The organism is Gymnodinialimonas ulvae (genome assembly GCF_037543845.1).
Classification (GTDB): Bacteria; Pseudomonadota; Alphaproteobacteria; order Rhodobacterales; family Rhodobacteraceae; genus Gymnodinialimonas; species Gymnodinialimonas ulvae.
In genome coordinates, this window is sequence record NZ_JBBIFX010000004.1 from 113959 (window position 1) to 169149 (window position 55191).

Below are 55191 nucleotides of genomic sequence, written 5' to 3' on the forward strand. Positions count from 1 at the left end.
TAGACGATGATCAGAAGCATCGCGACGAATTCCGCCCCCAGCAACACGAACAGGCCCGCGGCACTCAAGAACGACAGGATCAACCACAGGACGGAGTGAACTGGGTTCTTCGACACGACGGTGAAAAGCCCCCCCGTGATCACCGACAGCGCGAACAGGTAGAAGGTGAAATCAGCTATCGTCATGCCTCGTCCCCTTGGATCGCCTGTTGCGCAAGACCCATGGCCTTGTTCATCGCGGGCACGCCGCCGAACATCGCGGCCATGCCGATGGTTTCGGCCACCTCCTGCTCGGTCGCGCCGGCTTCTATCGCATGCCGCACCGACAATCGGATCTGCGCCTCGGCCACCGCACCTTGTACCGTCAGGCCCAGGATGGTCAGCAACAGCCGCGTTTTTGCGTCGAGACCGCCGGGGTTGAACTGCTTGCCCATGAAGGCTTCCAGCATCTCTGCGGGAACCGTCGGCCACATCTTGTCCATCGACGCCGGGTTGAAAGACGCCATTGCCGGATTAACCGACTTCAGCCAATCCTGCGTCATGTCCTGCGTCTGCTTGAACAGCGCCTCGAAGGGGTTTTGATCGCTCATCGGTACGGCGCGTCCAACTCTAGGTTCTTGGCAATCGCCGCTTCCCAACGCTCGCCGTTATCAAGGAGCTTTTCCTTGTCGTAGAACAGCTCTTCGCGGGTCTCGGTCGCGAACTCGAAATTCGGCCCCTCAACGATGGCATCGACCGGGCAGGCCTCCTGGCAGAAGCCGCAATAGATGCATTTCGTCATGTCGATGTCGTAGCGGGTCGTGCGCCGCGAGCCGTCTTCGCGTGGCTCGGCGTCAATCGTGATCGCCTGCGCCGGGCACACGGCCTCGCACAATTTACAGGCAATGCACCGCTCTTCACCGTTGGGATACCGGCGCAGCGCATGTTCACCCCGGAAACGTGGCGACAACGGTCCCTTTTCATGCGGATAGTTCACCGTGACCTTGGGCGAGAACATGTACTTCAGGCCAAGCCCGAAGGCTTTGAAGAAGTCAGTGAACAAAAAATACTTCGCCGCGCGGGTGTAGTCGATCTGGGTCATTCGTTTAGCCCCCCATCAAGAACCGGGCATAGAACCCGCCGAACACTTCGAACTTCGCCATGAATGCCACGAACACGACCCAGAACAGGCTGAACGGAAGGAACACTTTCCACCCCAACCGCATCAACTGATCGTAGCGGTAGCGCGGCACGATCGCCTTCACCATCGAGAAGCAGAAGAACACGGCACCCATCTTGAGGATGAACCAGAAGATGCCATCGGGCAGGCCCGGAATGGGCGACAGCCAGCCCCCGAAGAACAGCAACGTGATCAGTGCGCACATCAGAACGACGGCGACCAACTCACCGATCATGAACAACAAAAACGGCGTCGAGGAATACTCGACCTGATATCCCGCGACCAGTTCAGACTCTGCCTCGGGTAGGTCGAAGGGTGGGCGGTTCGTTTCGGCCAGCGCCGAGACGAAGAACAGGAACAACATCGGCAGATGTGGCAGCCAGTACCAGTTGAACAGCCCGTAATTGCCGTCCTGCGCCGCGACAATCGCGCCAAAATTCATCGACCCGGTCGAGATGATGATACCGATGATGATCAGGCCAATCGACACCTCGTAGGAGATCATCTGCGCGGCCGAGCGCAATGACCCAAGGAACGGGTATTTCGAGTTGCTGGCCCATCCGCCCATGATCACGCCGTAGACCTCCAACGAGGAGACGGCAAACACGAACAGGATGGCCACATTGATATCCGACAGGACCCAACCGTCATTGAACGGGATCACCGCCCAGGCCAGCAGCGACATCACCAGCGTGACCATGGGGGCCATTAGGAAAACCGGGCGGTCCGCGCCGGCGGGAATCACGATTTCCTTGATGATGTATTTTCCAAAATCCGCGAAACTCTGCAGCAGGCCGAAGGGGCCCACGACGTTCGGGCCTTTCCGCATCATCACGGCGGCCCAGATCTTGCGATCCGCATACATCAGGAAGGCGAGTGCAACCAGAAGCGGCACCACGATCAACAAACACTGGAGAAGGATGATTAGGATCATCCCCGGGGTGGTCGAGAGAAAGGCGTCCATTGGTCGTATCTTCCTTGGCTCGGGGCCCTTTGGTCATCGTATCAGACCAACGGTATCCCTTGCTCCGTGCAATCTTCCGCAACCACCTGAGCCTCGAGCGTCTGCAACCCGCGCGGGAGTTCCGGCGAGATGGTGTAAACCGCATCTGCGACCCAAACGCCACCCTCTTCGGTGATACTTGTGCGCACATGTCGCGCAAATGCGTAGCTACGGATCAACGTATATTGCGCGGCAGCACAGCGCGCATAGGCATCGACGTCGGCTGCGCTGGCCATCCCGGTCATCTGCGCGCGAAAATTAACCAAATCATCGTCCAGAAGCCGGGTCTCGATCCCGTCATAGCTCGGCGGCACCACCGGCGCGTCCGGCGCCGGGGCCTCGGGTTCGGCCACGCATGCAGCGAGGGCCAACATCGCGCAGGCTGCGATCACGACACGCCGACGGCCGCGCGTCACGCGCCTACTCCGCAGCCAGCGGCGCGGCGCGGCGCGCTTTGGCATTGGCGCTCAGCTCGGCCATCAGGTTTGAGGCCCGCGTGATCGGGTTGGTCAGGTAATGATCCGTGATCGGGCTGGCGAAATCGCCCGTGCCAAGCGTGCCAAGCGGCAGCGCATCGCCTGTGTTCTCCGCCACATCATCAATCAGCGCCAGGTGCGGCGCACCCTCGACCATCAGCTTGCGCAGGGCCGCAATCGTGTCGAACGGCAGTGTCGCACCAATCTCCGCCGACAGCGCCCGCAAGATCGCCCAGTTCTCCCGCGCTTCACCGGGCGGGAAGCCCGCGCGCATTGCCAGTTGGGGCCGCCCTTCAGTGTTCACAAACAGACCCTGTTCTTCCGTGTAGGCCGCGCCCGGCAGGATCACATCGGCGCGGTGCGCCCCCCGATCCCCGTGCGAGCCTTGGTAAATCACGAACGCACCGGCGGCGATATCGACCTCGTCCGCGCCCAGATTATGGATCACGTCCGCGCCCTGCACCGCCGCCATCGCATCGGGGTTGGTCGCGCCCACATCCATCGCGCCCACCCGGCCCGCCGCCGTGTGCAGCACCAAAAGGCCCGACCCGGTCGCCTCCGCCACTTTCTGCGCATGAGCCAGAACCGCTTCGCCGTCCTCGCCCTGCATCGCGCCTTGGCCCACGATCACAAGGGACGGCACGTCCTTCACCTCGCCGAACTCCCGCGCGGCAAGGTCTTTCAACGCCGCACGATCCGTGCCCATGTGGACATAATCATACGTCAGATCAACGGCTTCGCCGATCAAGGCCACATTCGCGCCCTTGCTCCAGGCCTTGCGGATGCGCGCGTTCAGAACCGGCGCTTCGACACGCGGGTTCGTTCCGATCAGCATGATGTATTGCGCGGTGTCCAGATCCTCGATCGCCGCCGTCCCGACATAGGCAGCGCGGTTGCCTGCGGGCAATTTGGCGCCATCGGTGCGGCATTCCACAGCGCCGCCCTGCCCTTCGACCAACAGCTTCAGCGCATAGGCCGCCTCGGTCGGGGCCAGATCGCCGACCAGACCGGCCAGCTTGGAGGCGCCCTTGATCTTCTCGGCGGCCAGGCCCATCGCCTCACCCCAGCTTGCCGGGCGCAGCTTGCCATTTTCGCGGATATACGGGCGGTCCAGCCGCTGCCGGCGCAGCCCGTCCCAAACGTACCGCGACTTGTCCGAGAGCCATTCCTCGTTCACACCATCGTGGTTGCGCGGCAGGATGCGCATCACTTCGCGGCCCTTTGTATCCACACGGATGTTCGACCCAAGCGCATCCATCACGTCGATGCTTTCGGTCTTGGTCAACTCCCATGGCCGCGCGGTGAAGCTGTAGGGTTTTGACGTCAGCGCGCCCACCGGGCACAGGTCGACGATGTTGCCCTGCATCTCGCTCTCAAGCGTCTGGCCGAGATAGCTGGTGATCTCGCTATCCTCACCGCGCCCTGTCTGGCCCATCTCGGGCATGCCCGCGACCTCGGTGATGAACCGCACACACCGCGTACACGAAATGCACCGCGTCATCGCCGTACCGACCAGCGGCCCCAGTTCCAGCTCGGTCGCGGCGCGCTTGGGCTCGCGGTAGCGGCTGAAATCGACGCCGTATGCCATCGCCTGATCCTGAAGATCACATTCGCCGCCCTGATCGCAGATCGGGCAATCCAGCGGATGGTTGATCAGGAGGAACTCCATCACCCCCTCGCGCGCCTTCTTGACCATGGGCGAGTTTGTCTTGACCACCGGCGGCTGCCCCTCGGGCCCCGGCCGCAGGTCCTTGACCTGCATCGCGCAGGAGGCGGCGGGTTTCGGTGGACCACCGACCACTTCCACAAGGCACATCCGGCAGTTGCCCGCGATGGTCAGCCGCTCGTGATAGCAGAAACGTGGGATTTCGATCCCGGCCTGTTCACAGGCCTGGATCAGGGTCATGGCTGGATCAACCTCAATCTCGTTGTCGTCGATGATGATCTTGCGCAAATCGCTCATGGGGACCGGTCCTTTCCCTGAACGCGCAGGCGCGCGCTCACATGTCTGGACCGTGTTCTACCCCTAGCGGAGCAATCTGCCAATTGGCGAACCGGCGGTAATTTCGTCGCGCCCCACGCGGCACACCGCCGCCTCGTCGTCGCGATCCACGCCGCGTGCGGCGAACCAGTCTTCCATGATGGCCCGATATCGCGCCTGCTCGGACCGGTCTTCGATGAACGCATCGACATCGCGGCGGCTGACGCCAAGATCGCCCGCGCGGTCCACCAATCCTTCGGCAAAGGCCCACGCCCGCACCAGGCGCGGACGAATATCATCGCAGACGTTCTGAATCTCGCGCCCGACGGAGATCACGGTCAGACCGGAATGGATTTCGGGATCATCGCGCAACACCTGCCAATTTGCGTTTTGGGCATGGCCCACGGTCGTGAACAATCCAGTGGCCAGAATAACGCCTGCGACGGCTGCGATCCGGAAGGGGGTAATCATTTTTCTTGTCCCTTTGCATAGGTTTGGCCCGTTTCCGAGACGGCACATGGGGACAAGGCCCCGCGTTATTCAATGTCAGGCCCGCGTTATCGCGCCCATCGGCGCCTATTCGCCGCCAGCAGCGTCACATCCGGCAGCCGACCAATGCCCGGTTCCCGCGACATCGCGCCAACCAAAGTAAAGCGGGACGCTGTCGATGACATAATCCAGACAATGGGCCTGCATCGCCTCAAGCGCCGGGCCGCGCGCCTCGAACGGCACCGCACGGCCATTGAGCGTGCGCACCACCAGACCGCCCTGAATTGGGATCGGCTCGATCACGCTGCCATCGGGCAGATCGCTGGGGCTGAAAACGATCACATTCCGGTCGGCTTGCACCTGCAGCGGCCCGATCTCGGTCACATAGATCTGCGGCCCGACACACGCCGCAAGAAGCAGCGGAAGCGTCAGCAAGACCCTCACAACCGGACGCCCCAGAAGGCGACGATCAACCACGCCAGCACCGTCACGATGGAAACCGCAAGGACCGCATAAATCGCGGCCTCCATCCGTTCCGGCGTGTTCAGCACGATGGCGACACCCGAGGCGAGCATGCCGCCCATCACCGCGCCCAGAATGCCGCCGCCAAGGCCCCAAAATTGATAAAACAGCGCCGCCCCAAGCAGCGCGCACGCCAGATAAATGATCGCCAGAGAATACCAGTAGACCCGTACCATGCCTGCCGCCCTTTGCCCTCAACCCGCCGGTGCGATGCCCAAAGGCCCGCCCGGTCATTTTGACGAGAGGATAGGAAAATCAGGGGAATCCGGCAATATGGCGGCGCAATGGCCTCGCCGGGGGTGAGTCCCTCAGGTCACAGAGGGTTTGCGCCGCGCCTTGCTCAAAACCGCGCTCACCCGGGCAAAGACCCCCCGCAGTCCGCCCATCAACTCAGGCGGCAGCCCCTCCGGCGCGGTGTCGTGTGGCGCGCGTTGCGCCGCGCGCAGCCGGTCCTGAACCTCGCGTTCCAGCACCTTTGCATCGACATGTCCGTAACACATGGCGCAGTCTCCTAGCCCGAGCGCAGAAGCCGCCCAATTGGGCTGCCCGAGGCGACTTCACGTCCGGCATAGGCGCAGAGTGCGTCCGTGTCGCCGGGTGTAACGCCTTCGCGGCCCATGCGGGCGATGACACCGTCGAGCACGCGATCCTCATCTGTGCTTTGCACCGCTTGCAGAACGTCCAATTCGGTGTGGCCCGCCGCCAGCATCACATCAACCCACTGCTCGGTCATCGCTTCGATGGAACTGCGCGTCCGGTATTGCGGGCAAATATCGGCCATGATCTCGGCGGTGGCGGCATTGGATGCAAACGCCTCGAATTGCGCCTGCACGCCGGTGGGCTGCGCGACACAGCCCGCCACTGCCAGCGCGGCGACTGCTGCAAGCGCCCTCATTCCGCAGCCACCTGAACGGTGCCGTCACGGCGGACCTTGATGCGGTCCTCGATCTCGTCGCGGAAGTTGCGGATCAGACCCTGAATGGGCCACGCCGCCGCATCGCCAAGCGCGCAGATCGTGTGGCCCTCGACCTGCTTGGTGACGTCCCAGAGCATGTCGATTTCCTCGACCTGCGCCTCGCCCTTCACCAACCGCTCCATCACCCGCATCATCCAGCCGGTGCCTTCACGGCACGGCGTGCATTGGCCACAGCTTTCGTGCTTGTAGAAACACGCCAGCCGCCAGATCGCCTTGATGATATCGGTCTGCTTGTCCATCACGATGACCGCCGCCGTGCCAAGGCCCGAGCCCAGTTCATTGCGCAGGTAGTCGAAATCCATGATGGCGTCTTTCATGTTCTCGCCACGCACGCAGGGCACCGACGAGCCGCCCGGGATCACCGCCTTGAGGTTGTCCCAACCGCCCCTGATGCCACCGCAATGGGTCTCGATCAGCTCCTCGAACGAGATGCTCATCGCCTCTTCCACGACGCAGGGCCGGTTCACATGGCCCGAAATCGCGAACAGCTTCGTGCCCGCATTGTTCGGGCGGCCAAAGCCCGCGAACCATTCCGCACCCCGGCGCAGGATCGTCGGCACCACGGCAATCGATTCGACGTTGTTCACCGTGGTCGGGCAGCCATAAAGCCCCGCCCCCGCCGGGAACGGCGGCTTCATCCGGGGCATGCCCTTGCGGCCCTCAAGGCTCTCCAGAAGCGCGGTTTCCTCGCCGCAGATATACGCACCCGCGCCGTGCACCAGGTACAGGTCGAAATCCCAACCGGACTTGGCGGCATCCTTGCCCAGAAGGCCCGCATCATAGGCCTCGTCAATCGCGGCCTGAAGCGCCTCGCGCTCGCGGATGTACTCGCCACGGATGTAGATGTAGCAGGCGTTGGCGTTCATCGCGAAAGACGCGATCAGGCACCCTTCGATCAAAGTGTGCGGATCATGGCGCATGATCTCGCGGTCCTTGCAGGTGCCGGGCTCGGATTCGTCGGCATTCACCACAAGATACGCCGGACGACCATCGCTTTCCTTGGGCATGAACGACCATTTCAGGCCGGTCGGAAAACCCGCTCCGCCGCGCCCGCGCAGCCCACTGGCTTTCATGATTTCAACGATCTTGTCCCGGCCCAGACCGATCAGGTCCTTGGTGCCATCCCAATGGCCGCGCGCCTTGGCACCCGCAAGGGTGCGGTCATGCATGCCGTAGATGTTGGTGAAGATCCGGTCTTTGTCCTGCAACATGGGCTAAATCCTTGGTCCGGGCGCGGGGTCCGACCGCGCGCCTTCAGCTTTGTCTGCGCTCTTTCCATACCCAATACGTGACCACGAGCGCCCACACCAGTGCCCCAATCGCCGCAAGGTCGAACAAGAACACCACGCGGGCGGGCCAGCCCAACTGCCCACCGACAAACTGCGCGCCCATCCACAAAACCATCGTGGCCGCCATCACAAGCGCCGCGCGCCGGATCTGGCGCACGCGGCGTTGTTCTTCGGGTGAAACGGGTTTCTTCGCGGGCATCACACAGGCCCCGAAAACGAAAGCTGCGCGACCAGGTCGCGCAGCATCATGTCAGTCGGATCTTGCATATCTCACCTGTCAGACAGCCTTGGCCTGAGGATCAATATACATCGCCATCGTCGACTTTCTTGGAAAACTCGGTCTCGCCGCCTGAGGCCAGAAGCCGCGCCTGTTCGACCCAGGTGTCGCGCGTCACGCGGCCCTTGAACCCTTCGAGGTTGGCATCGACCCAGGCGACCTCGTCCGGGGTCCAGGAGGCGATCTGGTCGAAATGGTAGAAGCCGAGGCTGTTGCACAGCTTCTCCATCTTCGGACCCACGCCCTTGATCCGCTTGAGGTCATCGGCCTTGCCGCCGCGCGGCCCGTCGAGCGCCGCGGGCCGTGTGCCCTCATCGGTGCCCTCGACCACGCCGTCGCCGTCGTAATCCACGCCCTCGGGCGCAGCAGGCGGTGCAGCAGCCGCCGCCGCCCGCGCGGCTTCGGCTTCGGCTGCCGCTTTGTCCTCAGCCGCTTTCCTGTCCGCCGCGGCCTTGGCATCTTGTGCGTCCGCCGCGGCCTTGGCATCTTGTGCGGCCTTGGCGTCCGCCGCGGCCTTCGCATCCGCCGCAGCCTTGGCCTCGGCCGCCTTCGCGTCCGCCGCGCTGGTATCAAAGGCCGCGGTCGCTGCGGCGGCTGTTGTCGCTCCGGCGCCGGCCGTAGCCGCGGTTTGACCCGTTTTCGCCTGATGCGGGGCTGCAGGCGCACGGCACATGGTGATCGTCAGGATCGCGCCCAAGACAAGCAGCACAAGCACGCCCATGAAAGCGCCTTGCATGAAGCTCCAGCCGCCAAGGATCCATAGCGCAGCCGCCGTAAACAGACCCACAAGCGCGGCAATTCCCCAGCTCCAGGCCAGGCACTCCACTCCACCGGATTTTGACATGATCAGACCCCCAAGTCGTTCATCGTTTTTTGTTCAGAACGACTCTTAGCGCAGGATTCGGCCCCTGTCTTCCGTGGAAAAGACAGATTGCCGCAGTCTGGCACGCCAGCCACAGTTTTCCCCGTAAAACGGCCTAACCTTCGCGCGCCAGCTCGCTGGCCTGCGCGATCCAATTGTCGCGCTCGATTCGGCCCTTGAACTTCAGGCGCGCATCGACCCAGGCGACCTCTGACGGACCCCATGCGGCGATCTGATCGAAATGGTAGAAGCCCATGTCGTTGAGCACACCTTCAAGCTTCGGGCCGACGCCGCTGATGCGCTTGAGGTCATCCGCCCCACCCGCGCGGGCCGCCTTCAATTGCTCGGGCGCCTGTTCTTCCACGGCGTCCACCGGGTCTCGCTTGGAGGGCGGCTTGGCCTTGGATATTGCCTTGGCCTGGGCTTTGGCGACACCGGTGTTGTCGGCGGGGGCCTTGGCGCGGTTCGCAGGCTTTGGCCGCTCTGGCACTTCGGGAACGCCAGCGCCCGATTGCCGGCCCCACGGCGCCAGAAGCGGCACCTCGGTTCCGTCGATGCGCTTGATCGAATCGCCAATATCCGTGGCCAACCGTGCCGATGCGTTCAGCGCATCACGATCCGCCTCATGCGCCTTCAACGCAGTCAAACCGCCCGCCGGTTCCGACGCGTAGCGCCCGTTTTGCGGGCCGGGGGTCGGGACCTCTCCGGCGGCGATCCGGTCGATCAGCGCGCCAAAGCTCTCCGCCGTCAGATCCTCGTAGTAATCCTTGCCGATCTGGGCCATCGGCGCATTGGCGCAGGCCCCGAGGCACTCGACCTCTTCCCAGCTGAACTTGCCATCGGCGCTCAATTCATGGGGTTGCTTCGCGATCTTGTCCTTGGCCACCGCCACCAGATCCTCGGCCCCGCAGATCATGCACGAGGTCGTGCCGCAGATCTGGATATGGGCCAGCGATCCCACCGGCTGAAGCTGGAACATGAAGTAGAACGTCGCCACCTCAAGCGCGCGGATATGCGCCAGACCCAGCATGTCGGCCACCGCCTCGATCGCCGGACGGGTCAGCCAGCCTTCCTGCTCCTGCGCACGCCACAGAAGCGGGATAATCGCACTGGCCGCGCGGCCTTCGGGGTATTTGGTGATCTGCGCCTCGGCCCAGGCCTGATTGGCGGGCGTGAAGGCGAAATGGTCCGGTTGCTCGGGGTGCAGGCGTCGCAGCATGTCTGGGTCGTCCCTGGCGGTCGTTTTGTCGGGACCGGGTTTCGCGCAATCCGGCGCGGATGTCCATGCGCGCTATGGCGCAGGGGCGCGGTCGCGATTGGACTGGCCCGCGTAGAGCGACAGCGCGAACAATGTCCCCTCCGGCACGCAATCGCGCACCTCGAACAGGCCGTGCCGCATCCGCAAATGGCCTGCACGCACATCGGCGGCCACCCGTCCGTGCAACGCCCGCACCACGCTCAGGATCGCGCGCGCCTCCGGGTGGTGGATGGTGGTGCTGCGCAGGCGCAGGGCGAACACTCCGTCCCGGGCCACCTCCGGCCCGATCGGCACGCCAAGCGACGTCATGGCCTGATCCACCAGATAGATGTCGAAGACCGTCACAAGATCACTCGGCAAGGCGCATCCGACGGCCGCATAGGCGCGGTCCACAATCGCCCGAACCGCCCCGTCATCCAGCGCTTCGGCCTGCGCCAAAAGGTCATCCGGAGCGGGTGCCTGGACCCACGCAATATCCCCCGGTCCCGCCGCGATGGCGCCGCCTGTACCAACCGCAAGGCACATCGCCTGGATCCATGTCCATCCCATGAAGCTCAGCCTAAGCCGCAACGGGACGGATCGGAAACGCCAATTCATGCGGAATGCGGCGCGCGGTCATTGATCCGCCGCAGACTCCGCGCGCCCCCCTACGCACAGACCCCAGTTCACAAGTGTCAGCGTCCCGTCGCCCGAAGGCCGCAGGAACCCGGTCTGCATCAACGGCACCGCCATCTGCGGAAAGTCCGCATCCCCAAGGCCGAGCTCTTCCATCACCATACCCACATCGTCCTGATGCAGCACGCAACCACGCGCGGCGATGGCTTGCGCCAGCGGATATCCCGGGTGAGCCTCAGGTGTTGCGGCCTGCCCATGGGCGATCCCGGACGCTACAAGTGTTATGCAAAAACCAAACAAATCAGGGCGCCCACGCCGTCTAAACCAGACCTTCGCGCCATCGCGGGCCGTCTGCCCGAGCCTCAAGGGCAATCCTCCGTCAGGCTCAGGACGTCATTCTCAAGCGTGATCGTCCCGATGCTCAACATCGCGACATAGCCCTGCGCAAAGACAGTCTGCATCCGGTCCACGATGTCAGTGTAGCGCTCTTCATCTGCCGCAGGCAGGTCGGTCGCCGCAAAAGGAAACGGGAAGACCTCCAGCCCGGTGATCGGGGCCAATTCGGTAAAGACCTCGCCCAAAAGCGCATCTTCCGACGCATAGGCCGACGGCTCGATGCTGCATCCATTGGCCCGCAGCACATTGGTAAATGCCGCCCCGATCAGGAACGGATCATCAGACAGAGTCTCGATGTAGGCGTCGGTCAGCGCGTCGATACCCGCCAAGGCATCAGACGTTGATGGCTCAAGCGCGGCTGTTTCATCTCGGCCAACAATCACGCGGCAGTCTTCGAACACGACCTCCGTGGCCCCAGACCGGTCCAACGCGCACAAATATGCCCCCCGTGCGTCCCGCACCAGCGCGTCACCGGACGGCGTGATCTGCACCACTTCAAAAGGCTGCTGCGGGCCGGATACTTGCGCGATTGCCACAGACGCGGACCAAAGGAAAAATCCCGCCATGGCGGCAACAGGAGCCGCCTGCGCGGGCGTCACCGGTCCACTTCCCCAAACACGATATCAAGCGAACCCAAGATCGCCGACACATCCGCCAATTGGTGGCCTTTGCAAAGGTAATCCATCGCCTGCAAATGCGGGAACCCCGGCGCGCGCAGTTTCGCGCGGTAGGGTTTGTTTGTCCCATCCGCCACCAGATAGACGCCAAATTCCCCCTTCGGCGCTTCAACGGCGGCGTAAACCTCACCCTCTGGCACGTGGAAACCTTCGGTGTAAAGCTTGAAGTGGTGGATCAGCGCTTCCATCGACGTCTTCATGTCGCCGCGTTTCGGCGGGGTCATCTTGCCCCGCGCCATGATATCTCCCTGGTTCTCGGGCATGCGCAGCTTTTCGCAGGCCTGCTTGATGATCGAGCGGCTTTCGCGCATCTCGGCCATCCGGCACAGGTAGCGATCATAGCAATCGCCGTTCTTGCCCACGGGGATCTGGAATTCGAACTCGTCGTAGCATTCGTAGGGCTGCGCACGGCGCAAATCCCACGCAAAGCCCGACCCGCGCACCATCACACCGGAAAACGCCCAATTCTGGATGTCTTCTTCGGTGACGATGCCGATATCGGCGTTGCGCTGCTTGAAGATGCGGTTTTCCGTCAGAAGCGTGTCGATATCATCGAGCGCCTTGGGGAACGCATCCGCCCATGCATCAATATCCTCGATCAACTCCGGCGGCAGGTCCTGATGCACGCCGCCGGGCCGGAAATAGGCCGCATGCAGACGCGCGCCACTGGCCCGCTCATAGAAGATCATCAACTTCTCGCGTTCCTCAAACCCCCACAGCGGCGGGGTCAGCGCGCCGACATCCAGCGCCTGCGTCGTGACGTTCAGCAGGTGGTTCAAGATGCGCCCGATCTCGCAATACAGAACGCGGATCAACTGCGCGCGGCGCGGCACTTCGGTCCCCGTCATCCGCTCAATCGCCAGACACCAGGCATGCTCCTGGTTCATCGTGCCCACATAATCCAGCCGGTCAAAATACGGCAGGTTCTGTAGATACGTGCGGCTTTCCATCAGCTTTTCGGTGCCACGGTGCAGCAGCCCGATATGCGGATCACAGCGCTCGCAAATCTCCCCGTCCAGCTCCAGCACCAGACGCAACACACCGTGCGCAGCCGGGTGCTGCGGCCCGAAGTTCAGGTTGAAATTGCGGATCTTCTGTTCACCGGTCTGGAAATCGGTGGAGCCATCGTCGTAGGTGTTCGTGCGGATATCGCCGTCCATCATGCCTTCTCCCCCTCAGCCTTTTCATCACCCGGCAGCACGTATTCCGCGCCTTCCCATGGGCTCATGAAATCGAACTGACGGTATTCCTGAACCAGCTTCACGGGCTCATACACCACCCGCTTGAGCGCCTCGTCATAGCGCACCTCGGTGTAGCCCGTTGTCGGGAAATCCTTGCGCAACGGGTGGCCGCGGAACCCGTAATCCGTCAGCAACCGCCGCAGATCGTCATGGCCGGTGAACAGGATGCCGAACATGTCGTAGATCTCGCGCTCGTACCAACCGGCGCTGGCATGCACGCTGGTGATCGAGGCGACGGTTTCATCCTCGCGGACCGCCGCGCGCACGCGGATGCGGTGGTTTTGATACATGCTCAGGAAATGGTACACGACATCGAACCGGCGGTCCCGGCTGGGATAATCCACCGCCGTGATATCGATCAGCGTCGAAAACTGGCACGTCCGGTCGGTCTTCAGGAACTCGACGAATTCCACCATCTGTGCCGGGGCCACATCCACCGACAATTCGCCGCGCGCATTGATATCCGTCGACAACACCGCGTCGGACCGCTTCTCGGACAGATACTCCGCCAGCTCTTGCAAGGCTTCGGTCATTCTCGCGTCCCCTCAGCGAACGATGGTGCCGGTGCGGCGGATTTTCCGCTGCAACTGCAGGATACCGTACAAAAGCGCCTCCGCCGTCGGCGGGCAGCCGGGCACATAGATGTCCACCGGCACGATGCGGTCGCAGCCACGCACAACGCTATACGAATAATGATAATACCCGCCGCCATTGGCGCATGATCCCATCGAGATCACGTAACGCGGCTCTGGCATCTGGTCGTAGACCTTGCGCAGGGCGGGGGCCATCTTGTTGGTCAGCGTGCCGGCCACGATCATCACATCCGATTGGCGCGGAGACGCGCGCGGCGCGATCCCGAACCGCTCCGCATCATACCGCGGCATCGACGTGTGCATCATCTCAACCGCGCAGCACGCAAGGCCGAACGTCATCCAATGCAAACTGCCCGTGCGCGCCCAGTTGATCAGATCCTCGGTCGAGGTGACGAGAAATCCCTTGTCCTGAAGCTCGCGGTTCAACGTCTGCGTCGCAACCTCGCGGTCGGCTCCGGCGTGGTTGGGGGTCGTTGCTACACCCATCGTGGCTCACCCTGTTTGGTCGTTCGGCTACTCAGATACGGGGGCACCGCCCACGGGTCAACGCCACCCGGCACGGGCGCGGCGATATGACGGCCCTGATCCCACAAGGGATCGCAGGCGCTAGGGGTCAGCCCTTGCTCAATCGAACCGATCCACACCAGAATAAAATGGCGTGCAACGCTCGGAATCCATCGTCACCGCAGTCATGATATCACGTGCGCGCATCGCACCGGACCCGATCGTTTCAAGAACCTCTTTTCCATAGTCCAATGCCACAGGGTCAGGGTGGAACCGCCCCACCGACCGCAACGAACGCTTGAATTGCGCAGACCGGCTGCTCACGGACGTCGCAACATACGGGGCCGATTGAATTGTCGCCTGTATCCCGACCAAAATGGCGTCATCCGGCAACAGGGGCGCAATACTATCCGCCCAATCCGCCATGGGTTCGGATGCGACCTGATCCAGCGCCTTGGCAACCGGATCAACGAATGTCTCAAAAGCGATCTCAGCGGTGGATTTACCAACACCGAATGACGCGCCCAACACCTTGTCATACCGGGCAACGGCCTCCTCAAAGTCGCGGCGCACCGCCCGGTCGGCCGGGGCATCGAACAACCGCTCCCGCGCGGCAAGGAAATGCACGCGCGCCCCATACTCTTCGCGGCCTTCCGTCAAGAAGGGGCGCGCGGCAAGCTCTCCATCTTGGATATCAACGGAGACGTTGTCCCATGGCATCGATGCGACCGGGATATCAAAAGGATCGTCAGTGTCTTTCGGATCTGGCGATGGCGATTCTGCCCGCTCGGCGCCGTCGTTCATCATCCAGAAGAAGACTTGGTTAAGCCGCGTATCGACAGCCACTGGAGTATCAGAATTTGCCGACATGATACCCGCAAAATTGAACTGGTAGAGTTCGTTGGCAAGGTTCATCGCTTCGTTCAGGGCCTCGGCCCTGCGCGTCTTGCCGCCCTGCATTGACCCGCAATGAAGTTTCGCCACTCGCTCCCAGACAGTTCGGGCTGCCGCCGGCTTTTCCTCGAACTCACTAATGAAATCCGCAAGAATGCTCTCAAAAACCGGCATCGGAAGCGTATCGAAGCTCAGGATTTCTTCAGGCGCACGCCGGAACAATTGGGCCAACCGGAAGAAGCCCTTGCTGATATCGACCGGCGGCCAATTCCGGTACGCGCCGCTGTCCTTCAGTTTCCCGCTCCAAAGCTTCATATCGCTTTGTATCTGCGGATCATTGGCCAGGGCCGCGTGCGAAGCGACCCCTCCCTCAACCATCGCTGCCAGCATATCGGTCGGATCACTTCGACACAGGATGGTCGCAAACCCTTCCTCGACCAAAACCTCGATAAGGGATGATTCCCCGGGGCGACGAATGCCATCCAAAGCCTCCGCGCTTTGCACGATATATCCGTCGTTGATCAGGCATGGTTCGCCAAACAGTAAATTGTTCAGCAAGGTTTGATTAAAGCTCAGGGCCTGGCGTTGACCAGTCCAGGGGTAGTCGGTGGTTTTGTCGTCAAGGCTCCCGAGATAGAGCATCTCAGGACCTCACTCCCACTCAAGCGCGCCCTTTTTCCACTCATAGGCGAACCCGATGGTCAGCACCGCGAGGAACACCATCATCGACCAGAACGCCGTATCGCTGAGGTCCGGGAACGCCGTGGCCCAGGGGAACAGGAACGCGATTTCCAGATCGAAAATGATGAACAGGATCGACACCAGATAGAACCGCACATCGAATTTCATCCGCGCATCGTCAAACGCGTTGAACCCGCATTCATAAGCGCTGACCTTTTCGGGGTCGGGATTGCGCACCGCAAGCACCACTGCCGACAGCATCAAGACAACACCAAGCCCGATGGCAAGCGCCAGAAAGATCAGGATTGGGGCGTAGTTCGACAGAAGATCGGTCATTGCGGTCTCGAAAAAATCCGGTCTTTTGCGGTGTAAAGCGTGGCATGCAACGGGTCAACGGGGCAGCGGTGCGTCAAATGGGGTCCACTGCTTTTGGGTTTGCTCCCGCACCGTGCTATGCTCCGCCGTCCGGCCTCCGATCTTTGCCCTGCCGTGATGAGACGTGGATGCCCTTAAGCGCGATCTTGGAGAAACTGGGGAAAGTGACGCGCCGCCGCGATCTGTGGTGTGCGTTGCTCGACTACCTCCACGCGAAAGGTATCCAAAGCGTCAGCTACCACACCACCGGGCCCGACAACAAAACCGCCGATATCGTCGCTGACGGCTTTCCCGACAAATGGATTTGCTCCTACATCAAGAAGCGTCTTGTCCAGATCGACCCGATGCCCACCCTCGCCGCACAGCTTGCCCGCCCGTTTTTCTGGCACGAGGTCTACGATCTGACCGACAATGCCGAAAGCACGCACCGTTATATGGAGCTTCTGAACGCGGCCAATCTGGGCGACGGATTGGCGCTCTATGTCTTCGGGCCCGGATTGCAGAACGCCTATGTAGGCCTTGGGTTCGGGGACAATGAAATCACCCTCACGCCCGAGGACGTCTTAGAAATACAATGTGTGGTTCAGGCCGCTCACCTCCGCTTTCTCGACCTGTCGAGCGATGGCCGCCCGGCCAATCCGCTGACGCCGCGCGAACATGAGGTGCTCGATTGGGTTGCGCGCGGGAAAAGCAATGGTGTGATCGCCGAGATCCTCGGCACCTCCCCGCATACGGTCGACACCCACATCCGCGCCATCTACCGCAAGCTTAACGTCACCGACCGCACCAGCGCGGCACTCAAAGCCGTCAGCTCCGGTTTGCTGCAATATCCCTCCGAACGCCTCCCGTGATCACGCGATTGGCGCGTGGCAGCGCACCGATATAAGTCCGCCGCACAAGGTCCATTGCCATACTCACGGAACCACTTTCATTTTGGACCGCGCCTCTCTTATGGGACATCCGCATGTGTATTTCAGATCCGGCAGAATATGCCGGTCACGCCCAAATTCGGGCCAAACGTGCCGGGATTCAGGCCTGTGCCCGCGAAGTCGGCGCCACACCTTTTGACCCGCCCGCCCAAGACGACGAAGACAAGACCACCCCGCTCAAGCCACGCCCGGTTGCGATCCTCGCCGGGGTTCCGACGCACCACGTCGCCCGGAGCGCGTCCCATATCGAGGCGTCGGGCTACGCGGTGCTGGTGGCGGCTTGCGCAAGTGAAACGCTCGAAGCGGCACGGTTGTGGTCCGCGCGGCTGGTGCTCATCGACATCGACAACATCGACGATTACGCGCCGCGTCTGATCGCAAGCCTTGCGGCGGATGACGGCACCGCCCCGGCCCGCCGCATCATCGCGATGGGCGATTTCATCCCCGACGGCCTGCGCCTGCAATTGCAGCAGGCCGGCGCGGACGGATGTTTCCAGCGCCCGATAAGCGGGGCGTGCGACTTGTTGAAACTCGACGCGTTCCTCTAAACCGCCCGCCACGCCGCCCGGCGACATCACAGCGTGTCGCGCAACTCCCGCCGCAGGATCTTGCCCGACGCGCTTTTCGGCACCTGATCGACAAACCGATACTCCTCCGGCCGCTTGTAGGTGGCCAGACACCCCTCGCAATGGGCGCGGATCGCGTCCTCCGTCAAAGCACCGTTGGTCACCACGAAGGCAATCGGCACCTCGCCAGCCGCCGGGTCGGCCTTGCCGATCACCGCGGCGTCCGTCACCCCTTCAAGCGCACACAGGGCCGCCTCGACCTCTGCCGGAGCCACCTGAAAGCCCTTGTACTTAATCAATTCCTTCAACCGGTCGCGGATGAACATGAACCCATCCTCATCGATCTCTGCCAGATCACCGGTCCGCAACCACCCGCCCTCTGCCATCGTCTCAGCGGTCGCCTCCGGGTTGTTGAGGTAGCCTTTCATGACCTGCGGCCCGCGGATCCACAACTCGCCCTCCATGCCCGCCGGCATGTCTTCCAACGTCTCGGGATCCACGATCCGACATTCGGTCGAAGGCACGGCCTGCCCACTTGATCCGTGGCGGATATTGCCCAAGGCCGTGATATGACTGATCGGCGACAGCTCGGTCATGCCATAAGCTTGCACGGCATCCGCACCGAACCGTTTGCCCATGGCGGCTTCGATCTCGGCGCCCAACGGCGCTGCACCGGACAGAACTTCGCGCACTGACGACACGTCGAACTCGTCCACCATCGGGTGCTTTGCCAGCGCCAGGGCGACCGGGGGCACGATGTAGAGCCGCGTGGCCCGGTGCTTCTGGATCAGCTTCAGGTACAGTTCCAGGTCAAAGCGCGGCATCGTCACGATCCTGGCCTGCTGGTTCAGGAACAGATTCATCATCACGGTCATGCCGTAGATGTGGAAAAACGGCAGGAACGCAATGGTGGTGTCCTGGGGTACAATCCGGGAGACCGCAGCCCCTTGAACAACATTGGCCACCAGATTGCGGTGGGTCAGCATCACCCCCTTGGGTCGCCCGGTCGTCCCGCTGGAATAGGGCAGCACGACAACGTGATCCGCCACATCCACCGGTGCCTGTTCGGGCAATTCCGCGCCCATGATATCGGCCAGCGAAAGCGCCCCCTCGGCCCCGTCGATCACCACCAGATCGCGGCAACCCGTCCCTTCCATCGCCTTGCGTGCCACGTCAGCAAACATCGAAATCGTGACCAGCATTTGCGCTCCGGCATCTTCCAACTGGTGCTTGATTTCGGGCGCGGTATAGGTCGGGTTGATCGTCGTGACGGTGCCACCGCCCCAGGCCACGCCGTGAAACACGATCGGATATTCCGGCAGGTTCGGCGCCAAGAGCGCGACAGTGCCGCCGGGCAAAACCCCGCGCTCGGTCAAACCCCCTGCCACGCGCTTGATCTGCTCGATCATCGCGCCCGCCGTCACTTCGCGCCCGGTCGGCCCGTCGATCATTGCGACGTCCCCGGCGCGGCCCTCGAACCCTTCGAACAGGTTCTGCGTCACCGAGATCGCTGGGACATCAACCGTGCCATGCCGGCTCTGGAAAATCGCCATAATATCCTCCCTGACACCGGCCTCTCATGCGGGCCGGCGTTAGGGGCAGGATCACGGACGAACCCCGTCTCTGTCCAGACCTATCATGTTCGGAGTTATTGCGCCCAACCCGGCTTGCGCTTGTCGAAGAAGGCGCCAATGCCTTCTGCGGCCTCGTCACTTTCCCAACGCGCCACCAAAGCGTCGATCGTGGCCCGTACCTGCACCTCGTCCGGTGCCGCGCAAAGCTCCGCCACCAGCGCCTTGCCCGCCGCGACCGCCCCCGGCGCAGCACTCAGGTAGGGCGCGATCTCGGCCTCCACCGCCGCGTCCAGCTCCGCCTCCGGCACCGCGCGTGCCAACAGACCCAGCGCCACCGCCTCCTCCGCGTCGAACCGGCGGCCCGAGAAAAACACCCGCCGCGCCCGTGCAGCACCCATCCGCGCCACCACATACGGCCCAATCGTCGCCGGGATCAGGCCAAGCCGCACCTCCGTCAGGCCGAACCGCGCGGTCTGAACGCCCACGGCGACATCGCACACGCTCATCAACCCCAAACCGCCGCCAAACGCCTGCCCCTGCACCCGTCCGATCAACGGCTTCGGCATCACATCAAGCGCCCCCAGCATCTCGGCCAGCGCCCGCGCCTCCCGCGCGCGTGTCTCCGCATCCGCCTCCATCTGCGCCCGCATCCAGCCCAGATCGCCACCCGCACAAAAGCTCGCCCCTTCGCCGGTCAGGACCACAACCCGAACCGCCGGATCGCGCCCCAATCGCCCGGCCAAAAGCGTCAATTCCGCGATCATCGCCGCGTTCATCGCGTTGTGAACATCCGCCCGGTTAAGGCGCACCCACGCCACGCCGCGATCGTCCACGCTCAATTCAACATGCGCCATGACGCATCTCCTTCGCCATCCGCGCGGCCTTGGCAACAACCGCCGCATCCAATCCGGTCTCATACCCGCGCTCAATCAAATGCGCATGAAGCGCCTCGGTCGCCAGATTTCCCGCCGCACCCGGCGCATAGGGACAGCCGCCAAGCCCCCCCACCGCGCTGTCGAACACCCGCACACCGCGCGCCAAAGCGACGTCGACATTGTCCAAAGCCCGCCCGCCCGTGTCGTGGAAATGCCCCGCCAACTGGCCCGCCTCCGCCACGTCCAGAACCGCCGTCAGCATCGCATCAACCGCCTCCGGCGTCCCGCGCCCGATGGTGTCGCCAAGCGAGATCTCGGCACACCCCATCCGCAACAACGCCCTTGCAACCTGCGCCACCTGCACCGGCGCCACCGCCCCGTCGAACGGGCAATCCGTCACGCAAGACACATAGCCCCGTACCACCATGCCCGCGTCCAGCGCCGCGTCCACGACCTCTGCAAACCGCGCAAGGCTCTCGGCCACGGACGCATTCAGGTTGGCCTTGGAGAACCCCTCCGACGCGCTGGCAAAGACCGCGATCTCCTCAACACCCGCCGCTTTCGCCCCCTCAAACCCCCGCATATTCGGCGTCAGCGCGGTGTAGCGCACCCCATCCATGCGTTTGATCCCGGCCAGAACATCGGCCCCGTCGGCCATCTGCGGCACCCATTTCGGCGACACGAACGACGCCACCTCGATCCGCGCAAACCCCGCGCACGACAGCAGATCAACCAAAGCAATCTTCTCCGTCGTCGGAATGATCCGCGCCTCGTTCTGCAACCCGTCGCGCGGCCCGACCTCGACAATCTCGACCAGCTCACCCATCGCGCGCCCCTGTCTTCCATTGGTCATAAATACCTGAAACCCCGACGCTAACCATCCGCGGGCACCTCGTAGAAATCCTTGGCGTAAAACGTCTGCGGCCCCTCGATCCGGGCGGCTGCCTGAAACGCGGGCCGCGCCTGCAACCGCGCCCAATAGGCCTGCAATCCCGGCCATGGGTCCAGGCGCACATAGAACGGCGCCGCGAACAGGTTGAATCCCAACATCACGTCCGCCGCCGAGAACCCCGACGGCAACAGATAATCACCCCCGATCATCCCATCCAGCGCCGCCAACGTCCCCTTCAGCCGAAGCGTATTGAGCTTCACCACGGCAGGTGACGGTGTCGCAGGGGGCCTCAGGAACAAATGGTTCAAATTCAGCTGTTCAATCAACGACGCCTGCGTTTCCGCAAACCCCATCGCCTCAAGATACGCCACCCTGTCCGCATGCCCCGGCGCGCGCCCAAAACCGAACCCGGGCCGCGTTTCGCACAGGTACTGCAAAATGGCCGCGCTCTCGAAAATCGTCCGCCCGTCGACCTCCAGCGCCGGAATACGCCCGGCGGGCGAATGGTCCTTCAATCCCGGCTCCTGCATCTTGCGCGACCCGATCCGGTATTTCTCCAGCTCCGGCGTGATCCCCATCTCCTGCAACAGCCACAACACCCGAAACGACCGCCCCCACGGCACATGATGCAACCGGATCATGCCTCCTCCTCCAACACGATCAAAGGGGCACCCGCATCGACCTGCGCCCCCGCCCGCGTCAGCACCTCGGCCACCACCCCGTCGCGCCCCGCCGTCAACACATGCTCCATCTTCATCGCCTCCATCACTGCCAACTTGTCGCCCGCCGCGACCTCCGCGCCCGTCTCAACGAACACCGCTTTCACCAGCCCCGGCATCGGCGCCTCGATCCGGCCCGCGCCCTGCGCCTCGGCCTCCACGTCGAGCGGGTCGGGCACATCGAAATGGTAATTGTTGCCCCAGAATACGCTCAATCCCGCCGCGTGGCGCACGACCTCCGCCGTCACCGGCGCCCCGTCGACCGCCCAATCACGCGCCAATCCGCGCGCGACGCGATGCTCGGCCCTGTCCAATGCCACTGCGTAATCTCCCGGCCCCAGCGTCGTGACCTGCGCCACCTCCACCACGCCGTCCCGTGCGATCCCGACACTCTGCGGCACCGGGTCCCATAACGTGAAGCCTTCCACAGCACCGTCGCGGTCCACCGCGCCCACCGCCGCCAGTGCCCGCGTCCGCGAACACGGCACCGGGGCCTGCGCCAAGACCTCGACCTCCCGGTCAATGAGCCCCGTATCCACCTCGCCGCGCCCAAAACCCGCGTGCCGCGCCAACGCGCGCAGAAATGCCAGGTTCGTGACCGAGCCCGCCACCTGGCATCCCGCCAAGGCCTGCTCCAGCTTGCACAAGGCAATCTCCCGCGTCGCCCCATGCACGATCACCTTCGCAATCATCGGGTCATACCACGGGCTGATCTCGTCGCCCGGCCGCACACCCGTGTCGGCCCGTACGCCCTCGGGAAACACCAGATGCGTCAACGTTCCCGTGGCGGGCAAGAACCCCTTCGGCACGTCCTCCGCATAAAGCCGTGCCTCGAACGCATGGCCATCAATCGACAGATCCTCCTGCCCCATCGGCAAGGCCTCACCCGCCGCCACGCGCAACTGCCATGCCACCAGATCCACGCCTGTGATCGCCTCCGTCACCGGGTGTTCGACCTGCAATCGCGTGTTCATCTCCATGAAATAGAACCGATCCGCGCGCAGCCCGTCGGAGGCGTCGACGATGAACTCCACCGTGCCCGCGCCCTTATAGCCGATCGCCTCCGCCGCGCGCACCGCTGCCGCGCCCATCGCAGCGCGCATCTCTTGCGTCATGCCCGGCGCAGGGGCCTCTTCGATGACCTTCTGATGGCGCCGTTGCAGCGAGCAATCGCGCTCGAACAGATGCACCGCACGGGTGCCATCGCCGAACACCTGCACCTCGATATGGCGCGGGCTGGCCACGAATTTCTCGATCAGAACCGCATCATTGCCAAACGCCGTCGCCGCCTCCCCTTGCGCGCTGGCCAGTGCGTCCACGAAATCCTCGGGCCGGTCCACGCGCCGCATCCCCTTGCCGCCGCCGCCCGCCACCGCCTTGATCAAAACCGGATAGCCAATTTCCGCCGCGCGGTCCGCCAACCCGTCCTGCGACGCCCCGTGATAGCCCGGCACCACGGGCACGCCCGCATCCTCCATCAACGCCTTGGCCGCATCCTTCAATCCCATCGCGCGGATCGCCTCGGCGCTTGGCCCGATGAACACCAACCCCGCCGCGTCGCAGGCCTCCACAAATTCCGGGTTCTCGCTCAGGAACCCATATCCCGGATGCACAGCCTGCGCGCCCGTGGCCTGCGCCGCCGCGATGATCGCCTCGCCCCGCAGGTACGAATCCGTCGGCCTCGCGCCGCCGATATGCACCGCCTCATCGGCCATCTCCACGTGCCGCGCGCCCGCATCTGCGTCCGAGTAGACCGCGACCGAACGCACCCCCAAGGCGCGCGCCGTCTCGATCACCCGGCAGGCAATCTCGCCCCGGTTCGCAATCAGGATCTTATCGAACATCGCACTCTCCATTTGACGGCATTCGCTCAAAGCGATGACGGTAAATCAGGTTCGGCCACGCCCCGTCGATCCAATAGACCAGCACCGGAAGGAGCAAGCCGATCAGCGCCGGGGATTGCACAACGCAAGCGGCGATAAAGACGCCGATCACCATCGGACAGGCCACCGGTCGCCGCGCAAGAATGAGCCAGATCGGCGACACAAATACCACGATCAGCGCCACCTCACGGGGCCGGGCCATCCCCATGAGAAGATCGAATGCAACCAGCTCCGATGCCAGCCCCACGGCCAGCGCGCTCAAACACAATTCGATGCTGAGCCGATTGAGCCGGTGATCCGTCAGATATTCCGCGCCGATGAACAGTCTTTCCCGAATGCCGCGCCCGGTCGTCTCCAGCCGCCGATACCGGGCATGGCCCCAGCCGCGGCCGAACCGCACCGCGGCGAGACTGGCCAACCAAACCAACAACAGCGTGCCGATCGCGACCGCCCAGGATGGGAAGGTCACGGCGATGCCCAACCCACTCACAAGCCAGACGGGCCTCATGAGAGTGAGCGCTGGCCATTTGCCAAAGTGACCCAAAAGGATCAACGCAACCGTCGTCGCCCCCAGCGTCGCCACGCCGAAACCCGCCTGCCAATCCATCCCAAGCGCCAAAAGCGCCACGAAACCCGGCAGGCAGAAAAAGATCCACACGTCCCTCACCACCAAGACCCACTTTCCCCGTCCCGCAAATGCGCCCGCGCATAGTCCGGCAAGGGCCAGGCGTCCCGGTCCAGATCCGCGCGCGTCTGCGTGCCACCAACCCGCTCGGCATGCACCAGCAACTCCGGGTGCAACGAGACATCCAAGGCCGCCAGTGCCGCCTCGACCTGCCCCTTGGTGCGGTCGATCTCATCGGCAAGCTTCGCCTCGTCCGATCTGCCCTTCAGGAACCCGGGCATCGCCACCTTGCCCAGAACCATGCGCCCGACAGACAGCGCAAGCCCCAGCACCATCGTAGCCACGAAATCACTCACCAGATCGACCACGTTGAAATTCCAGCTCAACCAGCCGCGCTTTCCGCCCTTTCCGGCAAGGTCTGCCCGCATCCGGTCGAACTCCCGCGCGAAAACCTCGCGGAACTGCCGCGCGAACTGCACCCGGCTGAAATCATCGCGCCCCGCAAAGACGCGCAATGCGGGTCGCACGAAAATCCCACCCTTTGAGCGATCCACAAATTCTTCGAAGTCAAAGAGGAAAAAGTAATCCTCCGCATCGCCCGAATTGTGGATCAGGTAGACGGCAATCTCCGCCTCCCGGCCAAGGGTCGGCATCTCCGGCAAATAGCCCCCCAATCGTTCAGCCCACGACATCCACCGCCCCAAAATCCTCGACCACCTCGAACCGTTCCCAGATCAGCTCCATCTGCGGGTCGAACACGCCCATCCGCCGGTAATATGCCTGATGGCCCGCGCGCCAGCCCTCCAGCGTCTCGTCTTCCCCCTCAGCCAGCGCCATCTCCGCGCCCATGTCGCAAAACCGCACCAGCCGCAGCTCCACCGTCCGGTTCACCAGCGCAGGCCGCCCGTCAAACGTCGTGGCAATATCGCACCGTCCGATCTGCGGGATCGCTTCACCGCGCGCCACTTCCGCCATCGACAAACAGGTCGCCCGCTTGGCCCCCGACCGCACCAGCCCCAGCAGATGCGCCGACAAACGCGCACTGTCACCGAAGACATAGGTGACGGCCCCGGGAAACCGGCTTTGAAGCGCGGCCAAACTCATGGCCCCGCCGCCCGCAAATGGATCAGGACCGGCGGCTCACTGAACTGACCCAGCCCCTCGATGTCGTCAAACACGCCCGTATCGGGTTGCAAATCGCACACGGCGAGATGCCGCGTCACACGCACCGCGCCCGCCTCCTCCCCCGACGTGCAGGAGAAGACCAAAGCCACCGGATCCACCGCCAGCGCCGCCTGCGCAATCGCGCGCAGGGCCGCGAACGCAGCCCGCCGTGCCGCCAATGCCTCCGGGTCGTCCTCCTCGACCATATCGGGCGGGTAGCCGGAGCATCCGAAGACGCAACTGCAATTCCACCCTTCAGGCGTTCTGTCGGCCACCCGCATCACGCGCGCCTTGTCAGTCAGTGCCGCGGGCCGATGCTCCACCTCCGGCGCAAGGCCCACCTCGTCCGGCGCGACCTCCCCGAACCCGTCCACGGGCGCATCCGTGCCCAGATAGACCATCAGGCACATCCGCTACATCCGGAACACGCCGAAGCGTGTCTCCTCTATCGGCGCGTTCAGGCTCGCCGCCAACGACAATCCCAACACCTCCCGGCTCTTGCGCGGATCCACCACACCGTCATCCCAAAGCCGCGCGCTGGCATAAAGCGGATGCGATTGCGCCTCGAACATATCAATTGTCGGCTGCTTGAAGGCGGCCTCCTGCGCCTCCGACCACGCCTCGCCCTTCTTCTCCATCGCCGTGCGTTTGACCGTTGCAAGAACGCCCGCTGCCTGCGCGCCGCCCATCACCGAAATCCGGCTGTTCGGCCAGGACCACAGGAACCGCGGCGAATACGCCCGCCCCGCCATCCCGTAATTGCCCGCCCCGAACGAGCCACCGACCAGCATCGTCACCTTCGGCACCGCCGTCGTGGCCACCGCCGTCACCATCTTGGCCCCGTGCCGCGCAATCCCTTCGTTCTCGTACTTTCGCCCGACCATGAAGCCGGTGATGTTCTGCAGGAAAACCAATGGGATCCTGCGCTGCGAACACAGCTCCACGAAATGCGCCGCCTTCTGCGCGGCCTCGGAAAACAACACCCCATTGTTCGCGATGATGCCCACCTGAAGCCCCATCACCTCCGCAAAGCCACACACGATGGTCTCGCCGAACCGCGCCTTGAATTCATCGAAATAACTGTCGTCCACGACCCGCGCGATCACTTCGCGGATATCATACGGCGTGGTCAACGCCGCCGGAACCACCCCCAACAATTCGTCGGGGTCATAGGCCGGGTCGCGCCCGCCCAACACGACCCCGCCGCCGGGCCCCAAATTCGCAACGGCCCGTCTGGCCAGAGCCAACGCATGGGCATCATCCTCCGCCAGATAATCTGCCACCCCCGAAAGACGTGTGTGCACATCCCCGCCGCCCAGATCCTCCGCCGAGACCACCTCCCCCGTCGCGGCCTGCACCAACGGCGGCCCGGCCAAAAAGATCGTCCCCTGCTCCTTCACGATGATCGACACATCCGACATCGCCGGAACGTAGGCGCCCCCCGCCGTGCACGAGCCCATGACCACGGCAATCTGCGCAATCCCCTTCGCGCTCATCCGCGCCTGGTTGTAGAAAATCCGCCCGAAATGGTCGCGATCCGGGAACACCTCATCTTGATTGGGCAGGTTCGCCCCGCCACTATCCACAAGATATACACAAGGCAATCCACACTCCTCGGCGATCTCCTGCGCCCGCAAATGCTTCTTCACCGTGATCGGATAATACGTCCCGCCCTTCACGGTCGCATCGTTGCAAACGACCATCACATCACGCCCGTGCACACGGCCCACCCCGGCCACAACCCCGCCACACGGCGCGGCCCCGTCATACATCCCGTGGCCCGCCGTCGCGCCGACCTCCAGAAACGGAGACCCCGGGTCGAGCAAGTTCGCCACCCGCTCCCGCGGCAACATCTTACCCCGGCTCACATGCCGCGCCCGCGACCGCTCGCCGCCGCCCGCCGCCGCCATCTCCGCCGCTTCGCGCACAACGGTCAGGGCCTCTAAATGCGCCGCCCGGTTTGCCTTGGCCTCATCGGAGCCCGCGATGAAGGATGATTTCAGTTTCATCGCAAGTACTCCAAATCAACGGGCTCGTTTCCTACCAGTGGCACCGCGCCTTGCCGCCGCGCTAAGCGCCACACGTCGTAGGCATCTTCCAATGCGACCGTTTCTGAAACGACCTCACAATATCGCTCACGTTCCGCCGGGTCGGCGATCTGGTTACAGTTCGCGGGATTTGCTTCGCCTCTAGCGCGCTCCATGGCCCGGCGATAACGACCTTCTGCAAACCGATTTCCTCCCTCAATAGCCTCTGGTAGGCCATCGGTGATCTGACTGCGCACTTCTCTCAGCCAAACCGAGAGATCCGACAGACAAGCCCCATCGGCTTCCGGAAGGTCGCAGAAGCCCCTTGCCTCAAACAGGCAGGTATGGCTTGCAGAGGAATAGACTTGGCGCAGCAGCAAGTCGTCTTCTTCAGAAAAGCCGCCCGCCAGCGACGTCTCAAAAGCTCGACCTCCGACCACAAGGCACCCCTCCGCCAGCCAGATCGCGTCAGCAGCGGGGCGGTGTTGATCGCCATGCCCTGGATCAGGCAGAGCGACGCCAGCGACACCCATAGCCACAGCCAACATCCGTACCCCCATCACTCCAACCCGCTCATCTCGGCCCAATCCAGCGGCCCCATCACGCCCGCCAACCGCGCCACCTGCCAGGCCCACACGGCCTCCTCGAACTTCAGAACCGACTGGAACGATGCGCACCAAAGCGTCCGCCGATACGTCTCGCCCGCGCAATCGTCGCCCGCGTTCGCCCCATGGGCCACGGCCCAGACGTTGCCGTAAAGCGCCCCCAACGGCAGCCCATCGACCTCCCCCGGCGCGGGCAAAACCGCCCGCATCGCCTCGGCGCGCGCGTCAAACGCCGCCCGCAACCGCCGCTGGCAATGCAAGGAATTCGACGACACCTCGCAAATCCCCATCGCCAGATATCCACAATGCTGCACCCAATGGACATTGATCGCATTCAAACCACGCGTCACGCCATAGCCCGGCAGGGCCAGCAATCGCGCCTCGAACGCCGCCATCTGCTCGGGCACGCAGGCCTCGAACCTCGGCACATCCGGCGCACCATCGCCCCAGCTTTGCGCCTGAACCGGCCCCGCCAAAAGCACCAAAAGACCGGCCAACATCCGCATCACCACGCTTGCGCCTCCACAACACCCACAACCCGCGCCACTTGCCACAGCGCCGCCGCCGCACCGAGATGATCCAGCGCCGCCTCCGGCCCGCAACCTTCGCATCCCGCGGAAACCTGTTCCCACAATTGCGGGTACAGCCCATCGGACCACGGCGGATTTCGCCCCGCGACCGCATCGGGCAACGGCACCCGCGCAAAGCCCTCGGCCCGCGCCACCATTTGCCCCATGGCCACCGCGCGACAGGACGCATCGCCCCCGCATTGCAACAGCGCGATGCCCCCGCAATCGGCCACCGCCTGCCCGCGCACCAGATCGAAATTCGGCGCAGCCTGTGCATTCAACGCCGCGCTCAACCGTCCCTCGAAGGCGTCCATCGCCGCCCCGACGCACCCCTCGAAGGCCGAAACCGGTCCCGCCAAAGACATGCAACAAACCACCAAGACTCTCACGTCCCGTCCTCCGGCACCGCGACATCCTCCACGACCCTGCCCCGCGCATCGGTCGCAGCGTACCACGCATCCCCGCCGTCCGGCTCGCAAATCACGATTAACCGCACGCCATCGACGCCCGAGGGAACCGCATAGCAATCCACCAGGTCGCCCCCCGTTTCCGCCACATACCGCGCCGCCTGCGCGTCGATGATCTCGCTCTCGCTCGGCGGCGCCGTGGACAGCCCAAGCCACAGGCCAAACGCCCCCGCCACGGCCAGCAAACCCGCCAAGGGCAGAGCGATCCGGCGCATCATTGTCTCGATCTCCGAATTTCTTCGAAATGTATGGCCCGAATACCAGTCACGTGGATCGCGCAAAGAAGCCTCGGGTAATTGGCCCGCCGCGTCTCCACCTCCCAGCCGGACGCAACCTCGCAAAAGGCCTCGCGCGCGACGATGAATTCCGCAATAAAGGCATCCCTTTCTCCCCCGGACGCTGGGTATGCAGCCGCCAACCGCGCCTCCCAGATCGCCAGCTCTCGTTGCTCACAGACCGGGGGCTGCGCAACTGGCGTCTGTGCCCGATTGCATCGCGCCGCGCCCTCTCCAATGCACGCGCGCGCCACCATATCCGCCTCGCAGGCCTCCAACGCTGGCGCAACGGCATTTACCCCAAATGGAATATCTGCATCCGCCGCTCCCGCCAACAAACACAGCGCAACCGCCCCTTTCATCTTGCCAGAAAAACCTCGGGGGAGTCGCGGCACGCGACGGGGGCTGGCCCCCAAACCCGGGCCGCCAACCCTCACATCATCCCCATCAATTCACGCCCCACCAACATGCGCCGGATCTCACTCGTGCCCGCCCCGATCTCCATCAGCTTCGCATCCCGAAACATCCTCGACACAGGCGCATCGTTCATGAACCCCGCGCCGCCCATCGCTTGCACCGCCTGATGAGCCACCTTCATCCCCTCCTCCGAGGCATACAAGACGCAGGCCGCCGCATCCTGCCGCGTCACCTGCCCCCGGTCGCAGGCCTTGGCGACTTCATAAGCATAGGCCCGCGCCGAATTCATGCCCGTGTACATGTCCGCGATCTTGCCCTGCATCAGTTGGAAGTCGCCAATCGGCCGCCCGAACTGCTTGCGCTCCTTCAGATACGGCATGACCTCGTCCAGACACCCCGCCATAATCCCAATGTTCACACCGCTCAGCACCACGCGCTCGTAATCCAGACCGCTCATCAAAACGGCCACACCGCGCCCCTCTTCGCCCAACACGTTCTCGAACGGCACCTCGACATCCTCAAAGATCAACTCCGCCGTATTGCTGCCCCGCATCCCCATCTTGTCGAAATGCGGCGAGGTCGAAAAACCCACCATCTCCTTCTCGATCAGAAACGCCGTGATCCCCCGCGATCCCGCATCCGGGTCGGTCTTGGCATACACCACCAGCGTGTCGGCGTCCGGCCCGTTGGTGATCCAGTACTTCGTCCCGTTCAAAACGTAGCGGTCGTTGCGCTTCTCGGCGCGCAGGCTCATCGACACCACGTCCGATCCCGCCCCCGCCTCGCTCATGGCAAGCGCGCCGACATGCGCGCCGGACACCAAACGCGGCAGGTACTTCGCCTTCTGCGCGTCCGTCCCGTTCAGCTTGATCTGGTTCACACACAGGTTCGAATGCGCCCCATACGACAGGCCAATCGACGCCGAGACGCGGGAAATCTCCTCCACCGCGACCGTATGGGCCAGATACCCCATCCCCGCTCCGCCATGAGCCTCGTCCACGGTAATACCCAGAAGCCCCAGCTCCCCCATCTCGGCCCACAATTCATTGGGAAACGCGTTCTCGGCATCGGTTTTCGCGGCCAATGGCTTCACCCGCTCCTGCGCCCAGGAATGCACCATATCGCGCAGGGCATTCACATCCTCCCCAAGGTCAAATGTCATCGAACCCAGAAACATCCGCCACGCCTCCCCGCGCCAAGAATTGAACACTTGTTCATTTAACGCCTCCCGGCGCACGAGTCAAAGATGAACCGCCCCTCACAATCCCGCCATCCCCAATTGACGCGGCCCACCCGAACACGTCACCCTCCCGCTCATGTCAGACAAACCCTTCCGCTTCTTCGACAACCGCCTGAAATACCTCACCTTCGTGAACACCACGAATGAGAAATGGCGGATATCCGAGCGCGTCACCACCGAGATCGCCCACATCACCCCGCGACCCCCCGCCCTGCGCGTCTTCGATGCGGGCATGGGCGACGGCACCGTTTTGGCCAACACCATGCGCGCCTTGCACCAGCGTCACCCGACGATCCCGCAATACATGGTCGGCAAGGAAATCAGCCTCGAAGACATCCGCCTCAGCCTCGAAAAGCTCCCCGACCGGCTCGTCGAACACCCCGCCTCCGTCATCACCATGACGAACCTGTTCTACGCCGAAGCCCCCTGGCTCAAGCCCAACAAACCCGCCGACGTCACCTGGAAATTCGTCGGCCTCGACGGCCAATCCTCCATCGGGTTTCAGGAACAACTCCGCGACCTCGACCCCTTCCTCGTCGACAACTGGCAGGTCAAATCCTCCCCAAAAACCGGCAATCCGCTGTATGTCACACCCACGGTTTTGGTGATCTACCGCGCCGATCATGCCTTTCTGCTCGACAATGTCATCCCGCGTGCCGACACCGCGCACGCCGCCTATGACCTCATCCTCGCCTCCCAGCCGTGGCGCGCCCGCACGCCTGCGCCGCTCAAGGCCAAATCCATCCTCGCGCCCCTTGCCCGCGCGCTCGCCCCCGGCGGCCGCATGCTTACCGTACAATCGGCGGGCGGCGATCCGGCCGAGGAAATCGTCAATTCCATCTGGCCCGACATCGATCTGTTCCCGGTCAACCGCTATGACCTCATCGCCGCGCTGAAGACCGAACTGGGCGACGACGCCGCGGCCTTCGACCTTACCATCCCCTCCGGCGGCGACGCACTGCTGTCCTACCGCATGCACACCCTGCCCGAAGAGGTCGGCCCCTCCATCGGCACCTCCACCCTGTCGGCTGCCTGGAACGCCGCCACCTACGTGGCCCAAATCGACGACCAACTCCTCGAAGAGGTGCAGGGCTCCACCCGCCATTTCAACATCACCGCCGACATCCTGCACAAATACGGCGGCCTGTGGTTCAACGACGAAGCCTTCACCATCACCCGCCTCCCCTGACCACTCCCCAGCACCCGGCCCGGCAACCCGGACCAACCAACCCGCACGTGCCCATCCTGCTGCCATAGCCCAGATCCCACGCCTCGTAGGCCGGCCCCGGTTCGATCCGATGACCTTCGGCGATTTCCTCCGCAGCGAGCTTGGGGCCAGCTACGACGCGCACAAGGACACGTCCGGACAGGCCCGAAAACCATCAGATCCAATTCTTATACTATAACGTTTTGTTCATTTTTATCAAATATTTAACACCACGTATCACGCGTGATACCCCGGGATAACGCCGCAGCAGATCGACATCATGCCCCCCGAAAGGCTCTTGCACGCCCCCGATCCACGCACACGGCCCCGCCCAACGCACACGGCCCCAACACAGGGTAAGGCATCCCGCACTGTCCACACTTGCGCAACAATGCCACCCTCTCCCTATTGATTAAGGGAGTTTTCCGATGGGCCTTTCGCTCGGTTTCGCAATTATTCTCGTCATCGCGGTGGGCGCCGCCCTCGCCATGCAGGCGCCCATCAACGCAGCCCTCGCGCGTGAAGTCGGCGACCCCACCGCCGCCGCCGCCATCTCATTTGCCATCGGCTTTGTCGTGCTCGCCGCCATCACCTGGTATCGCGGGGCCTCGATCTCCGCGCTCACGTCGCTTGGTGGCGTGCCTTGGTGGGCTTTGATGGGTGGCGTGCTTGGCGCGATCTGGGTCTGGGCCGCAATCTGGTCGGTCCCGCGCCTCGGCGTCGTGACCATGTTCGGCGCAATGATCCTTGGCCAATTGCTCGCAGCCATCGTCCTCGACGCCCGCGGCGCCTTTGGGATGGAAGCCCGGCCAATCGACCTCACGCGCATCACAGCCATCGCCATGGTCGCAGGCGGCGTGCTCCTGTCCAAAGCCTGACCCGGCCCCGCTGCGAGGAGAGCCGCAGGCTGGAGACGCGGCGGCCTTGGCGCTGCCCGCGACACGGCCTATATCCCTCCCATGTTTGCTGACCTGCTCAAGCGCCTCACGGCCCCCGAACCCGAAGCCCTGCCCTATGACGACGCCCGCTTGGCGCTCGCGGCCCTATTGGTGCGCATCGCCCGCTCCGACGGCGACTATGCAGCGATCGAGGCCGAATACATCGAACACGTGCTCAGGCATCGCTATACCATGTCCGATCTCGAAGCCGCCGCCCTCCGCCAAGAGGCCGAAGCGCTCGAAACCGAGGCCCCCGATACCGTCCGCTTCACACGTGCCATCAAAGACGCCGTTCCCTATGATGACCGCGTCCGCGTGATCGAGGCGATGTGGGCCATCGTGCTGGCCGACGGCGAACGCGACGAAGAAGAGGACGCGCTTCTGCGCATGGTCGCCCCCATGCTCGGCGTGAACGACCGCGACAGCAACCTCGCCCGCAAACGCGTCGAACAGGCGTGATCGCAAGCCTGCCGATGTATTGGCGCGCAGAAACCGCGCCACTCTGGCAGGCCTTCTGGTCCCAACTCCAAGCCGCCGCACGCGTCCACGGGATCGCCCTGCCCGACCTCACCCCGCCCGAGGCGCTCCCTGATCTGCGCGCCCATTGGCTTGCCCCCGACCTCGCGCTGTCGATGACCTGCGGCCTTCCGTTCCGTACAGTCCTGAAGGGCAAGGTCACCTATATCGGCACGCTTGCCTTCGGGCTGAACGCACCCGTCGGACACTACTTTTCGCGCTTGGTCTCCCGCCACGCACCGTTTTCAACCGACAGGCCCCGCGGCAGCCTCGGCGTGCTGGCCTACAATTCCGCCGATAGCCAGTCGGGTTGGGCCGCGACGCAGATGAAGACGCCGACCATGGCCCCGCCCCGCTTCAGCGGCTTTGTCGCAACCGGTTCCCACGCCGGCTCCCTTGCCGCCGTCGCAGAGGGGCGCGCCGACATTGCCTTCATCGATGCCGTCACCTGGAGGCTTCTGAAACGCTATGACCGCAACGCGTTGAACGTCTTCCAGTGCGGCACCTCTGCGATCACCCCTGCCCTGCCGCTCATTGCCGCCAAGGGCACCGACCCTGCCCCCCTGCGCGCCGCTTTCAGGGATGTCACGCGCGGCTGGCACCCCGCCGACCCCATGGCCATGGGCGGCCCGCTCAGCTTCCATGTCCTGCCCGAGCAGGCCTATTTTGACGTGGGGCTGCCAACCCCACCGCCCTGACCCATTGCAATTCCGCCCCCGTTCGGCGCAAATCGCGCGAACCAAAAAGGGCATAGACATGACCGATACGCCTGTCATCGACATCCAGGGGTTGCACAAAAGCTTCGGCGACCTCGATGTGCTCAAAGGCGTCGATCTGACGGCGCAGGCCGGCGATGTTGTCTCGCTGATCGGCTCTTCGGGATCGGGCAAATCCACCCTCCTGCGCTGCGCAAACCTTCTGGAAAACAGCCAACAGGGCGAGATCTTCTTTGAAGGCGAGCCGGTCGCCTGGAAAGGCACTGGCCATGCGCGCCGCCCCGCCGATTCCGAGCAGGTCCGCCGCATCCGCACCAACCTGTCGATGGTGTTTCAATCCTTCAATCTCTGGTCCCACCTGACGATCCTGCAAAACGTCATGGAGGCCCCCGTCACTGTCCTGGGCGAGGACCGCGCCGCCGTCGAAGACCGCGCTCGCGCTTTGCTCGACAAGGTCGGCATCGGTGCGAAATGCGACGCCTGGCCGTCGGAACTTTCCGGTGGTCAGCAACAGCGCGCCGCCATCGCACGCGCGCTCTGCATGCAGCCCCGCGCGCTTCTGTTCGACGAGCCGACCTCCGCGCTCGATCCCGAACTGGAACAGGAAGTCATCCGTGTGATCCGCGCGCTGGCCGAGGAAGGCCGCACGATGATCCTCGTCACGCATGATATGCGCATGGCCCGCGACCTCAGCTCGCAGGTTGTCTTCCTCCATCAGGGCCTCGTCGAAGAACAAGGCCCACCCGCCGCGCTCTTCGGCAACAACGCCTCGTCCCAGCGCCTGCGCCAATTCCTCAGCCATTCCGACACCGCCTGACACCGCACCCGACGCCGCCCCGGGCACGCCGCAATACGCCTGAAAAAGCGGCGCAGATCCGGCACAACCAGCCCACGCAAGACCCCTTCCCTTGACATTCCCCCGTGCCTTAAGGTCGATACGGCGTCGGCCAACGCGCCGATCAAGCACCAAAAAAGCACATCCAACAGGAACCGGAGACACACGATATGAAATCGCTGATCCTGACGACCACCGCCCTGACCTTCGTGGCGGGCATCGCGCTTGCCGACGGCCATTCCGTCGTACGCATGGGCACCGAGGGTGCCTACCCTCCTTACAATTTCATCAACGACGATGGTGAAGTCGATGGCCTCGAACGTGCCCTCGGCGACGAGTTGTGCGCCCGCGCCGAGCTGACCTGCGAATGGGTGACCAACGAATGGGACAGCATCATCCCCAACCTCACCTCCGGCAACTACGACACCATCATCGCGGGCATGAGCATCACCGACGAGCGCGACGAGGTGATCGATTTCACGCAGGCCTACGTGCCGCCCACCGCCTCGCTCTTCATGAGCATGGATGATGGGCTTGCACTCGACGGGGCCGTTGTCGCCGCGCAGACTGGCACCATCCAGGCGGGCTACCTCGCGACGCTGGAAAACGTGACGCTGATCGAATTCGCGACGCCTGACGAAACCGTCGCCGCCGTGCGCAATGGCGAGGCCGACGCCGTTCTGGCCGACAATGACTACCTCGTGCAGATCGCCGACGAGGACCCGGACCTGACCATCGTCCTCGACCCCGTGCCCCTTGGCGGCGGCGTCGGCATGGGTCTGCGCGAAGGCGACGAATTGATCGCGGTCTTCGATGCGGCCATCACCGAGATGAAAGAAGACGGCTCGCTCAACGCGCTGCTGATCGAATGGTTCGGCGAAGATACCCAGACCTGGTAAGGGTTCCATCCAACCACACCAAGGCCGGGCCGCCATATGCGCCCGGCCTTTTTTGCACGATGACGTCCTGACACGGCCAAAATCGGCACGCATCCAGAGAAAAGTGTCTCGGTTGTTTCGCTTTCCAATGCCGCTCCGCTGCTGTCCGATTTTTCTCCAATCCCGAAGCAACCTGCACCGCGCCAAGTATCTTCAGACTTCAGGACAGATTTCTTCAGACATCCGACCCGGCGCATCCCTTCCGCCGATCATCAGAAGCTATGCCGTAGGCGAGATCACGGAAGACGCCTTCGAACCCGCAATGTTTGAAATCAACCTCGACCGCCCGCCAATCGAGGCCCTTCTATACGAAGCGGGACCGAACACCGACGCCGTCCTGGCCCATCACGCCGCACCCCGTGACTGGCGCGCGGCCTGGGTGCATTTGGGTCACATGATCCGACCCGCATTCACGGTACCGCTTGTCGCCCTGGCACTTGGCCTGTTCCTGTTCTGGTTCCCATTCCGGCGCAAGGCGCGTGACACACCGGGACCAAAGCCTTAAAAAAACCGTTAACGCGAATTCGTTTGTGGAATATTTACAGTGACTTGACCCCTTTGCTCACGCGTGAGCACACAGCTCGATGCGAGAGCATTTTGACGCCCGGCTCGGTATTTTAGGGCTATCCCCCGCCCCTCTTTGCTTCATAAATACCGGAACCCGACCCCAGCCACCGGCGCTCATGTTCAGCTTCTGCGAAGATCCATCCACGCTTGAAACCTTCCAATGGTTTTCGTGCTACCTGACGAACGGCGTGCACATGCTGTTCTATCAGAGCTTCCTCGTGGTCTTTGCCCTTCTGGCCATCGCGGCACCGCTTTCGCTCGCGTTCGGCTTCCTCGCCGCGACCGCCTCGCGCAGTCGCATTGCCCCGGCCCGCTGGCTCGGGTTGGGTTACACCTCCATGGTCCGCGGCATTCCCGATATCGTCTTCTTCTTGTTCTTCGTTCTGGTTCTGGATCAGGGCATCGAATACATCCGCCACCTCATCACCTGCCCCGATTGGGACGAGCCGATACGACAGGGCGCGAATTTTCTCGTGTGTGACGCGGCCCGCACCCCGCAAGGCAGCGCCCCGCAATGGATCCACGAGACCTACAATTTCGGCCTCGCCGTGTTCACCTATGCGCTCGTCTTCGGAGCCTTCTGCGGCAATGTCCTGTTCGGCGCGATGAATGCCGTCCCGCGCGCTCAGCTCGAAACCGCAAGCGCCTATGGCATGTCTCCGCGTCAGACCTTCTGGCGCGTGCTGGTGCCGCAAATGTGGGTGTACGCCTTGCCGGGGCTCAGCAACATCTGGATGATCTTGATCAAGGCCACACCTCTCCTGTTCTTGCTCGGCATTGAGGACGTCGTCTATTGGGCCCGGGAATTGGGCGGCTCGCGCAACGCGCGTTTCGATTATCCGCACCCCGATTGGCGCTTTTGGTACTTCCTGGCGCTGTTGATGTTCTACCTCGGCTTCACGCGCGTCTCCGAAATTGTCCTCAATCGCCTGTCCCGCCGCCTGTCCCGCGGGCAGGCCACGGCTGCGGGGGCGGCAGCATGACCTGCAGCGAAGCGTTCCAAGCCTACGCCCTGCGCGCCGTCGGCATCGGCGAGCGCGCCTTGCCGCAGGGCGACATCACCCTGTGCGAACAAATCGTGCTGATCGGCTCGGGCATGCTTTGGAACATCTATCTCGGCGCGCTTGCCTTGCTGTTCGGCTTTGTCTTTGCCGTCGCACTAGCGGTCGCCAAGGCCTCCACCGCGTCACTGACACGCAAACCGGCGGAATGGTTCATCTTCCTTTTCCGTGGCTCGCCGCTCTTCATCCAGTTCTTCATGGCCTATGAAGCGTTTGTGATGCTGCCGCGCGTCGGGGTTGAATTCGAACTGTTCGGCGTCGCGATCGAGGCCGAGACCCGGTGGTTCGCCCGCGCCTGGCTTGGTGGCCTGATCGTGCTGTTCCTCAACACTTCCGCCTATGCGGCCGAGATCTTCTATGGCGCGCTGCGCTCGGTTCCGCGCGGCGATCTGGAGGCCGCCGATGCCTATGGACTGAGCGGCTGGAAAAAATTCCGCCGTATCACCTTCCCGACCACGATGCGCCTGGCGTGGCCCGCCTACACGAACGAGGCGATCTTCCTGTTCCAATCCACGGCGCTGATTTTCTTTAGCAGTTTTCCGGCCTTTCAACAGCGTGGAGACGCCCTTTACTACGCGAATTATTTCGCCGAACGAACCTTCAACCCGTTTATCCCCTACCCGATTGTGGGCGTCTATTTCATCGTTCTGACGCTTCTGATCATCACCCTCTTCGGCGCTATCAATCGCCGCCTCAACCGCCACCTTCCGCAAGAACGGCGCCAAAAACTGCGCATCAGGCCGAACCTGATCCGATGAACGATTTCCTGCTCGAAAACCCGCAGATCAAATCCATTCGCATGGTTGCCGCCGACCTCAACGGGCAAGCGCGCGGCAAACGCATCGCGCGCAGGTTCGCCGGAAAAGCACTCAGCGAGGGGACGCGGTTCCCCTATTCGGTGATGAACCTCGACATCTGGGGCGAGGATATCGACGACAGCCCCCTCGTGTTCGAGGCCGGCGATCCCGATGGCATCCTGAAACCCACCGAACGCGGCTTTGTCCCGGTGCCGTGGCTGGAAACGCCGACCGCGCTGCTGCCGATCTGGATGTTCCACGAAGACGGCGCGCCGTTCGACGGCGATCCGCGCCATGCGCTGCGCGTCGTGATTGACCGCTATACCGCGCGGGGCCTGACGCCCGTGGTCGCGACCGAGCTGGAATTCTACATCATCGACGACCGCGGCAAGGAACTCCGCGTGCCGCCCTCTCCGCGGTCCGGCATTCGCCGTCAACAGGCCGAGATCCTCGCCCTGCGGCAACTCGATGCTTTCGACGGCTTCCTGACCGCGCTCTACGATGGCTGCGAGGCGATGGATATCCCCGCCGACACCATGATTTCCGAGGCCGGTCCGGGACAGTTCGAGATCAACTTCATGCACCAACCCGATGCGATGAAGGCCGCCGATGATGCCTGGCTGTTCAAAATCCTCACCCGCGGGCTGGCGCGCAGCCACGGGTTTGCAGCCAGTTTCATGGCCAAGCCTTATCCCGATTACGCCGGCAACGGGCTGCATACCCATTTCAGCGTGCTGGATGCGGACGGATGCAACGTGTTCGACGATGGCACGGCCCAAGGATCGGACACGTTGCGCCACGCGGTGGCCGGGTGCCTTGCGGCAATGCCCGGCTCGATGCTGATCTTCGGGCCCCACGCGTCAAGCTATGACCGATACGTGCCCGGCGCGCATGCCCCGACGAAATCGGCCTGGGCCTATGAAAACCGTACCACCGCGCTGCGCATTCCCTCCGGCCCGCATGCTGCGCGCCGTATTGAACACCGCGTCGCGGGCGGCGACGTTAACCCCTACCTCTTCCTTGCCGCCGTGCTCGGCGCGGCGCTGGACGGGATCGAACGCGCTGCCGAACCGCCCGAGGCGATCACCGGAAGCGCCTACGCGCAAGACCTTCCGCGCCTTCCGATCACATGGGCCGATGCGATCGAGGCCTTCGACCAAAGCCCAGAAATCGCGCGGATCTTCACACCGGATTTACGCGCGAACCTGCTGGCCACCAAGCGCCAGGAACTGCGCTATATGGCAGAACTATCACCGGAAGAGCAGCAAGAACTCTACCTCGACACGGTCTAGCGCACCCGGCACGTTTGCACGCGGCACCATCGCGGAAATGAACCTCGGGGGTATGGGGGCTGGTCCCAAACGGGCCGGTACGACAGGCGACATGTCAAAACCCGTCGCAAACGACCAAGAATTCCGCCCCTTGCCGCCCGTCCCCACGCCCCATACCTTCTCGACAGCCAAAACCACATGAGCCCCCACATGCATCTCGGCATCCTGCAATGCGGCCACGTCCCCGACGAAGTCGCCGCCAAAGACGGCCCCTACGCTACCTTGTTTCACAACCTCTTCGCGCACCGTGGCTTTACCCAGACGCTCTGGTCCGTGGTCGATATGGACTTTCCCGAGGGCCCCGACGCGGCCGATGCCTGGCTTGTGAGCGGCTCCAAACACGGCGCTTATGAGGATCATCCCTTCATCCCGCCTCTTGAAGACCTGATCCGCGCCATCCGTGAGACCGGCAAACCCATGGTAGGGTCCTGTTTCGGACATCAGATCATCGCCAAGGCCCTCGGTGGGACCGTCCGGAAATGGCCCAACGGGTGGTCGGCAGGACGCACGGAATATCGGCTCGGCGACACCAGGTTGACCCTGAACGCCTGGCATCAGGATCAGGTCACCGACCTCCCGGACGGCGCGCAGGTGCATGCCTCCTCCGATTTTTGCGCCAATGCGATCATGGCCGTCGGGCCGCGTATCCTGACCGTGCAACCGCATCCCGAATTCGAGGACAGTGTGATCGAAACCCTGATCGAGACGCGCGGCAAGGCCCTGCCGCCCGAGATTACCAGTGCGGCAAAACGGGCGCTGGGGCGGCCCAATGACAACCGCTTCATCGCCGATTGGCTGGCCGACGTATTGGAAGGCGCGGACGCGACCCAGCCGCGTGTCAAACCATGATGGATCACCTGCCCAAGGTCGCGCAGGCCTACCTCGAAGGCCGCGTACTTGATGAAGTCGAATGCATCGTGGCGGATCTTGCCGGGGTCGCGCGTGGCAAGGCGATGCCGGGAGCCAAATTCGCGCGGCAGAGCCATTTCTACTTGCCCAACTCTATCTTTTTCCAGACGATTACAGGCGATTGGGCGGATAAGGTGGGCGATGGCTTCACCGAGCCTGACATGATCCTGACCCCGGATTGGGAGACGGCCATCCCCGCGCCCTGGACCGCCGACTGGACCCTTCAGGTGATCCACAACATCGACGATCAGCAGGGCAATCCGGTCCCCTTCGCACCACGCAACGTGCTCAAGCGGGTCTGCGACCTTTATGCCGCGCGCGGCTGGCAGCCCATCGTGGCGCCCGAGATGGAATTCTACCTCGTCGCGCCCAACACCGACCCCGCGCGCGAGATCGAACCGCCCATGGGTCGCTCGGGCCGACGCGCTGCGGCCCGGCAGGCCTATTCGATGAGCGCGGTGGATGAATACGGCAAGGTCATCGACGATATCTATGATTACGCCGAAGCAATGGGCCTTGAGATTGACGGCATCCTGCAGGAAGGCGGCGCGGGCCAGATCGAGCTGAACCTGCGCCACGGCGACCCGGTGCGGCTTGCCGATGAAATGTTTTATTTCAAACGGATGATCCGCGAGGCTGCCCTGCGCCATGATTGTTACGCGACTTTCATGGCCAAACCCATCGCGGGCGAGCCCGGCAGCGCGATGCATATCCACCATTCAGTGGTCGATGCCGCCACCGGCAACAACATCTTCAGCACTCCGGACGGCGCGGAAACGCCGACTTTCGCGCACTTCATCGGCGGCATGCAGAAAAACCTGCCCGCCGTGATCGCGCTGCTGGCGCCCTATGTGAATTCCTACCGTCGCTACGTCCCCGACTTCGCCGCGCCGATCAATCTCGAATGGGGGCGCGACAACCGCACAACCGGCATCCGGGTTCCGATCTCGGGGTCTGCCGCGCGGCGGGTCGAAAACCGCCTGCCAGGTATGGATTGCAACCCGTATCTGGGCATCGCTGCCAGCCTGGCCTGCGGCTACCTTGGGTTGGTGGAGGGCACCGCACCCTCCGACGAATTCATCGGCGATGCCTATGCATCCGAATCCGGCGTTCCGCGCGGGCTTGGCGACGCGCTTGGGTTGTTGGCGGCCAATACCGGCATCCAGCAAACATTGGGCGAGGATTTCTGCCGCGTCTATTCCGCCGTGAAAGAGCTGGAATACAGCGAGTTCCTCCATGTCATCTCCCCCTGGGAACGCGAACATCTCTTGTTGAACGTCTGACCGGGGCATCAAGCGTGCCTTTTTGACGGGTCGACCGCCGGATTGCCCACGACGTCCGACTTGCCTATGTGAGGTCCATGTCCAGACACGTACCCGGAACAAAGGATTGGTGGGTCGAAACCGGCCTGATCGCGGCGACCGGCTTCGCGCTGGCCGCTTGGTTGTGGGATGGCCCGCTGGCCGAACGCGCCGCGTTGATGGAAGAGGCCGAAGCCACCAGCATCGAGGCCGCCGAGGCCGCGCCTCCGCCACGTACCATGGCCGATTTTCTGGAAGCCGGCTGCTTCACATCGGACACCTTGCGCGCCCTGCGCGAAGGCGACCGCGTTGTAATCGACTGCCCGGCCCCGCGCCCGCCGTACCTGCGCGATTTGCCACCCGAACAACGCCCTTTCCCATGAACCCGCTGTATCGCAACGACAAACCGGGCCAGCACGCGCCGTCGTCCTATGCCGCCGGGATGACGCCGGTGGACCGCGCCCCCCTGACCGGCCGGGTCAAGGTCGACGTGGCCGTGATCGGCGCGGGTTTCACCGGGCTTTGGGCCGCGAAAACCCTGGCCGAGGCGGGCCGCGATGTCGTCGTGCTTGAGGCACACCGCGTGGGGTTCGGGGCGTCGGGGCGCAACGGCGGACAAATCCATTCCGGCTTCAACGCCTCGCAATCCACGCTAGAAGCGAAATTGGGCGACACGCGCGCGCGGGCCCTGTGGGATCTGGCCGAGGCCGCGAAGACGCAACTGCGCAACTTCTGCGCCGACCATCCCGAAACCGCGCTCAAATCCGGGATCGCGCATGGCGAATATGACAAGCTGCATCTGGCCGAGGCGCGGATGGAGGCCGATTACATGGCCCGCACCTACGGGCTTGAGATCGACGTGCTGGATCAGGCAGCCTTTGCGGATCTGGTGAAATCGCCGCGTTATTGTGGCGGCACGCTCGACCCCTCCGGCGGGCATGTGCAACCGCTGGCCTATGCGATGGCCTTGGGCCGCGCCGCCGAGGCCGCAGGGGCCGTGATCTTTGAGCGGACCGAGGTGGAAAGCGTGACCGACGGCGCGCGTGTTCACCTGCGCACGCCGCGCGGGCAGGTCGAGGCAGGCCATGTGATCGTCGCCGGAAACGGCTACCTGCCCGATATCCTTCCGGCGGTGAACCGCAAGGTCATGCCGATCAATTCCTTCATCGCCGCGACCGAGCCCCTGCCCGAGCGCTGGCAGGATATCCTGGCCCGCGACATCGCCGTCGCCGATAGCAAATTCGTGGTGAATTACTACCGGTTCGACCCCGACAAACGCTTCCTTTTCGGGGGACGGGAGAGCTATTCCATCGGCTTTCCCAAAGACATCCAGACCGCCCTGATCGCGCGGATGGAGGGGCTTTTCCCGCAGCTTCAGGGCGTGCGGATCGACCATGTCTGGGGCGGCTCGCTTGGCATCACACCGTCGCGCCTGCCCCATGTTGCGCGGGTTTCGCCAAACATCGTGTCGGGCGCGGGCTTTTCCGGGCAGGGCGTGGCGCTCTCGGGTATGGCCGGGCGCGTGATGGCCGAAGCGGTCTTGGGTCAGGACGATGGCCTTACGACGTTCGAGGCGCTCAACATCCCCGCCTTTCCCGGCGGCACCATTCTTCGTGCGCCGATCCTGACGCTGGCCATGACGTGGTTTGCGTTGCGCGATCGCATCGGTTTCTAGCAGATTTTCGCTTTTCGCAGGCCCATCACGCGCAATGCGCTTTATCCGTGCGCCCATCGCGCATTATAAGAATTTCAAAATTACACATTTCAAAAAGGTGAAACTATGTCCCTTGATCATGTGCCTGCCCCCAACGTCTACGACGCAGAACCAATCCCCGCCGCCGCGCGCGCCGAAATCGACCGCCTGCTGCTCTCGGGCGATCTGTTCCGCTACACTGCGCCTGCCGATGCTCCGGTGGCCCTTCTGGAACGCGAATTCGCTGATCTGATGGGCACACGCTATGCGCTGGCGGTGTCGTCGTGTTCGGCGGCGCTGTTCCTGTCGCTCGAAGCGCTTGGCCTTCCGAAAGGCGCCAAGGTCATGATCCCGGCCTTCACCTTCGCGGCCGTGCCATCGTCGATCGTACATGCAGGGATGCAACCGGTGCTCTGCGAGGTTGGCGAAAACTACCGCATCGATGTCGACGATTTCCGCGCGAAACTGCCCGATGTCGACACCGTCATCATCAGCCACATGCGCGGCCACACTTCGGATATGGACGCGGTCATGGCGGCTTGCGATGCGGCCGGCGTGCCGGTGATCGAGGATGCCGCCCATTCGCTTGGGACCACTTGGTCCGGGCGCAAGATCGGCACCATCGGGCGCGTCGGCTGCTTCAGCTTCCAATCCTACAAACTGGTGAACGCGGGCGAAGGCGGGATCATGGTGACCGATGACGCCGACCTTGTGGCGCGCGCCGTGATCATGTCGGGCGCCTATGAGCACAATTGGAAAAAGCACGGCGAAGATGCCGATCTGACGTCGGCGTTCACCCGCTGGCAAAACAAGCTGCCGCTCTACAATTTGCGGATGCAGAACCTGTCCGCCGCCGTGATCCGCCCGCAATTGCCCGAAGTGGCGCGCCGGGTCCGTGATGGACGGGCGAACCACGATTACGTGGCGGACCGCCTGAACACCTCGCCCTGGCTCCGGGTGCCCGACGCACTGCCGCAGGAAGACCGCGCCCCGGATTCGATCCAGTTCAACCTGCACGACTTCGACAGCGACGCACAGGTCCGGACCTTTGCCGAAGCCGCCGCCGCACGCGGCGTGAAGGTGCAGGTCTTTGGCCTGAGCACCGACAACGCGCGCGCCTTCTGGAACTGGCAATTCATTCCCGGCGATCTGCCCGACCTGCCCCGGACCCGCGCCATGTTGATGCGCGCCTGCGACGTGCGATTGCCTGCCCGATTGCAGACGCCAGACCTTGATTACATCGCCGATGCCCTCATCGCGGCCGCGCACGAGGCAAAGGCCAGGGCCGCCGCGTAACGCGGCCCCAGTTCGCGCCCCAACGCGGCCACCGGGGCTTGCAAAGACCTGTTGCGCGCGGCCTTGCCCATGGGCACTCTGACGCCCATGAATGATCTCTCCAAAGGGGCGGCCCATTGGCAGGGCCGCGTCGTTCCCATTGCCGAGGCCGCCTTACCCGTCACCGATTGGGGCGTGACCCATTCCGACATCGCCTATGATGTGGTGCCGGTCTGGAAAGGTGGCTTCTTTCGCCTTGACGATTACGTGGCGCGGTTCATGGCGTCCGCCGCGGCGCTTCGCTTCGACATCGGGCGCGACGCCGACGGTGTGAAATCCGCCCTGACCGAAATGGTCGCGCGCAGCGGGCTGCGCGACAGCTACGTCGCCATGGTGGCCGCGCGGGGGCGAAACCCCGTTCCCGGATCGCGCGACCCGCGGGACTGTGACAACCATTTCTACGCCTGGTGCGCACCTTACGTGCATATCGTGAAACCCGAGGCCGCCCTGACAGGCACGTCGGTCTGGGTGGCCAAGCGCATCCGGCGCATCCCCGAAGACAGCGTCGATCCAACCGTCAAGAATTACCATTGGGGCGATTTCACCGGTGGCCTGTTCGAGGCCAAGGACAACGGCTTTGAGACGGTCCTGCTGCTTGACCACGACGGCAACGTGACCGAGGGGCCGGGCTTCAACGTCTTTGCCGTCTTCGGCGACCGGGTGGTCACGTCCGGGCACGGCGTCTTGCACGGGATCAGTCGACGAACCGTTCTGGAGATGGCGGAAGAGGCCGGTCTTGTTCCCGAAACCCGCCCCCTGCCGCTGGCGGAATTCCTTGAGGCAGACGAAGTGTTTCTGTCGTCTTCGGGCGGTGGGGTGATCCCGGTCGCGCAGGTCGACGAGCGGCACTTTTCCAACGGTGCTGCGGGGCCCATCGCGCTGGACTTCAGGCGGCGGTATTTCGACTGGATCGAACGGCCCGCCCATCGCACCGAAATCACATATTGAGGGGCACCGCGCGCGCGCGTAGCGTGGCAGCAGAAGGAGACCCCCCATGACCAGCCACGCCCCGAACTCCTGGGAAGCCCGCGCCGAGGCGCATTCGCTCTACGGCTTCACCGATCTGCCCTCGATCCGCGATCGCGGCACGGTCGTTTTGACCCATGGCGACGGACCGTACGTCTTCGACACCAACGGCAAACGCTACCTCGACAGCAATTCGGGGCTTTGGAACATGGTCGCAGGGTTCAATCATCCCGGCCTGATCGAGGCCGCCAAGGCCCAATATGACCGCTTTCCCGGCTACCACGCGTTCTTTGGCCGGATGTCGGACCAAACGGTGGCCCTGTCCGAGCGGTTGATCGAGGTCTCGCCATGGGATCGCGGGAAGGTGTTCTACACCAACTCAGGCTCCGAGGCGAACGACACGATGGTCAAGATGCTTTGGTTCATGGCGCGGGCCGAGGGCACGCCGGGGCGGCGCAAGATCCTGACGCGGGGCAATGCCTATCACGGGGTGACGGCGGTCTCCGCTTCGATGACGGCCAAGCCATACAACGCATTGTTCGGCTTGCCGATGGACGGGTTCGTTCACCTCACGTGCCCCCATTATTGGCGGGAAGGTCGCGACGGCGAAACAGAGGCGGAGTTCACCGCCCGGCTCGCAGCAGAGCTCGACGCCACCATCACGCGCGAAGGACCAGAAACCATCGCGGGCTTCTTCGCCGAACCGGTCCTCGGCGCGGGCGGTGTGATCCCACCGCCGGAGGGGTATTTCCAGGCCATTCAGGCCGTGCTGCGTCGCCACAACATCCCGCTGATCAGTGACGAAGTGATCTGTGGCTTCGGGCGCACCGGCGCGGTTTGGGGCTGCGACACCTATGGGTTCGTACCCGATGTCATCATCTCGTCCAAGGCACTGACGGCAGGGTATTTCCCGATGGGCGCGGTGATGTTGGGGCCCGAGATGACGGATCGGTTGCAGGCCGCCATCGACCCGGTCGAGGAATTTCCCCACGGGTTCACGGCGTCGGGCCACCCGGTGGGCTGCGCGGTGGCGCTGAAGGCCATCGACGTGGTTCTCGAAGAAGGGCTGCTGGAGCAGGTGCAGGCCGGCGCGGGCCGAATGGAAGCAGGGCTGCGCCAAGTAGCGCAACATCCCAACATCGGCGAGCTGCGCGGCATCGGTTACATGTGGGCGCTGGAGGCGGTGCGCGATCGCGATGGAAAGGTGCCGTTCGAGGCGGATCTGAGCATCTCGGAACGGATCGCCAACACCTGCACCGATCACGGCCTGATCTGCCGCCCGTTGGGACAATCCGTGGTGCTGTGCCCCGCCTTCACGCTGACCGATGGGCAGATGGATGAGATGTGTGAAAAACTCGACGCGTCGTTGAAGCAGGTCTTTGCAGAGGTGGCGTGAGCGGTCTTCGCTACGGCGTATCGCGCGCCATCCAATCGCGCCAATGCAATGCAGTGACGATTGTCGCGACAAGGGCGGGCACAGCGAACATGGCGCGGCTCAAGGCAATCGGCAACGGCGCGTCCCACCCGCCATCGGTCCAGCCCAGCAGGTACCCAAGCGATACGGCGGAAAAGACGACCCAGTAAAACAGCTGAACACCCAGAAAACAGACCAGCCAGACTGCGCTCCAATAAAGAGCCCCTCGGCCGATCATCGGGTGCGGCGCCCTACATCTTGCTGAGCTTGGATTGAAGATCGGCGAGTTGGCGCTTGATGTCGTCAAGGTCTTCGGCCGGCGCTGCCTCGGCGGGTGCAGCCGGCGCGCCATCCCCCCCTGCCCCGGGCGCGATGCCCCCGGTCATCGCCTTGAAAAAGGCCTCTTGCTGCACGCGCATCGCCTCGAACCCGGGCATGGAAGCCATCGGGTTTATCGCAGCCATATTGTCCATCATCTTGGACTGGCCCTGCTGTAGCATCTCAAAGCTGGCGGCAAGGAAATCGGGCACCACCGATTGCGCCTGGCTGGTGTAGCTGCGCACCAGATCGGTCAGCACCCCAATCGGCAGGACGCTTTCGCCGCGGCTTTCATGTTCGGCAATGATTTGAAGGAGATACTGCCGTGTAAGGTCGTCCCCAGACTTCAGGTCAACGATCTTAACTTCGCGGCCCGCACGGATGAAACCTGCGATATCTTCCAGCGTCACGTAGTCGGAGGTTTCGGTGTTATAAAGCCTGCGAGAGGCGTAGCGTTTGATCAGCAGGTGTTCTGTATCGGCCATGGATGACGCCCTCCCCTCGCATGCACGTTGCAGCGCAGCATTTCATTGAGCCTACGCTGCCGGTGCGAGATAAATCAATCAACGTTTTTACAGCATTCTTATGCAAGATTGCGACGCGACCCCAAACGAAAAGGCGGGCCGCGCTACGCGAACCCGCCTTTCTGCAAGGTGTGATCCGGTGGGAGGACCCGAACACACCCTCAGTCGTTAAAGCGTGCGATTACTTTGCGCCTGCTTTCTTGGCCGCGGTCGTCACTTCGGCGGTTGCCTTCTTGACGGCGGCAGTTGCTTCTTCAGTGGCTTCCTTGCCAGCGGCCATCATCAGCTCGACGGTTTCCATCTGAACCTTCTTGGCGACCTCAGCGAAGGCAGCCATGGTCTCAGCGGCCATTTCAGCCTGAGCGGATGCGAAGTCGGTCATCGACTTGGTGTAGTCGGAGGGCTCGTCCTTGACGGCGGCCACATCGCCCATCTTCGCGATGGTGTCTTTGGTCCACTTCGACGAAATCTCGGTCGACTTCTCGGCGGCGTCGAGCGCCACTTTTGTCATCTTTTCAGCCGAGGCGGCCTGCGACTTGAACGCGTCGCTGTAGGCGGACATGTCCATCGGGAACGATGCCATCATTTCGGTCATGTATTTGGTGAAGTCGGGGGTTGCGGCTGCTTTTGCCATCTCAAAAATCTCCAATCGTTTCTGCCCACGGTGGGCATTAGGTTTGCCCGGGGCGGGCGATTGCTGCGTGTGCGAACAGATATGCATGCTGCAGTGCAGAATGTCAAGGCTTTTTCTGCGCTGCAGCATAAGAAAGAATCCAGTAAAATCAGGCGGCTTTGCCTTCTTTCACGTAGGTGCCCGGTGCCGGGGCCAGTATCTCGCGTCCATCCGCGCCGGGGATGCGGGCGTTAACCTTGGCGCCCGAGCGTTTGGCCAGCCAATCCTGCCAGCGCGGCCACCACGAGCCTTCGTTATACGTGGCCGCCGTCAGCCAATCCTTCGACGCGCCCGAAACCTCCGGATTCGTGTAGTGGCCATATTTCTTCTTGGATGGCGGGTTCACGATGCCCGCGATATGGCCCGATTCCGACAAGATGAACGTCTTGTCCTTGGCGCCCATTTTGGTCACGCCGCGGAAGCTGTCCGTCCAGGCCGCGATATGGTCGGTCTCGCACGCAATCGCGCAGACCGGAACCGTTACATCCTTGAGGTCGAGGGTTTCGCCCATCAATTCGAACGTGCCCGAGGCCAGAGCGTCTCCCTGACACAGGCCGCGCAAATATTGCTTGGCCATCTTGCCGGGAAGGTTCGTGCTATCGCCATTCCAATAGAGCAGATCGAAGGCCGGCGGGGCCTCCCCCATCATGTAATTGCGCACGGCGGGGCCGTAGATCAGGTCCTTTGAGCGCAGGAACGAAAACGTCCGCGACATGAAATAACTGTCGAGGATGCCGTCCTGATCCACCTGCCGTTCGATCGCGTCGACGAAATCATCCTGAAGGAACGGGGTGAATTCGCCCTGCTCCGAGAAATCGGTCAGCGTCGTGAAGAAGGTGGCGGATTTGATCGATTTGTCGCCACGCCGCTTCATCAGGGCCAGCGTCATGTTGAGTGTCGTGCCCGCGATGCAATAGCCGATCGTGTTGACCTGTTTCTCGCCGGTGATGGCCTTCACCTCATCAATGGCGGTCAGGTAACCTTCGTTGACGTAATCCTCTATCCCCACATCCGCATAAGAGGCATCGGGGTTCTTCCAGCTCACCACAAACAGAGTGTAGCCCTGTTCAACGATCCAGTTGATCAATGAATTCTGTGGCTTGAGGTCCAGAATATAGAACTTGTTGATCCACGGCGGGAAGATGATCAACGGCGTCTTGTGAACCTTCTCGGTCTTGGGCGCATATTGGATCAGCTCCATCATTCGATTGCGGTAGACCACCGATCCTTCTGTCGTGCCGATATTGCCGCCCACTTCGAACGCATCCGGGTCGGCCAGGGTCGGCAGGATTTCACCGTGATGCGCCTCCATATCGCGGACCAGGTTTTCAAGCCCATGGACCAACGACTCGCCCTCGGTCTCCACAGCCTTTTCAAGGGCATCGGGGTTGGTTGCGAAATAATTGGTGGGCGAGAAAAGCTCGATCACCTGGCTCGCGAAGAAATCTACGCGCTGCTTGTCCTTGGGCTCTAACCCCTCAAGGTCCGCAACAGCCTGCCGGATCGCCTCGGACCCCATCACATATTGGTGTCGCACAAAGTTGAAATAGGGATGCGTGCGCCAGAGCGGATTGGCAAAGCGCTTGTCGGACGGCAGGTCATCGTCGGGCAAAAGCGGCATCTTGCCCGCGGCCAGCGCGTCTTGCATTTCCATGAAATGGGTCATCGCCTGGCCCCAATACTGGGCCTGCTGTTCGAGGATCTTGCTCGGGTTCGACACCATTTCGGCCCAATAGGCCATGCCCGCCTTAAGGTAGAGTTCCTGACCCGGCCCCTGCAGGCCCGCGTCGGACGATCCGCGTTGCCCCATGGCGGCGACAAGGCGTTTGGAAAGCTCTTCCACCTTGGCAAGATTCGCATTCAATCGCGCCAGATGCTCGCCTTCGTCCGATGTAACCTCCTGGTCTACATCGTTATCCTTCTTTTCGTGTGCCACCTTGATTTCCCGTCCCAAATGCTGCATCTGCATAATAGCGGGACCACGGTGAGGGGGTCCACGCGACGAAATGATCCGGGTTGTCCGGGTCTCGGCGCTTGGAGTTGCTCATGCGGTATATGCTGACTTACGACCTGATTGAATCGATGCGTGTCACGAACCAGTGGATGGGCGCATCCGCACGCGCCATGTGTTCGTACCCGTCACTCGGCCTGGTCGCGAACCCTCTGATCCAGATGACAGCCGCCTGGGGCGAGGTGACCGAACGCAGCTTTGCGCGCATGGTGGCCAAGCCCGATTGGCACATCGACTCCGTGCCCGGCGAAGACGGCCGTGACCATGTCGTCACGATCGAAAACGTGATGACCCGCCCGTTTGGCGACCTGATCCGCTTCGAGGTGCAGGGCCGTGAACCCACCGGGCGCAAGGTCCTTCTTGTTGCGCCGATGTCCGGCCACTACGCCACGCTTCTGCGCAAAACGGTGATCTCGCTCTTGCCCGATTGCGATGTCTACATCACCGATTGGCACAATGCGCGCGATATTCCGGTCAGCGAAGGCAAATTCGATATCGAGGATTACACCAAATACCTCGTTGATTTCATGCTTGAAATGGGCCCCGACACCAATGTGATCGCAGTGTGTCAGCCCGCGCCCCTCGCGCTGGCCGCAACGGCGTACTTGGCCGAAGAAAACCCAAAGGCACAGCCGCGCACCCTGACCCTGATCGGCGGGCCAATCGACCCCGACGCCGCCGCGACCGACGTGACCGATTTCGGCCGTCGCGTCACGATGGGCCAGCTGGAGAAGTTCGTTCTGCAACGCGTGGGCTTCAAACACCCCGGCGCGGGCCGCATGGTCTATCCGGGCCTGCAGCAGCTTTCGTCTTTCATGGCGATGAACTCCGAAAAGCATGCCAAGGCCTTCTCCGATCAGATCGTGCGCGTCTCCAAAGGCGAAGCCAGCGATCACGACAAGCACAACACGTTCTACGATGAATACCTCGCCGTGATGGACATGACCGCCGAATTCTACCTGTCGACGGTCGAGCGGATCTTCAAGAACCGCGAAATTGCGCAGAACACCTTCGTGGTCGATGGCAAGCAGGTCGACATCGGCAAGATCACCACGGTTGCCGTGAAAACGGTCGAAGGCGGCAAGGATGACATCTCCGCGCCCGGCCAATGCATCGCGGCGCTGGATCTTTGCACGGGTCTGCCGGACGGGAAGAAAGCCAACTACATCGAACCCGAAGCCGGCCATTACGGTATCTTCGCTGGCAAGAGCTGGCGCAATAACATCCGGCCTCTGGTGCTGGAGTTCATTGACGCCAACGCCAAGTCGAATGTGGTGCCGCTGTCCGAGAAAGCCGTGTGATTTCGCTGCGCTGTCAATGTGGGGCCCTGCGCGGCACATTGACGGAGAAGACGCTGAAGTCCGGCACCCACCTGACATGCCATTGTCGCGATTGTCGCGCGTTCCAGGTGGCGGTCGGGCGCGATGATCCGGGCGCAACCAACGGCGTGCATATCGTGCAGATCGCACCCGCCGGGATGGAGGTCACGCAAGGCGCTGAACACCTCGCCGCGCTGCGCTTGTCGCCGCGCGGGCCGTTGCGGTTTTACGCGGCATGTTGCGGCAGCCCGGTTGCGACAACCCCGTCAAAGCTGGCCCTGCCCTTCGCCGGTGTCCTCGCCGAAATGATCGAGGATCAAAGCGCCCTTGGTCGCGTCCGTGCCCAGGTCAACATCACCGGCCCCGACGGTCGCGTGACGCACAAGCGGATGGGCCGCGTGGTGCGCGCCCTGTTTGCCAATGCCGGGGCCGCATTGCTGAACGGAGATCGGAAAAAGACACCGTTCTTTGACGCGGAGACCGGCAAGCCCGTGGTGGTCCCGGTGCTTCTGGACAAAGGGCGCAAGGCCGAGATTTACAGAGCACTGTGAGGCACGGCTTTCAAATTTGAACCGTACTCACAGGTTTATCCACCGTTTCACGGCCAAACTCTTTCACAAACGCGCGTTTGACAGTTTGACGCCCTCTGCCAATGCTCCAAGCTTGGCATAGGCAATCGCAGGGTCAATCGCCCCGTAACCCGCGAATGTACCGAACCCGCAATCGCTCCCGGCAATCACCCGGTCCGCGCCGACAATGCCGGTGAACTTGTCCAGGCGTTCGGCGACCAATTCAGGGTGCTCAACGAAATTCGTCGTCGTGTCGACCACGCCGGGCACGAGGATTTTGTCGTCCGGGATCTCACCCGCTCGGTCACGGAAAACGGTCCATTCATGGGCATGGCGGGGGTTCGATGTCTCGAACAAAAGCTGGTTCGCATTCACTGACATGAAGGTCGAAAACACCGTGTCCATCGGGATGTCGCAGACATGTGGCCCCTCGTAATTGCCCCAGCAGATGTGCACCCGCACCCGCGCCGGGTCGATACCGCTCAGCGCATGGTTCAGCGCCTCGACATGGGACGCTGCGATCTTGACGAATTCCGCATCCGACAGCTCGGCAAACAGCATATGCCGCGACAGGGCGAGGTCCGGGCAATCAAGCTGCAACAGCAGCCCCGCATCGACGATGGTGCGATATTCCTCGGCCATCGCATCGGCCAGCGCGGCGAGATAAGCGTCGCGCGTCGGATAGAAATCGTTTTGCAGGAACAGCGAAATCACCCCCGGCGACGCGGCATTCATGAAGCCTTCCGCGGCATCATGTTTCGCAATCGCGGCCTTCAGGTTGTCGATGTCTTTCTGCAACTCTCCCTGCCCCTTGGACCGCACCTCGCCGGTACACATCGGCCGGGCATATGTTGGCGTGCCCCCATCATTGGCCAGCCGCTGAAGAAACGTCGGAAACATCTTCAGATCCGCCGGCGCATTGCGCGGGCTGTCCCCGGAAAACCCGGTGTAGCGGTCCTTGACGTAGGTCGCGTAGCTGATCTTTGACGTTTCCCCATCGCTGACGACATCGACACCGGCCGCGACCTGTTGGGCGACCGTCTCATCCACCGCAGCCGTCATCGCGGCATCAAACTCCGCCTGATCAAACGGCGCGCCTTTTTCGCGGGCAAAGATGAAATCAACCACCTCCTGCGTGCGCGGAAGAGAGCCGGTGTGCGTAGTCTTGATCATGGTGTAAGTGTCCCCTGTTGTTTTTATTGGGCGAATCCGGACCCGGTCCAGACGAATGGCGTGTCACACATGCCCCCCGCGCACACGGATTGCGTTGCGTACAATAGCATGCCCGTCCGACCCTGCGCATCGACGACCGGCACCAGATCTGTGCCCAGAACGTGGAACGGGTCGGCATAGCTCCGGGTGGAGACGAAAATCTCGATAGAACAATTCGCAGCCCCACAGCGCCCCGCCCCCCGCGTGCCGTCTCCGCAGGTCAGTCCACTATAATTCAGGATATAATCCGCAACGCCGTCGCCATCGAGGTCTGCGGCCTGGATCGCATCTGGCGCCACGTCAAAGGCACCAAGGCATTGGCTGGCAACGTGATCGAACGCGGCCTGCGGCGCCACATCGGGGATTTCGAATTGCTGTGCAGGTGACAGACCGGCGGGCAGATCAGGCGCCGGAGCCTGTGCAAGCGGCACTGGCGTCGGGGTCGGCTGATCGGGGGCCACGCCGGTTGCGACATAGGCCTGCAAGCGCGGCGGAAGCGGGTTGCCAAGATCAAACCAGCGCTCGACGCAAGGGCCAAGCCCCGTGTCCATCGCCGCCGACAGACCCGCAACCGTGAACGGGATCGAAGGCCCATGGCCCGGCACGAGGATGAGTTCAGTCGCCTGAAAAAGCTCAAGAATTCCGGGGATCTCGATGCTGGTCAACCCGGTCCACGCCCCGTAGAAATCGGAATATTGCATCGCGGGCAGCGCGTAGGCCCGCCCATCAAGGATCATCTGCGCCGCGGGCAGATCGGGGTCCACCACGAAGGGGTCGATCAAATCGACCGAAAAGCTTACGGCAAGCCCATAGGGCGTGTCGGTGCGCAGCGATTCATGATCCCCCGTCTCGATCAGGGGGCGGCCCTGCGGCGACGGCGCGGTGCACGACAGGGCGAATGTACCGTCCGGTGCAATGGCCCCGCCATGGATCAACGCACCGGTGTC

65 protein-coding genes (2 of these 65 cut by a window edge) are annotated in these 55191 nt (G+C 63.0%); 21 read left to right on the forward strand and 44 right to left on the reverse strand.

Annotated features, from left to right (window positions below; genetic code table 11):
- The 23 genes from V8J83_RS17630 to V8J83_RS17740 form a co-directional block, all read right to left on the reverse strand.
- On the reverse strand, positions 1–185 hold the 5' end (the start) of the coding sequence (locus V8J83_RS17630; protein ID WP_339987805.1) for an NADH-quinone oxidoreductase subunit J. Its footprint begins 430 nt before the window's first position; 185 of the gene's 615 nt are visible here — the first part of the coding sequence; its start codon is at positions 183–185; the stop codon falls past the left edge of the window.
- Positions 182–589: a carboxymuconolactone decarboxylase family protein gene (locus V8J83_RS17635; RefSeq protein WP_339987806.1), complete on the reverse strand. Its 408-nt coding sequence runs from the start codon at positions 587–589 to the stop codon at positions 182–184. The genes V8J83_RS17630 and V8J83_RS17635 overlap by 4 nt, the downstream gene beginning before the upstream one ends.
- Positions 586–1080, reverse strand: a complete 495-nt coding sequence (nuoI, locus tag V8J83_RS17640) for an NADH-quinone oxidoreductase subunit NuoI (protein ID WP_339987807.1) — start codon at positions 1078–1080, stop codon at positions 586–588. Before nuoI ends, V8J83_RS17635 begins: the two co-directional genes overlap by 4 nt.
- Positions 1081–1084: 4 nt before the next feature.
- On the reverse strand, positions 1085–2122 hold the full coding sequence (nuoH, locus tag V8J83_RS17645; RefSeq protein ID WP_339987808.1) for an NADH-quinone oxidoreductase subunit NuoH: 1038 nt from the start codon (positions 2120–2122) through the stop codon (positions 1085–1087).
- Between the two features lie 41 nt (positions 2123–2163).
- On the reverse strand, positions 2164–2535 hold the full coding sequence (locus V8J83_RS17650) for a YNQ4 family lipoprotein (protein WP_339988031.1): 372 nt from the start codon (positions 2533–2535) through the stop codon (positions 2164–2166).
- 46 nt (positions 2536–2581) lie between these two features.
- Entirely contained in the window at positions 2582–4600 is a 2019-nt protein-coding gene (nuoG, locus tag V8J83_RS17655; RefSeq protein WP_339987809.1) for an NADH-quinone oxidoreductase subunit NuoG, read from the reverse strand.
- 63 nt (positions 4601–4663) lie between these two features.
- Positions 4664–5089, reverse strand: a complete 426-nt coding sequence (locus V8J83_RS17660) for a DUF5333 domain-containing protein (protein WP_339987810.1) — start codon at positions 5087–5089, stop codon at positions 4664–4666.
- Positions 5090–5194: 105 nt separating this feature from the next.
- A complete protein-coding gene (locus V8J83_RS17665; protein ID WP_339987811.1) occupies positions 5195–5584 on the reverse strand; it encodes a hypothetical protein in 390 nt (129 codons plus the stop codon).
- Positions 5548–5805: a hypothetical protein gene (locus V8J83_RS17670; RefSeq protein ID WP_339987812.1), complete on the reverse strand. Its 258-nt coding sequence runs from the start codon at positions 5803–5805 to the stop codon at positions 5548–5550. Before V8J83_RS17670 ends, V8J83_RS17665 begins: the two co-directional genes overlap by 37 nt.
- Before the next feature lie 132 nt (positions 5806–5937).
- Positions 5938–6129, reverse strand: a complete 192-nt coding sequence (locus V8J83_RS17675) for a hypothetical protein (protein ID WP_339987813.1) — start codon at positions 6127–6129, stop codon at positions 5938–5940.
- An 11-nt stretch (positions 6130–6140) separates the two neighbouring features.
- A complete protein-coding gene (locus V8J83_RS17680) occupies positions 6141–6524 on the reverse strand; it encodes a DUF5333 family protein (RefSeq protein ID WP_339987814.1) in 384 nt (127 codons plus the stop codon).
- Complete coding sequence (nuoF, locus tag V8J83_RS17685; protein ID WP_339987815.1) at positions 6521–7816, reverse strand: NADH-quinone oxidoreductase subunit NuoF; 1296 nt, start codon at positions 7814–7816, stop codon at positions 6521–6523. Before nuoF ends, V8J83_RS17680 begins: the two co-directional genes overlap by 4 nt.
- Before the next feature lie 43 nt (positions 7817–7859).
- Positions 7860–8093, reverse strand: a complete 234-nt coding sequence (locus V8J83_RS17690; protein WP_339987816.1) for a DUF5337 domain-containing protein — start codon at positions 8091–8093, stop codon at positions 7860–7862.
- Positions 8094–8193: 100 nt separating this feature from the next.
- On the reverse strand, positions 8194–9015 hold the full coding sequence (locus V8J83_RS17695) for a helix-hairpin-helix domain-containing protein (protein ID WP_339987817.1): 822 nt from the start codon (positions 9013–9015) through the stop codon (positions 8194–8196).
- Between the two features lie 133 nt (positions 9016–9148).
- Positions 9149–10252, reverse strand: a complete 1104-nt coding sequence (locus V8J83_RS17700) for an NADH-quinone oxidoreductase subunit E (RefSeq protein WP_339987818.1) — start codon at positions 10250–10252, stop codon at positions 9149–9151.
- Between the two features lie 72 nt (positions 10253–10324).
- The gene (locus tag V8J83_RS17705; protein WP_339987819.1) at positions 10325–10840 is read right to left on the reverse strand and encodes a hypothetical protein; all 516 of its coding nucleotides are present in this window, start codon (positions 10838–10840) and stop codon (positions 10325–10327) included.
- A gap of 66 nt (positions 10841–10906) precedes the next feature.
- A complete protein-coding gene (locus V8J83_RS17710; RefSeq protein WP_339987820.1) occupies positions 10907–11206 on the reverse strand; it encodes a hypothetical protein in 300 nt (99 codons plus the stop codon).
- Positions 11207–11268: 62 nt separating this feature from the next.
- On the reverse strand, positions 11269–11838 hold the full coding sequence (locus tag V8J83_RS17715) for a hypothetical protein (RefSeq protein ID WP_339987821.1): 570 nt from the start codon (positions 11836–11838) through the stop codon (positions 11269–11271).
- A 59-nt stretch (positions 11839–11897) separates the two neighbouring features.
- On the reverse strand, positions 11898–13142 hold the full coding sequence (locus V8J83_RS17720) for an NADH-quinone oxidoreductase subunit D (RefSeq protein ID WP_339987822.1): 1245 nt from the start codon (positions 13140–13142) through the stop codon (positions 11898–11900).
- Complete coding sequence (locus tag V8J83_RS17725; protein WP_339987823.1) at positions 13139–13753, reverse strand: NADH-quinone oxidoreductase subunit C; 615 nt, start codon at positions 13751–13753, stop codon at positions 13139–13141. The genes V8J83_RS17720 and V8J83_RS17725 overlap by 4 nt, the downstream gene beginning before the upstream one ends.
- A 12-nt stretch (positions 13754–13765) precedes the next feature.
- On the reverse strand, positions 13766–14299 hold the full coding sequence (locus V8J83_RS17730) for a NuoB/complex I 20 kDa subunit family protein (protein WP_339987824.1): 534 nt from the start codon (positions 14297–14299) through the stop codon (positions 13766–13768).
- 138 nt (positions 14300–14437) lie between these two features.
- Positions 14438–15853: a hypothetical protein gene (locus V8J83_RS17735; RefSeq protein WP_339987825.1), complete on the reverse strand. Its 1416-nt coding sequence runs from the start codon at positions 15851–15853 to the stop codon at positions 14438–14440.
- Positions 15854–15862: 9 nt separating this feature from the next.
- A complete protein-coding gene (locus tag V8J83_RS17740; RefSeq protein WP_339987826.1) occupies positions 15863–16228 on the reverse strand; it encodes an NADH-quinone oxidoreductase subunit A in 366 nt (121 codons plus the stop codon).
- Positions 16229–16395: 167 nt separating this feature from the next.
- Between V8J83_RS17740 and V8J83_RS17745 the strand changes: the two genes are divergently transcribed.
- Together V8J83_RS17745 and V8J83_RS17750 are read left to right on the forward strand one after the other, a co-directional pair.
- Positions 16396–17118, forward strand: coding sequence for a helix-turn-helix transcriptional regulator (locus V8J83_RS17745; RefSeq protein WP_339987827.1), 723 nt, complete (start codon positions 16396–16398; stop codon positions 17116–17118).
- 113 nt (positions 17119–17231) lie between these two features.
- Positions 17232–17744 carry a response regulator gene (locus tag V8J83_RS17750; RefSeq protein WP_339987828.1) on the forward strand — a complete coding sequence of 171 codons (513 nt, stop codon included), beginning with the start codon at positions 17232–17234 and terminating at the stop codon, positions 17742–17744.
- A gap of 26 nt (positions 17745–17770) precedes the next feature.
- Here V8J83_RS17750 and V8J83_RS17755 read toward each other — a convergent pair whose 3' ends face one another.
- The 15 genes from V8J83_RS17755 to V8J83_RS17825 all read right to left on the reverse strand — a co-directional run bounded on the left by V8J83_RS17755 (position 17771) and on the right by V8J83_RS17825 (position 31031).
- Positions 17771–19315 carry an AMP-binding protein gene (locus tag V8J83_RS17755; RefSeq protein ID WP_339987829.1) on the reverse strand — a complete coding sequence of 515 codons (1545 nt, stop codon included), beginning with the start codon at positions 19313–19315 and terminating at the stop codon, positions 17771–17773.
- Positions 19316–19410: 95 nt separating this feature from the next.
- Positions 19411–20190, reverse strand: coding sequence for a crotonase/enoyl-CoA hydratase family protein (locus V8J83_RS17760; protein ID WP_339987830.1), 780 nt, complete (start codon positions 20188–20190; stop codon positions 19411–19413).
- The gene (locus V8J83_RS17765) at positions 20177–21037 is read right to left on the reverse strand and encodes a hydroxymethylglutaryl-CoA lyase (RefSeq protein ID WP_339987831.1); all 861 of its coding nucleotides are present in this window, start codon (positions 21035–21037) and stop codon (positions 20177–20179) included. The genes V8J83_RS17760 and V8J83_RS17765 overlap by 14 nt, the downstream gene beginning before the upstream one ends.
- A 47-nt stretch (positions 21038–21084) precedes the next feature.
- On the reverse strand, positions 21085–21744 hold the full coding sequence (locus V8J83_RS17770) for a glutathione S-transferase family protein (RefSeq protein ID WP_339987832.1): 660 nt from the start codon (positions 21742–21744) through the stop codon (positions 21085–21087).
- Complete coding sequence (locus V8J83_RS17775; RefSeq protein ID WP_339987833.1) at positions 21741–23666, reverse strand: ATP-binding protein; 1926 nt, start codon at positions 23664–23666, stop codon at positions 21741–21743. The genes V8J83_RS17770 and V8J83_RS17775 overlap by 4 nt, the downstream gene beginning before the upstream one ends.
- Positions 23656–24363 carry a hypothetical protein gene (locus tag V8J83_RS17780; protein WP_339987834.1) on the reverse strand — a complete coding sequence of 236 codons (708 nt, stop codon included), beginning with the start codon at positions 24361–24363 and terminating at the stop codon, positions 23656–23658. The genes V8J83_RS17775 and V8J83_RS17780 overlap by 11 nt, the downstream gene beginning before the upstream one ends.
- 5 nt (positions 24364–24368) lie before the next feature.
- A complete protein-coding gene (locus tag V8J83_RS17785) occupies positions 24369–25022 on the reverse strand; it encodes a hypothetical protein (protein WP_339987835.1) in 654 nt (217 codons plus the stop codon).
- Complete coding sequence (locus tag V8J83_RS17790; RefSeq protein ID WP_339987836.1) at positions 25009–25434, reverse strand: ASCH domain-containing protein; 426 nt, start codon at positions 25432–25434, stop codon at positions 25009–25011. The genes V8J83_RS17785 and V8J83_RS17790 overlap by 14 nt, the downstream gene beginning before the upstream one ends.
- Entirely contained in the window at positions 25431–25895 is a 465-nt protein-coding gene (locus V8J83_RS17795) for a hypothetical protein (RefSeq protein WP_339987837.1), read from the reverse strand. Before V8J83_RS17795 ends, V8J83_RS17790 begins: the two co-directional genes overlap by 4 nt.
- Positions 25896–25907: 12 nt before the next feature.
- Positions 25908–27503: a carboxyl transferase domain-containing protein gene (locus tag V8J83_RS17800; protein WP_339987838.1), complete on the reverse strand. Its 1596-nt coding sequence runs from the start codon at positions 27501–27503 to the stop codon at positions 25908–25910.
- Complete coding sequence (locus V8J83_RS17805; protein WP_339987839.1) at positions 27500–28069, reverse strand: hypothetical protein; 570 nt, start codon at positions 28067–28069, stop codon at positions 27500–27502. The genes V8J83_RS17800 and V8J83_RS17805 overlap by 4 nt, the downstream gene beginning before the upstream one ends.
- A gap of 11 nt (positions 28070–28080) precedes the next feature.
- Complete coding sequence (locus V8J83_RS17810) at positions 28081–28626, reverse strand: hypothetical protein (RefSeq protein WP_339987840.1); 546 nt, start codon at positions 28624–28626, stop codon at positions 28081–28083.
- Positions 28627–28631: 5 nt separating this feature from the next.
- Complete coding sequence (locus tag V8J83_RS17815; protein ID WP_339987841.1) at positions 28632–29060, reverse strand: hypothetical protein; 429 nt, start codon at positions 29058–29060, stop codon at positions 28632–28634.
- Between the two features lie 20 nt (positions 29061–29080).
- Positions 29081–29377, reverse strand: coding sequence for a hypothetical protein (locus tag V8J83_RS17820; RefSeq protein ID WP_339987842.1), 297 nt, complete (start codon positions 29375–29377; stop codon positions 29081–29083).
- 493 nt (positions 29378–29870) lie between these two features.
- On the reverse strand, positions 29871–31031 hold the full coding sequence (locus V8J83_RS17825; protein ID WP_339987843.1) for an acyl-CoA dehydrogenase family protein: 1161 nt from the start codon (positions 31029–31031) through the stop codon (positions 29871–29873).
- Positions 31032–31170: 139 nt separating this feature from the next.
- Here V8J83_RS17825 and V8J83_RS17830 point away from each other — a divergent pair, with 139 nt between their 5' ends.
- From V8J83_RS17830 to V8J83_RS17910, 17 genes are all read left to right on the forward strand, one after another.
- Positions 31171–32283 carry a hypothetical protein gene (locus V8J83_RS17830; protein ID WP_339987844.1) on the forward strand — a complete coding sequence of 371 codons (1113 nt, stop codon included), beginning with the start codon at positions 31171–31173 and terminating at the stop codon, positions 32281–32283.
- A gap of 446 nt (positions 32284–32729) precedes the next feature.
- The gene (locus V8J83_RS17835; protein ID WP_339987845.1) at positions 32730–33179 is read left to right on the forward strand and encodes a DMT family transporter; all 450 of its coding nucleotides are present in this window, start codon (positions 32730–32732) and stop codon (positions 33177–33179) included.
- Between the two features lie 81 nt (positions 33180–33260).
- Entirely contained in the window at positions 33261–33698 is a 438-nt protein-coding gene (locus V8J83_RS17840; RefSeq protein ID WP_339987846.1) for a tellurite resistance TerB family protein, read from the forward strand.
- A 14-nt stretch (positions 33699–33712) separates the two neighbouring features.
- Positions 33713–34453, forward strand: coding sequence for a PhnD/SsuA/transferrin family substrate-binding protein (locus V8J83_RS17845; RefSeq protein WP_339987847.1), 741 nt, complete (start codon positions 33713–33715; stop codon positions 34451–34453).
- A 58-nt stretch (positions 34454–34511) separates the two neighbouring features.
- A complete protein-coding gene (locus tag V8J83_RS17850; protein WP_339987848.1) occupies positions 34512–35288 on the forward strand; it encodes an ABC transporter ATP-binding protein in 777 nt (258 codons plus the stop codon).
- Positions 35289–35476: 188 nt separating this feature from the next.
- On the forward strand, positions 35477–36205 hold the full coding sequence (locus V8J83_RS17855) for a transporter substrate-binding domain-containing protein (protein ID WP_339987849.1): 729 nt from the start codon (positions 35477–35479) through the stop codon (positions 36203–36205).
- Between the two features lie 301 nt (positions 36206–36506).
- The gene (locus tag V8J83_RS17860) at positions 36507–36749 is read left to right on the forward strand and encodes a hypothetical protein (protein ID WP_339987850.1); all 243 of its coding nucleotides are present in this window, start codon (positions 36507–36509) and stop codon (positions 36747–36749) included.
- Positions 36750–36927: 178 nt separating this feature from the next.
- Positions 36928–37794, forward strand: a complete 867-nt coding sequence (locus V8J83_RS17865; protein WP_339987851.1) for an ABC transporter permease — start codon at positions 36928–36930, stop codon at positions 37792–37794.
- Positions 37791–38630: an ABC transporter permease gene (locus V8J83_RS17870; RefSeq protein WP_339987852.1), complete on the forward strand. Its 840-nt coding sequence runs from the start codon at positions 37791–37793 to the stop codon at positions 38628–38630. Before V8J83_RS17865 ends, V8J83_RS17870 begins: the two co-directional genes overlap by 4 nt.
- Positions 38627–39961 carry a glutamine synthetase family protein gene (locus V8J83_RS17875; protein ID WP_339987853.1) on the forward strand — a complete coding sequence of 445 codons (1335 nt, stop codon included), beginning with the start codon at positions 38627–38629 and terminating at the stop codon, positions 39959–39961. The genes V8J83_RS17870 and V8J83_RS17875 overlap by 4 nt, the downstream gene beginning before the upstream one ends.
- Before the next feature lie 189 nt (positions 39962–40150).
- Positions 40151–40849 (forward strand): type 1 glutamine amidotransferase, encoded by a 699-nt coding sequence (locus tag V8J83_RS17880; protein WP_339988032.1) that lies wholly within the window; start codon positions 40151–40153, stop codon positions 40847–40849.
- Positions 40846–42192, forward strand: coding sequence for a glutamine synthetase family protein (locus V8J83_RS17885; protein ID WP_339987854.1), 1347 nt, complete (start codon positions 40846–40848; stop codon positions 42190–42192). The genes V8J83_RS17880 and V8J83_RS17885 overlap by 4 nt, the downstream gene beginning before the upstream one ends.
- Before the next feature lie 77 nt (positions 42193–42269).
- Positions 42270–42593: a hypothetical protein gene (locus V8J83_RS17890; protein ID WP_339987855.1), complete on the forward strand. Its 324-nt coding sequence runs from the start codon at positions 42270–42272 to the stop codon at positions 42591–42593.
- Entirely contained in the window at positions 42590–43885 is a 1296-nt protein-coding gene (locus V8J83_RS17895; protein WP_339987856.1) for an NAD(P)/FAD-dependent oxidoreductase, read from the forward strand. Before V8J83_RS17890 ends, V8J83_RS17895 begins: the two co-directional genes overlap by 4 nt.
- A gap of 105 nt (positions 43886–43990) precedes the next feature.
- Positions 43991–45199, forward strand: coding sequence for a DegT/DnrJ/EryC1/StrS family aminotransferase (locus tag V8J83_RS17900; RefSeq protein ID WP_339987857.1), 1209 nt, complete (start codon positions 43991–43993; stop codon positions 45197–45199).
- A gap of 87 nt (positions 45200–45286) precedes the next feature.
- Positions 45287–46186, forward strand: coding sequence for an aminotransferase class IV (locus tag V8J83_RS17905; protein WP_339987858.1), 900 nt, complete (start codon positions 45287–45289; stop codon positions 46184–46186).
- Between the two features lie 46 nt (positions 46187–46232).
- On the forward strand, positions 46233–47600 hold the full coding sequence (locus tag V8J83_RS17910) for an aminotransferase (RefSeq protein ID WP_339987859.1): 1368 nt from the start codon (positions 46233–46235) through the stop codon (positions 47598–47600).
- Between the two features lie 10 nt (positions 47601–47610).
- On the opposite strand, the gene V8J83_RS17915 is transcribed toward V8J83_RS17910, so the two are convergent.
- The 4 genes from V8J83_RS17915 to V8J83_RS17930 form a co-directional block, all read right to left on the reverse strand.
- On the reverse strand, positions 47611–47856 hold the full coding sequence (locus V8J83_RS17915) for a hypothetical protein (protein ID WP_339987860.1): 246 nt from the start codon (positions 47854–47856) through the stop codon (positions 47611–47613).
- A 13-nt stretch (positions 47857–47869) separates the two neighbouring features.
- Positions 47870–48421, reverse strand: coding sequence for a polyhydroxyalkanoate synthesis repressor PhaR (gene phaR, locus V8J83_RS17920; protein WP_339987861.1), 552 nt, complete (start codon positions 48419–48421; stop codon positions 47870–47872).
- A gap of 220 nt (positions 48422–48641) precedes the next feature.
- Positions 48642–49094 carry a Phasin gene (locus V8J83_RS17925; protein ID WP_339988033.1) on the reverse strand — a complete coding sequence of 151 codons (453 nt, stop codon included), beginning with the start codon at positions 49092–49094 and terminating at the stop codon, positions 48642–48644.
- A gap of 148 nt (positions 49095–49242) precedes the next feature.
- Positions 49243–51102, reverse strand: coding sequence for a PHA/PHB synthase family protein (locus V8J83_RS17930; protein WP_439649801.1), 1860 nt, complete (start codon positions 51100–51102; stop codon positions 49243–49245).
- Between the two features lie 77 nt (positions 51103–51179).
- Between V8J83_RS17930 and phaZ the strand changes: the two genes are divergently transcribed.
- Together phaZ and V8J83_RS17940 are read left to right on the forward strand one after the other, a co-directional pair.
- Positions 51180–52445, forward strand: coding sequence for a polyhydroxyalkanoate depolymerase (gene phaZ, locus V8J83_RS17935; protein WP_339987863.1), 1266 nt, complete (start codon positions 51180–51182; stop codon positions 52443–52445).
- A complete protein-coding gene (locus V8J83_RS17940; protein ID WP_500796469.1) occupies positions 52442–53014 on the forward strand; it encodes a DUF6151 family protein in 573 nt (190 codons plus the stop codon). The genes phaZ and V8J83_RS17940 overlap by 4 nt, the downstream gene beginning before the upstream one ends.
- A gap of 63 nt (positions 53015–53077) precedes the next feature.
- On the opposite strand, the gene V8J83_RS17945 is transcribed toward V8J83_RS17940, so the two are convergent.
- Entirely contained in the window at positions 53078–54205 is a 1128-nt protein-coding gene (locus tag V8J83_RS17945) for a cobalamin-independent methionine synthase II family protein (RefSeq protein WP_339987865.1), read from the reverse strand.
- 23 nt (positions 54206–54228) lie between these two features.
- A protein-coding gene (locus V8J83_RS17950; protein WP_339987866.1) for a hypothetical protein crosses the window boundary here: on the reverse strand, positions 54229–55191 show its 3' portion. Its footprint extends 81 nt past the window's final position; 963 of the gene's 1044 nt are visible here — the last part of the coding sequence; the start codon falls outside the window, past its right edge; it ends in the stop codon at positions 54229–54231.

Excerpts from the sequence above, each read along its gene's own strand:
- V8J83_RS17635 (WP_339987806.1), bottom strand. The coding sequence starts at position 589 with ATGAGCGATCAAAACCCCTTCGAGGCGCTGTTCAAGCAGACGCAGGAC.
- nuoI (WP_339987807.1), bottom strand. The coding sequence starts at position 1,080 with ATGACCCAGATCGACTACACCCGCGCGGCGAAGTATTTTTTGTTCACT.
- nuoH (WP_339987808.1), bottom strand. The coding sequence starts at position 2,122 with ATGGACGCCTTTCTCTCGACCACCCCGGGGATGATCCTAATCATCCTT.
- V8J83_RS17650 (WP_339988031.1), bottom strand. The coding sequence starts at position 2,535 with ATGTTGGCCCTCGCTGCATGCGTGGCCGAACCCGAGGCCCCGGCGCCG.
- nuoG (WP_339987809.1), bottom strand. The coding sequence starts at position 4,600 with ATGAGCGATTTGCGCAAGATCATCATCGACGACAACGAGATTGAGGTT.
- V8J83_RS17660 (WP_339987810.1), bottom strand. The coding sequence starts at position 5,089 with ATGATTACCCCCTTCCGGATCGCAGCCGTCGCAGGCGTTATTCTGGCC.
- V8J83_RS17670 (WP_339987812.1), bottom strand. The coding sequence starts at position 5,805 with ATGGTACGGGTCTACTGGTATTCTCTGGCGATCATTTATCTGGCGTGC.
- V8J83_RS17675 (WP_339987813.1), bottom strand. The coding sequence starts at position 6,129 with ATGTGTTACGGACATGTCGATGCAAAGGTGCTGGAACGCGAGGTTCAG.
- V8J83_RS17680 (WP_339987814.1), bottom strand. The coding sequence starts at position 6,524 with ATGAGGGCGCTTGCAGCAGTCGCCGCGCTGGCAGTGGCGGGCTGTGTC.
- nuoF (WP_339987815.1), bottom strand. The coding sequence starts at position 7,816 with ATGTTGCAGGACAAAGACCGGATCTTCACCAACATCTACGGCATGCAT.
- V8J83_RS17690 (WP_339987816.1), bottom strand. The coding sequence starts at position 8,093 with ATGCCCGCGAAGAAACCCGTTTCACCCGAAGAACAACGCCGCGTGCGC.
- V8J83_RS17695 (WP_339987817.1), bottom strand. The coding sequence starts at position 9,015 with ATGTCAAAATCCGGTGGAGTGGAGTGCCTGGCCTGGAGCTGGGGAATT.
- V8J83_RS17700 (WP_339987818.1), bottom strand. The coding sequence starts at position 10,252 with ATGCTGCGACGCCTGCACCCCGAGCAACCGGACCATTTCGCCTTCACG.
- V8J83_RS17705 (WP_339987819.1), bottom strand. The coding sequence starts at position 10,840 with ATGGGATGGACATGGATCCAGGCGATGTGCCTTGCGGTTGGTACAGGC.
- V8J83_RS17720 (WP_339987822.1), bottom strand. The coding sequence starts at position 13,142 with ATGATGGACGGCGATATCCGCACGAACACCTACGACGATGGCTCCACC.
- V8J83_RS17725 (WP_339987823.1), bottom strand. The coding sequence starts at position 13,753 with ATGACCGAAGCCTTGCAAGAGCTGGCGGAGTATCTGTCCGAGAAGCGG.
- V8J83_RS17730 (WP_339987824.1), bottom strand. The coding sequence starts at position 14,299 with ATGGGTGTAGCAACGACCCCCAACCACGCCGGAGCCGACCGCGAGGTT.
- V8J83_RS17735 (WP_339987825.1), bottom strand. The coding sequence starts at position 15,853 with ATGCTCTATCTCGGGAGCCTTGACGACAAAACCACCGACTACCCCTGG.
- V8J83_RS17740 (WP_339987826.1), bottom strand. The coding sequence starts at position 16,228 with ATGACCGATCTTCTGTCGAACTACGCCCCAATCCTGATCTTTCTGGCG.
- V8J83_RS17745 (WP_339987827.1), top strand. The coding sequence starts at position 16,396 with ATGCCCTTAAGCGCGATCTTGGAGAAACTGGGGAAAGTGACGCGCCGC.
- V8J83_RS17750 (WP_339987828.1), top strand. The coding sequence starts at position 17,232 with ATGTGTATTTCAGATCCGGCAGAATATGCCGGTCACGCCCAAATTCGG.
- V8J83_RS17755 (WP_339987829.1), bottom strand. The coding sequence starts at position 19,315 with ATGGCGATTTTCCAGAGCCGGCATGGCACGGTTGATGTCCCAGCGATC.
- V8J83_RS17760 (WP_339987830.1), bottom strand. The coding sequence starts at position 20,190 with ATGGCGCATGTTGAATTGAGCGTGGACGATCGCGGCGTGGCGTGGGTG.
- V8J83_RS17765 (WP_339987831.1), bottom strand. The coding sequence starts at position 21,037 with ATGGGTGAGCTGGTCGAGATTGTCGAGGTCGGGCCGCGCGACGGGTTG.
- V8J83_RS17770 (WP_339987832.1), bottom strand. The coding sequence starts at position 21,744 with ATGATCCGGTTGCATCATGTGCCGTGGGGGCGGTCGTTTCGGGTGTTG.
- V8J83_RS17775 (WP_339987833.1), bottom strand. The coding sequence starts at position 23,666 with ATGTTCGATAAGATCCTGATTGCGAACCGGGGCGAGATTGCCTGCCGG.
- V8J83_RS17785 (WP_339987835.1), bottom strand. The coding sequence starts at position 25,022 with ATGTCGTGGGCTGAACGATTGGGGGGCTATTTGCCGGAGATGCCGACC.
- V8J83_RS17790 (WP_339987836.1), bottom strand. The coding sequence starts at position 25,434 with ATGAGTTTGGCCGCGCTTCAAAGCCGGTTTCCCGGGGCCGTCACCTAT.
- V8J83_RS17795 (WP_339987837.1), bottom strand. The coding sequence starts at position 25,895 with ATGGTCTATCTGGGCACGGATGCGCCCGTGGACGGGTTCGGGGAGGTC.
- V8J83_RS17800 (WP_339987838.1), bottom strand. The coding sequence starts at position 27,503 with ATGAAACTGAAATCATCCTTCATCGCGGGCTCCGATGAGGCCAAGGCA.
- V8J83_RS17805 (WP_339987839.1), bottom strand. The coding sequence starts at position 28,069 with ATGTTGGCTGTGGCTATGGGTGTCGCTGGCGTCGCTCTGCCTGATCCA.
- V8J83_RS17810 (WP_339987840.1), bottom strand. The coding sequence starts at position 28,626 with ATGTTGGCCGGTCTTTTGGTGCTTTTGGCGGGGCCGGTTCAGGCGCAA.
- V8J83_RS17815 (WP_339987841.1), bottom strand. The coding sequence starts at position 29,060 with ATGTCTTTGGCGGGACCGGTTTCGGCCTTCGAGGGGTGCGTCGGGGCG.
- V8J83_RS17820 (WP_339987842.1), bottom strand. The coding sequence starts at position 29,377 with ATGCGCCGGATCGCTCTGCCCTTGGCGGGTTTGCTGGCCGTGGCGGGG.
- V8J83_RS17825 (WP_339987843.1), bottom strand. The coding sequence starts at position 31,031 with ATGTTTCTGGGTTCGATGACATTTGACCTTGGGGAGGATGTGAATGCC.
- V8J83_RS17830 (WP_339987844.1), top strand. The coding sequence starts at position 31,171 with ATGTCAGACAAACCCTTCCGCTTCTTCGACAACCGCCTGAAATACCTC.
- V8J83_RS17835 (WP_339987845.1), top strand. The coding sequence starts at position 32,730 with ATGGGCCTTTCGCTCGGTTTCGCAATTATTCTCGTCATCGCGGTGGGC.
- V8J83_RS17840 (WP_339987846.1), top strand. The coding sequence starts at position 33,261 with ATGTTTGCTGACCTGCTCAAGCGCCTCACGGCCCCCGAACCCGAAGCC.
- V8J83_RS17845 (WP_339987847.1), top strand. The coding sequence starts at position 33,713 with ATGTATTGGCGCGCAGAAACCGCGCCACTCTGGCAGGCCTTCTGGTCC.
- V8J83_RS17850 (WP_339987848.1), top strand. The coding sequence starts at position 34,512 with ATGACCGATACGCCTGTCATCGACATCCAGGGGTTGCACAAAAGCTTC.
- V8J83_RS17855 (WP_339987849.1), top strand. The coding sequence starts at position 35,477 with ATGAAATCGCTGATCCTGACGACCACCGCCCTGACCTTCGTGGCGGGC.
- V8J83_RS17860 (WP_339987850.1), top strand. The coding sequence starts at position 36,507 with ATGTTTGAAATCAACCTCGACCGCCCGCCAATCGAGGCCCTTCTATAC.
- V8J83_RS17865 (WP_339987851.1), top strand. The coding sequence starts at position 36,928 with ATGTTCAGCTTCTGCGAAGATCCATCCACGCTTGAAACCTTCCAATGG.
- V8J83_RS17870 (WP_339987852.1), top strand. The coding sequence starts at position 37,791 with ATGACCTGCAGCGAAGCGTTCCAAGCCTACGCCCTGCGCGCCGTCGGC.
- V8J83_RS17875 (WP_339987853.1), top strand. The coding sequence starts at position 38,627 with ATGAACGATTTCCTGCTCGAAAACCCGCAGATCAAATCCATTCGCATG.
- V8J83_RS17880 (WP_339988032.1), top strand. The coding sequence starts at position 40,151 with ATGCATCTCGGCATCCTGCAATGCGGCCACGTCCCCGACGAAGTCGCC.
- V8J83_RS17885 (WP_339987854.1), top strand. The coding sequence starts at position 40,846 with ATGATGGATCACCTGCCCAAGGTCGCGCAGGCCTACCTCGAAGGCCGC.
- V8J83_RS17890 (WP_339987855.1), top strand. The coding sequence starts at position 42,270 with ATGTCCAGACACGTACCCGGAACAAAGGATTGGTGGGTCGAAACCGGC.
- V8J83_RS17895 (WP_339987856.1), top strand. The coding sequence starts at position 42,590 with ATGAACCCGCTGTATCGCAACGACAAACCGGGCCAGCACGCGCCGTCG.
- V8J83_RS17900 (WP_339987857.1), top strand. The coding sequence starts at position 43,991 with ATGTCCCTTGATCATGTGCCTGCCCCCAACGTCTACGACGCAGAACCA.
- V8J83_RS17905 (WP_339987858.1), top strand. The coding sequence starts at position 45,287 with ATGAATGATCTCTCCAAAGGGGCGGCCCATTGGCAGGGCCGCGTCGTT.
- V8J83_RS17910 (WP_339987859.1), top strand. The coding sequence starts at position 46,233 with ATGACCAGCCACGCCCCGAACTCCTGGGAAGCCCGCGCCGAGGCGCAT.
- V8J83_RS17915 (WP_339987860.1), bottom strand. The coding sequence starts at position 47,856 with ATGATCGGCCGAGGGGCTCTTTATTGGAGCGCAGTCTGGCTGGTCTGT.
- phaR (WP_339987861.1), bottom strand. The coding sequence starts at position 48,421 with ATGGCCGATACAGAACACCTGCTGATCAAACGCTACGCCTCTCGCAGG.
- V8J83_RS17925 (WP_339988033.1), bottom strand. The coding sequence starts at position 49,094 with ATGGCAAAAGCAGCCGCAACCCCCGACTTCACCAAATACATGACCGAA.
- V8J83_RS17930 (WP_439649801.1), bottom strand. The coding sequence starts at position 51,102 with ATGCAGATGCAGCATTTGGGACGGGAAATCAAGGTGGCACACGAAAAG.
- phaZ (WP_339987863.1), top strand. The coding sequence starts at position 51,180 with ATGCGGTATATGCTGACTTACGACCTGATTGAATCGATGCGTGTCACG.
- V8J83_RS17945 (WP_339987865.1), bottom strand. The coding sequence starts at position 54,205 with ATGATCAAGACTACGCACACCGGCTCTCTTCCGCGCACGCAGGAGGTG.